This is a genomic window from Paenibacillus sp. PvR098 (genome assembly GCF_017833255.1).
GTDB lineage: Bacteria > Bacillota > Bacilli > Paenibacillales > NBRC-103111 > Paenibacillus_G.
Genome location: NZ_JAFIBU010000001.1, coordinates 4,322,501 through 4,380,171 on the forward strand (window position 1 = coordinate 4,322,501; position 57,671 = coordinate 4,380,171).

Annotated in this window: 49 protein-coding genes, 9 tRNA genes, 2 rRNA genes, 1 pseudogene and 2 riboswitches (2 of these 63 running past the window's edge); of the genes and pseudogenes, 47 read left to right on the forward strand and 14 right to left on the reverse strand. The window is 50.5% G+C overall.

Annotated features, from left to right (window positions below):
• The 11 genes from JOE45_RS21435 to JOE45_RS21485 all read left to right on the forward strand — a co-directional run.
• Positions 1–2,699: ribosomal RNA gene (locus JOE45_RS21435) — 23S ribosomal RNA — on the forward strand (it extends 223 nt beyond the left edge of the window).
• A gap of 99 nt (positions 2,700–2,798) precedes the next feature.
• A 5S ribosomal RNA gene (gene rrf, locus JOE45_RS21440) occupies positions 2,799–2,915 on the forward strand.
• A gap of 48 nt (positions 2,916–2,963) precedes the next feature.
• A tRNA-Phe gene (locus JOE45_RS21445) sits at positions 2,964–3,039 on the forward strand.
• Positions 3,040–3,064: 25 nt separating this feature from the next.
• Positions 3,065–3,150, forward strand: a tRNA-Tyr gene (locus tag JOE45_RS21450).
• 18 nt (positions 3,151–3,168) lie between these two features.
• A tRNA-Lys gene (locus JOE45_RS21455) sits at positions 3,169–3,241 on the forward strand.
• 17 nt (positions 3,242–3,258) lie between these two features.
• Positions 3,259–3,344 (forward strand) — tRNA-Leu (locus JOE45_RS21460).
• Positions 3,345–3,357: 13 nt separating this feature from the next.
• Positions 3,358–3,441 (forward strand) — tRNA-Leu (locus JOE45_RS21465).
• A gap of 222 nt (positions 3,442–3,663) precedes the next feature.
• Positions 3,664–3,738: transfer RNA gene (locus JOE45_RS21470), tRNA-Gly, on the forward strand.
• A 9-nt stretch (positions 3,739–3,747) separates the two neighbouring features.
• A tRNA-Arg gene (locus JOE45_RS21475) sits at positions 3,748–3,821 on the forward strand.
• A 195-nt stretch (positions 3,822–4,016) separates the two neighbouring features.
• Positions 4,017–4,093: transfer RNA gene (locus JOE45_RS21480), tRNA-Pro, on the forward strand.
• A gap of 256 nt (positions 4,094–4,349) precedes the next feature.
• Positions 4,350–4,420 (forward strand) — tRNA-Gly (locus tag JOE45_RS21485).
• Positions 4,421–4,468: 48 nt separating this feature from the next.
• On the opposite strand, the gene JOE45_RS21490 is transcribed toward JOE45_RS21485, so the two are convergent.
• Complete coding sequence (locus tag JOE45_RS21490; RefSeq protein ID WP_210022437.1) at positions 4,469–5,575, reverse strand: tyrosine-type recombinase/integrase; 1,107 nt, start codon at positions 5,573–5,575, stop codon at positions 4,469–4,471.
• Positions 5,576–5,983: 408 nt separating this feature from the next.
• On the opposite strand from JOE45_RS21490, the gene JOE45_RS21495 reads away from it, so the two are divergent.
• Complete coding sequence (locus JOE45_RS21495; protein ID WP_210022436.1) at positions 5,984–6,541, forward strand: DUF4256 domain-containing protein; 558 nt, start codon at positions 5,984–5,986, stop codon at positions 6,539–6,541.
• 347 nt (positions 6,542–6,888) lie between these two features.
• On the forward strand, positions 6,889–7,599 hold the full coding sequence (locus JOE45_RS21500; protein ID WP_210022435.1) for a DNA alkylation repair protein: 711 nt from the start codon (positions 6,889–6,891) through the stop codon (positions 7,597–7,599).
• Positions 7,600–7,741: 142 nt separating this feature from the next.
• Here the strand turns inward: JOE45_RS21500 and JOE45_RS21505 are convergent, their stop codons facing one another.
• The 3 genes from JOE45_RS21505 to JOE45_RS21515 all read right to left on the reverse strand — a co-directional run bounded on the left by JOE45_RS21505 (position 7,742) and on the right by JOE45_RS21515 (position 10,637).
• A complete protein-coding gene (locus JOE45_RS21505) occupies positions 7,742–8,485 on the reverse strand; it encodes a response regulator (protein ID WP_210022434.1) in 744 nt (247 codons plus the stop codon).
• Positions 8,486–8,518: 33 nt separating this feature from the next.
• Positions 8,519–10,096 (reverse strand): ATP-binding protein, encoded by a 1,578-nt coding sequence (locus JOE45_RS21510; protein WP_210023534.1) that lies wholly within the window; start codon positions 10,094–10,096, stop codon positions 8,519–8,521.
• Positions 10,097–10,259: 163 nt separating this feature from the next.
• Complete coding sequence (locus JOE45_RS21515) at positions 10,260–10,637, reverse strand: hypothetical protein (RefSeq protein WP_210022433.1); 378 nt, start codon at positions 10,635–10,637, stop codon at positions 10,260–10,262.
• Positions 10,638–10,796: 159 nt separating this feature from the next.
• Here JOE45_RS21515 and JOE45_RS21520 point away from each other — a divergent pair, with 159 nt between their 5' ends.
• From JOE45_RS21520 to JOE45_RS21535, 4 genes are all read left to right on the forward strand, one after another.
• Positions 10,797–11,855 carry a TRAP transporter substrate-binding protein gene (locus JOE45_RS21520; protein WP_210022432.1) on the forward strand — a complete coding sequence of 353 codons (1,059 nt, stop codon included), beginning with the start codon at positions 10,797–10,799 and terminating at the stop codon, positions 11,853–11,855.
• Positions 11,856–12,096: 241 nt separating this feature from the next.
• Positions 12,097–13,569 (forward strand): spore germination protein, encoded by a 1,473-nt coding sequence (locus JOE45_RS21525; protein WP_210022431.1) that lies wholly within the window; start codon positions 12,097–12,099, stop codon positions 13,567–13,569.
• Between the two features lie 21 nt (positions 13,570–13,590).
• Positions 13,591–14,670 carry a GerAB/ArcD/ProY family transporter gene (locus tag JOE45_RS21530; protein WP_210022430.1) on the forward strand — a complete coding sequence of 360 codons (1,080 nt, stop codon included), beginning with the start codon at positions 13,591–13,593 and terminating at the stop codon, positions 14,668–14,670.
• A gap of 1 nt (position 14,671) precedes the next feature.
• Entirely contained in the window at positions 14,672–15,793 is a 1,122-nt protein-coding gene (locus JOE45_RS21535) for a Ger(x)C family spore germination protein (protein ID WP_210022429.1), read from the forward strand.
• A gap of 178 nt (positions 15,794–15,971) precedes the next feature.
• Here the strand turns inward: JOE45_RS21535 and JOE45_RS21540 are convergent, their stop codons facing one another.
• Entirely contained in the window at positions 15,972–16,679 is a 708-nt protein-coding gene (locus JOE45_RS21540) for a 3D domain-containing protein (RefSeq protein WP_210022428.1), read from the reverse strand.
• A gap of 394 nt (positions 16,680–17,073) precedes the next feature.
• Between JOE45_RS21540 and JOE45_RS21545 the strand changes: the two genes are divergently transcribed.
• From JOE45_RS21545 to JOE45_RS21565, 5 genes are all read left to right on the forward strand, one after another.
• Positions 17,074–17,883 (forward strand): uroporphyrinogen-III synthase, encoded by an 810-nt coding sequence (locus JOE45_RS21545; RefSeq protein WP_210022427.1) that lies wholly within the window; start codon positions 17,074–17,076, stop codon positions 17,881–17,883.
• Positions 17,884–17,970: 87 nt separating this feature from the next.
• Positions 17,971–18,894 carry an ABC transporter ATP-binding protein gene (locus tag JOE45_RS21550; RefSeq protein ID WP_210022426.1) on the forward strand — a complete coding sequence of 308 codons (924 nt, stop codon included), beginning with the start codon at positions 17,971–17,973 and terminating at the stop codon, positions 18,892–18,894.
• On the forward strand, positions 18,887–19,660 hold the full coding sequence (locus tag JOE45_RS21555; protein ID WP_210022425.1) for an ABC transporter permease: 774 nt from the start codon (positions 18,887–18,889) through the stop codon (positions 19,658–19,660). The genes JOE45_RS21550 and JOE45_RS21555 overlap by 8 nt, the downstream gene beginning before the upstream one ends.
• Positions 19,661–19,800: 140 nt before the next feature.
• The gene (locus JOE45_RS21560; RefSeq protein ID WP_210023533.1) at positions 19,801–20,553 is read left to right on the forward strand and encodes a lipid II flippase Amj family protein; all 753 of its coding nucleotides are present in this window, start codon (positions 19,801–19,803) and stop codon (positions 20,551–20,553) included.
• A gap of 146 nt (positions 20,554–20,699) precedes the next feature.
• Positions 20,700–21,053: a hypothetical protein gene (locus tag JOE45_RS21565; RefSeq protein ID WP_210022424.1), complete on the forward strand. Its 354-nt coding sequence runs from the start codon at positions 20,700–20,702 to the stop codon at positions 21,051–21,053.
• Positions 21,054–21,148: 95 nt separating this feature from the next.
• On the opposite strand, the gene JOE45_RS21570 is transcribed toward JOE45_RS21565, so the two are convergent.
• A complete protein-coding gene (locus JOE45_RS21570) occupies positions 21,149–22,105 on the reverse strand; it encodes a phosphate/phosphite/phosphonate ABC transporter substrate-binding protein (RefSeq protein ID WP_210022423.1) in 957 nt (318 codons plus the stop codon).
• A 198-nt stretch (positions 22,106–22,303) separates the two neighbouring features.
• On the opposite strand from JOE45_RS21570, the gene JOE45_RS21575 reads away from it, so the two are divergent.
• A complete protein-coding gene (locus tag JOE45_RS21575; RefSeq protein WP_210022422.1) occupies positions 22,304–23,887 on the forward strand; it encodes a bifunctional metallophosphatase/5'-nucleotidase in 1,584 nt (527 codons plus the stop codon).
• A 12-nt stretch (positions 23,888–23,899) separates the two neighbouring features.
• Positions 23,900–24,355, forward strand: coding sequence for a LamB/YcsF family protein (locus tag JOE45_RS21580; protein WP_210022421.1), 456 nt, complete (start codon positions 23,900–23,902; stop codon positions 24,353–24,355).
• Positions 24,356–24,407: 52 nt separating this feature from the next.
• Here JOE45_RS21580 and JOE45_RS21585 read toward each other — a convergent pair whose 3' ends face one another.
• Together JOE45_RS21585 and JOE45_RS21590 are read right to left on the reverse strand one after the other, a co-directional pair.
• On the reverse strand, positions 24,408–25,169 hold the full coding sequence (locus tag JOE45_RS21585; RefSeq protein ID WP_210022420.1) for a sulfite exporter TauE/SafE family protein: 762 nt from the start codon (positions 25,167–25,169) through the stop codon (positions 24,408–24,410).
• A gap of 300 nt (positions 25,170–25,469) precedes the next feature.
• Complete coding sequence (locus tag JOE45_RS21590; protein WP_210022419.1) at positions 25,470–25,610, reverse strand: N-acetylmuramoyl-L-alanine amidase; 141 nt, start codon at positions 25,608–25,610, stop codon at positions 25,470–25,472.
• Positions 25,611–25,775: 165 nt separating this feature from the next.
• Here JOE45_RS21590 and JOE45_RS21595 point away from each other — a divergent pair, with 165 nt between their 5' ends.
• Positions 25,776–26,183, forward strand: a complete 408-nt coding sequence (locus JOE45_RS21595) for a gamma-glutamylcyclotransferase family protein (RefSeq protein WP_210022418.1) — start codon at positions 25,776–25,778, stop codon at positions 26,181–26,183.
• A gap of 10 nt (positions 26,184–26,193) precedes the next feature.
• Here the strand turns inward: JOE45_RS21595 and JOE45_RS21600 are convergent, their stop codons facing one another.
• Positions 26,194–26,577, reverse strand: coding sequence for a hypothetical protein (locus tag JOE45_RS21600; protein WP_210022417.1), 384 nt, complete (start codon positions 26,575–26,577; stop codon positions 26,194–26,196).
• A 216-nt stretch (positions 26,578–26,793) separates the two neighbouring features.
• Here JOE45_RS21600 and JOE45_RS21605 point away from each other — a divergent pair, with 216 nt between their 5' ends.
• Together JOE45_RS21605 and JOE45_RS21610 are read left to right on the forward strand one after the other, a co-directional pair.
• The gene (locus JOE45_RS21605; protein ID WP_210022416.1) at positions 26,794–27,180 is read left to right on the forward strand and encodes a response regulator; all 387 of its coding nucleotides are present in this window, start codon (positions 26,794–26,796) and stop codon (positions 27,178–27,180) included.
• A gap of 35 nt (positions 27,181–27,215) precedes the next feature.
• A complete protein-coding gene (locus JOE45_RS21610) occupies positions 27,216–28,940 on the forward strand; it encodes a GGDEF domain-containing response regulator (protein ID WP_348632571.1) in 1,725 nt (574 codons plus the stop codon).
• Between the two features lie 67 nt (positions 28,941–29,007).
• Here JOE45_RS21610 and JOE45_RS21615 read toward each other — a convergent pair whose 3' ends face one another.
• Positions 29,008–30,045: a ribonucleotide-diphosphate reductase subunit beta gene (locus JOE45_RS21615; protein ID WP_210022415.1), complete on the reverse strand. Its 1,038-nt coding sequence runs from the start codon at positions 30,043–30,045 to the stop codon at positions 29,008–29,010.
• 113 nt (positions 30,046–30,158) lie between these two features.
• Entirely contained in the window at positions 30,159–32,384 is a 2,226-nt protein-coding gene (locus JOE45_RS21620) for a ribonucleoside-diphosphate reductase subunit alpha (RefSeq protein ID WP_210023531.1), read from the reverse strand.
• A gap of 112 nt (positions 32,385–32,496) precedes the next feature.
• Positions 32,497–32,692, reverse strand: a riboswitch (cobalamin riboswitch).
• A 176-nt stretch (positions 32,693–32,868) separates the two neighbouring features.
• Here JOE45_RS21620 and JOE45_RS21625 point away from each other — a divergent pair.
• The 3 genes and pseudogenes from JOE45_RS21625 to JOE45_RS21635 all read left to right on the forward strand — a co-directional run.
• On the forward strand, positions 32,869–34,533 hold the full coding sequence (locus JOE45_RS21625) for a copper resistance CopC/CopD family protein (RefSeq protein WP_210022414.1): 1,665 nt from the start codon (positions 32,869–32,871) through the stop codon (positions 34,531–34,533).
• 340 nt (positions 34,534–34,873) lie between these two features.
• Positions 34,874–35,167: a diguanylate cyclase domain-containing protein gene (locus JOE45_RS24305; protein WP_245247422.1), complete on the forward strand. Its 294-nt coding sequence runs from the start codon at positions 34,874–34,876 to the stop codon at positions 35,165–35,167.
• Positions 35,163–35,471: pseudogene (locus tag JOE45_RS21635) on the forward strand (EAL domain-containing protein); the annotation flags it as partial. The gene JOE45_RS24305 and the pseudogene JOE45_RS21635, both read left to right, overlap by 5 nt.
• 99 nt (positions 35,472–35,570) lie before the next feature.
• Here JOE45_RS21635 and JOE45_RS21640 read toward each other — a convergent pair.
• Positions 35,571–36,491 (reverse strand): aldo/keto reductase, encoded by a 921-nt coding sequence (locus JOE45_RS21640; RefSeq protein WP_210022412.1) that lies wholly within the window; start codon positions 36,489–36,491, stop codon positions 35,571–35,573.
• Positions 36,492–36,692: 201 nt separating this feature from the next.
• On the opposite strand from JOE45_RS21640, the gene JOE45_RS21645 reads away from it, so the two are divergent.
• The gene (locus tag JOE45_RS21645) at positions 36,693–36,866 is read left to right on the forward strand and encodes a hypothetical protein (RefSeq protein ID WP_210022411.1); all 174 of its coding nucleotides are present in this window, start codon (positions 36,693–36,695) and stop codon (positions 36,864–36,866) included.
• Positions 36,867–37,138: 272 nt separating this feature from the next.
• Here the strand turns inward: JOE45_RS21645 and JOE45_RS21650 are convergent, their stop codons facing one another.
• Positions 37,139–37,498, reverse strand: a complete 360-nt coding sequence (locus tag JOE45_RS21650; RefSeq protein WP_210022410.1) for an MmcQ/YjbR family DNA-binding protein — start codon at positions 37,496–37,498, stop codon at positions 37,139–37,141.
• Between the two features lie 140 nt (positions 37,499–37,638).
• Positions 37,639–37,840: riboswitch (cobalamin riboswitch) on the forward strand.
• 288 nt (positions 37,841–38,128) lie between these two features.
• On the opposite strand from JOE45_RS21650, the gene cobJ reads away from it, so the two are divergent.
• The 13 genes from cobJ to JOE45_RS21715 all read left to right on the forward strand — a co-directional run bounded on the left by cobJ (position 38,129) and on the right by JOE45_RS21715 (position 50,561).
• A complete protein-coding gene (gene cobJ / locus JOE45_RS21655; RefSeq protein WP_210022409.1) occupies positions 38,129–39,772 on the forward strand; it encodes a precorrin-3B C(17)-methyltransferase in 1,644 nt (547 codons plus the stop codon).
• A 43-nt stretch (positions 39,773–39,815) separates the two neighbouring features.
• A complete protein-coding gene (locus JOE45_RS21660; RefSeq protein ID WP_210022408.1) occupies positions 39,816–40,730 on the forward strand; it encodes a sirohydrochlorin chelatase in 915 nt (304 codons plus the stop codon).
• On the forward strand, positions 40,727–41,503 hold the full coding sequence (cobK, locus tag JOE45_RS21665; protein WP_210022407.1) for a precorrin-6A reductase: 777 nt from the start codon (positions 40,727–40,729) through the stop codon (positions 41,501–41,503). Before JOE45_RS21660 ends, cobK begins: the two co-directional genes overlap by 4 nt.
• Positions 41,504–41,506: 3 nt before the next feature.
• A complete protein-coding gene (locus JOE45_RS21670) occupies positions 41,507–42,157 on the forward strand; it encodes a precorrin-8X methylmutase (RefSeq protein WP_210023529.1) in 651 nt (216 codons plus the stop codon).
• 7 nt (positions 42,158–42,164) lie between these two features.
• Positions 42,165–43,280, forward strand: a complete 1,116-nt coding sequence (locus JOE45_RS21675) for a cobalt-precorrin-5B (C(1))-methyltransferase (RefSeq protein ID WP_210022406.1) — start codon at positions 42,165–42,167, stop codon at positions 43,278–43,280.
• A gap of 33 nt (positions 43,281–43,313) precedes the next feature.
• Entirely contained in the window at positions 43,314–44,573 is a 1,260-nt protein-coding gene (cbiE, locus tag JOE45_RS21680) for a precorrin-6y C5,15-methyltransferase (decarboxylating) subunit CbiE (protein WP_210023528.1), read from the forward strand.
• Entirely contained in the window at positions 44,566–45,276 is a 711-nt protein-coding gene (cobI, locus tag JOE45_RS21685) for a precorrin-2 C(20)-methyltransferase (protein WP_210022405.1), read from the forward strand. Before cbiE ends, cobI begins: the two co-directional genes overlap by 8 nt.
• Positions 45,273–46,049 (forward strand): precorrin-4 C(11)-methyltransferase, encoded by a 777-nt coding sequence (gene cobM, locus JOE45_RS21690; protein ID WP_210022404.1) that lies wholly within the window; start codon positions 45,273–45,275, stop codon positions 46,047–46,049. The genes cobI and cobM overlap by 4 nt, the downstream gene beginning before the upstream one ends.
• On the forward strand, positions 46,049–47,206 hold the full coding sequence (locus JOE45_RS21695) for a cobalt-precorrin 5A hydrolase (protein ID WP_210022403.1): 1,158 nt from the start codon (positions 46,049–46,051) through the stop codon (positions 47,204–47,206). Before cobM ends, JOE45_RS21695 begins: the two co-directional genes overlap by 1 nt.
• Positions 47,203–48,624 carry a cobyrinic acid a,c-diamide synthase CobB gene (locus JOE45_RS21700; RefSeq protein WP_245247110.1) on the forward strand — a complete coding sequence of 474 codons (1,422 nt, stop codon included), beginning with the start codon at positions 47,203–47,205 and terminating at the stop codon, positions 48,622–48,624. Before JOE45_RS21695 ends, JOE45_RS21700 begins: the two co-directional genes overlap by 4 nt.
• Before the next feature lie 251 nt (positions 48,625–48,875).
• Entirely contained in the window at positions 48,876–49,481 is a 606-nt protein-coding gene (locus tag JOE45_RS21705) for a TetR/AcrR family transcriptional regulator (RefSeq protein ID WP_210022402.1), read from the forward strand.
• A gap of 231 nt (positions 49,482–49,712) precedes the next feature.
• Positions 49,713–49,940, forward strand: a complete 228-nt coding sequence (locus JOE45_RS21710) for a DUF1450 domain-containing protein (RefSeq protein WP_210022401.1) — start codon at positions 49,713–49,715, stop codon at positions 49,938–49,940.
• Between the two features lie 117 nt (positions 49,941–50,057).
• Complete coding sequence (locus JOE45_RS21715; protein WP_210022400.1) at positions 50,058–50,561, forward strand: ferritin; 504 nt, start codon at positions 50,058–50,060, stop codon at positions 50,559–50,561.
• A 103-nt stretch (positions 50,562–50,664) separates the two neighbouring features.
• On the opposite strand, the gene JOE45_RS21720 is transcribed toward JOE45_RS21715, so the two are convergent.
• Positions 50,665–50,841 (reverse strand): hypothetical protein, encoded by a 177-nt coding sequence (locus JOE45_RS21720; protein ID WP_210022399.1) that lies wholly within the window; start codon positions 50,839–50,841, stop codon positions 50,665–50,667.
• Positions 50,842–51,002: 161 nt separating this feature from the next.
• On the opposite strand from JOE45_RS21720, the gene pheS reads away from it, so the two are divergent.
• From pheS to JOE45_RS21735, 3 genes are all read left to right on the forward strand, one after another.
• Positions 51,003–52,037: a phenylalanine--tRNA ligase subunit alpha gene (gene pheS / locus JOE45_RS21725; protein WP_210022398.1), complete on the forward strand. Its 1,035-nt coding sequence runs from the start codon at positions 51,003–51,005 to the stop codon at positions 52,035–52,037.
• Between the two features lie 22 nt (positions 52,038–52,059).
• Positions 52,060–54,510, forward strand: a complete 2,451-nt coding sequence (gene pheT / locus JOE45_RS21730; RefSeq protein WP_210022397.1) for a phenylalanine--tRNA ligase subunit beta — start codon at positions 52,060–52,062, stop codon at positions 54,508–54,510.
• A 116-nt stretch (positions 54,511–54,626) separates the two neighbouring features.
• Positions 54,627–57,671 carry the 5' portion of a hypothetical protein gene (locus JOE45_RS21735; protein ID WP_210022396.1) on the forward strand. The gene runs 9 nt beyond the window's last position, so 3,045 of the gene's 3,054 nt are visible here — the first part of the coding sequence; the start codon lies at positions 54,627–54,629; its stop codon lies beyond the right edge, outside the window.

Sequence of the window (57,671 nt, forward strand, 5' to 3'; positions counted from 1 at the left end):
AAAACAAAAGTGATTCCGTCAGTAGCGGCGAGCGAAAGCGGATTAGCCCAAACCAGGAAGCTTGCTTTCTGGGGTTGTGGGACGTCAATGTGGGTTGAGCAGAGTAAGTGAAGCGGTCTGGAAAGGCCGGCCAAAGAAGGTAAAAGCCCTGTAGCTGAAATTCTGCGAAAACCCTAGACGGATCCCGAGTACCGCGAGACACGTGAAACCTCGTGGGAATCCGGCAGGACCATCTGCCAAGGCTAAATACTCCCTGGTGACCGATAGTGAAGCAGTACCGTGAGGGAAAGGTGAAAAGAACCGCGGGAGCGGAGTGAAAAAGAACCTGAAACCGTGTGCTTACAAGAAGTCAGAGCCCGTTAATGGGTGATGGCGTGCCTTTTGTAGAATGAACCGGCGAGTTACGTTCCCGTGCGAGGTTAAGGTGAGAAGCCGTAGCCGCAGCGAAAGCGAGTCTGAATAGGGCGCTTGAGTACGTGGACGTAGACCCGAAACCGTGTGATCTACCCCTGTCCAGGGTGAAGGTGCGGTAACACGCACTGGAGGCCCGAACCCACGAATGTTGAAAAATTCGGGGATGAGGTGGGGGTAGCGGAGAAATTCCAATCGAACTCGGAGATAGCTGGTTCTCCCCGAAATAGCTTTAGGGCTAGCCTCGGGAGATGCGTCGTGGAGGTAAAGCACTGATTGGGTGCGGGGCCCGCCAAGGGTTACCAAGTCCAGTCAAACTCTGAATGCCACAGACGTTATCCCGGGAGTCAGACAGTGAGTGCTAAGATCCATTGTCAAGAGGGAAACAGCCCAGATCATCAGCTAAGGTCCCCAAGTGTGTGTTAAGTGGGAAAGGATGTGGAGTTGCACAGACAACCAGGATGTTGGCTTAGAAGCAGCCACCATTTAAAGAGTGCGTAATAGCTCACTGGTCGAGTGACTCTGCGCCGAAAATGTAACGGGGCTAAACACACCACCGAAGCTATGACTAGACGTCTATGACGTCATGGGGTAGGGGAGCGTTGTAATCGGGTTGAAGCTAGATCGTGAGGACTGGTGGACTGGTTACAAGTGAGAATGCCGGTATGAGTAACGAAAAGATCAGTGAGAATCTGATCCGCCGAAAGCCTAAGGGTTCCTGAGGAAGGTTCGTCCACTCAGGGTTAGTCGGGACCTAAGGCGAGGCCGAAAGGCGTAGTCGAAGGACAACAGGTTGAAATTCCTGTACCACCGTGAACCGTTATGAGCAATGGGGTGACGCAGAAGGATAGTGACGCGAGCTGATGGATGCTCGTCCAAGCAGTAAGGCTGATGTGTAGGCAAATCCGCACATCATTAAGGCTAAGCTGTGATGGGGAGGGAAAATTACAGTACCGAAGGTCATGAGTTCAGGCTGCCAAGAAAAGCCTCTAGCCAGGGAGAAGGTGCCCGTACCGCAAACCGACACAGGTAGGCGAGCAGAGCATGCTAAGGCGCGCGGAAGAACTCTCGTTAAGGAACTCGGCAAAATGACCCCGTAACTTCGGGAGAAGGGGTGCCTCGGTAGGGTGAATAGCCCGAGGGGGCCGCAGTGAAAAGGCCCAAGCGACTGTTTAGCAAAAACACAGGTCTGTGCGAAGCCGCAAGGCGAAGTATACGGGCTGACGCCTGCCCGGTGCTGGAAGGTTAAGGGGAGCGGTTAGGAGCAATCCGAAGCTGTGAACCGAAGCCCCAGTAAACGGCGGCCGTAACTATAACGGTCCTAAGGTAGCGAAATTCCTTGTCAGGTAAATTCTGACCCGCACGAATGGCGTAACGACTTGGGCGCTGTCTCGACGAGAGATCCGGTGAAATTTTAATACCTGTGAAGATGCAGGTTACCCGCGACAAGACGGAAAGACCCCATGGAGCTTTACTGCAGCTTGATATTGGACTTTGGTACGATCTGTACAGGATAGGTGGGAGCCTGAGAAGCATGAGCGCCAGCTTGTGTGGAGGCGACGTTGGGATACCACCCTGATCGTATCGGAGTTCTAACCTGGTACCGTGATCCGGTATGGGGACAGTGTCAGGTGGGCAGTTTGACTGGGGCGGTCGCCTCCTAAAGAGTAACGGAGGCGCCCTAAGGTTCCCTCAGAATGGTTGGAAATCATTCGAAGAGTGCAAAGGCATAAGGGAGCTTGACTGCGAGACAAACAGGTCGAGCAGGGACGAAAGTCGGGCTTAGTGATCCGGTGGTACCGCATGGAAGGGCCATCGCTCAACGGATAAAAGCTACCCTGGGGATAACAGGCTTATCTCCCCCAAGAGTCCACATCGACGGGGAGGTTTGGCACCTCGATGTCGGCTCATCGCATCCTGGGGCTGAAGTAGGTCCCAAGGGTTGGGCTGTTCGCCCATTAAAGCGGTACGCGAGCTGGGTTCAGAACGTCGTGAGACAGTTCGGTCCCTATCTGTCGTGGGCGTAGGAAATTTGAGAGGAGCTGTCCTTAGTACGAGAGGACCGGGATGGACGTACCGCTGGTGTACCAGTTGTCTCGCCAGAGGCACGGCTGGATAGCTAAGTACGGAAGGGATAAGCGCTGAAAGCATCTAAGCGTGAAGCCCCCCTCAAGATGAGATTTCCCAATTAGTAAGACCCCTTGTAGACGACGAGGTTGATAGGTTCGGGGTGGAAGCACGGCAACGTGTGGAGCTGACGAATACTAATCGGTCGAGGGCTTATCCAAATACATGAACTTCAGCATACTTTGTTTCGATCCAGTTTTCAGGGTGCAAGCCACCTTGATAGTGAATAACCGATGTTTCTTGGCAGAAGCATCAACTCGTTTGGTGACGATGGCGGAAGGGAACCACGCGTACCCATACCGAACACGGCCGTTAAGCCTTCCAGCGTCGATGGTACTTGGACCGCAGGGTCCTGGGAGAGTAGAACGTCGCCAAGCGAAGCTTCCACAATAGTGGGAATTTTGTTACGAAGTTTTGTCTAGTTGGGCTCGGTAGCTCAGTCGGTAGAGCAGAGGACTGAAAATCCTCGTGTCGGCGGTTCGATTCCGTCCCGAGCCACCATGCTGGCCTGCACTCTTCAATTTGCGGAGGATTAGCGAAGTGGCCAAACGCAGCAGACTGTAAATCTGTTCTCTCACGAGTTCGGTGGTTCGAATCCATCATCCTCCACCACCATAATATTTATAGTATGAGCCATTAGCTCAGTTGGTAGAGCACCTGACTTTTAATCAGGGTGTCGTAGGTTCGAGTCCTACATGGCTCACTTTTACAACTTTATATGCGGTTGTGGTGGAATGGCAGACACGCTATCTTGAGGGGGTAGTGGGCGTATGCTCGTGGAGGTTCGAGTCCTCTCAACCGCACCATTATTTTAAATATGCGTTCGTGGCGGAATTGGCAGACGCGCTAGATTCAGGTTCTAGTGGGGTAACAGCCGTGGAGGTTCGAGTCCTCTCGAGCGCATAACAAAAAACAAGGATTCCTTTTTGGAAGGGTCCTTGTTTTTTTGTTTTAAAATCTCTTAATTCAAGATCAATCGGATGTTGATTGTAAGAAGTCTTATGTTAGTTAACTAAGATTAGCTAAAAATTCGTCATATGAGAAGGGTTTGCATTTTGGTTTAAAGCCTGCTATATTATTATTTGTCGCTTTAAGAGGATATTCTTGACGTGGCATTTAGCTGATGCGGAAGTGGCTCAGGGGTAGAGCATCGCCTTGCCAAGGCGAGGGTCGCGGGTTCGAATCCCGTCTTCCGCTCCATAATCATATGTGCCCTTAGCTCAGCTGGATAGAGCGTTTGACTTCGAATCAAAAGGTCGGGAGTTCGAATCTCTCAGGGCACGTAGTGAAAAAAGTGAAATGAGATAGATGAGAACGAAGTGGAGTTCGTCGGAGATTATGCTTCGTTAGGACTACACCGCAGTCGGCCTGTAAGGCCGCATCTCTCAGGGCACATAAGTAAGTGAAGTATGGCGGAATTGGAAATCGTGAAGGAACCGTGGGGGTTCAAGTCCTTTACATGGCATTGAATATATTATCGGGACGTAGCTCAGCTTGGTAGAGCACCTGGTTTGGGACCAGGGGGTCGCATGTTCAAATCGTGTCGTCCCGACCACTTTAATATTCGTGTGGCTGTAGTTTTATGGAAGTAGAGCTCCTGTTTCTCAAGTTAGTGCTTTGTTTATCCCAGAAGCCAGGGGTTAAACTGAGGTCAGAACCAGTTATTGAAATACAAATTCAAATGATTAGTGTGTCTTTATTTTTCTTAACGATATACATAAAGTACAGACTGAATTTACTTTGCAAATAAAATTTTAGGTTCTTGTTTTTTCCCGGTTTCTATGCGATAATTTTATTATATCTTCATACGGGCGGGTGTAGTTCAATGGCAGAACTCCAGCTTCCCAAGCTGGTGGCGTGGGTTCGATTCCCATCACCCGCTTACTGAGAGAACCTTGTTAATCAAGGTTTTTTTTATTCTTATGGAGTGTTACATCTGATCTGAAATGTCATTTGGGGACGGATTGGGGACGAAATTTTTCGGGTTAAACTTTTCTAGCTTGTTTGCTGTGTCCCGAGAGACCTTCTTTGTCACGTGAGCATAAAAATATGCAGTCACCTCAAACTTGGAATGACCGAGCCGCTCCTGAATCGCTTTGAGTGATGCATTTTCTTCGATTAGGAGTGTCGCGGCACTGTGTCTGAGATCATGCAATCGAATTTCTTTTAATTGATGCCTCCTGATGAAAACCTTCCAGTTGTGACTAGGTCTAGAGTAATAATACGGTCTACCATTTCCACTGTGGAATACATACTCTTTATCGCCGCCTAACCAGGAATCACCCTGAAGTTGTTTTTCTTGCAACCATTGATCTCGATAATCCCTTAATTCATTCATATACCAAGCAGGCATATCGACTTCACGAATCGAATAATCGGTTTTAGGCAATTTTTCAATGGCCTGTCCATTTAATGTCAAAGGAATGCTTTTACATATCGTAATTGAGTTATCTTCGAAATTGACATTGCTCCATTCCAGGCCTACGAGTTCCCCTCGACGAAAGCCGCCGAGCATACAACCAAGGTAGTAAAGGCGCCATCCCACCGGTCCTTTTGAAAGTGCCGCGATTAACTCCCGTGCTTCTTTCTCGTCATAATAATTCATTTTTTTCCTTTGAACTTTGGGCTGCATTATCTTATCCATTGGATTTTTTTGAAGCAATCTCCATTCTACAGCTTTAGTAATTAAATGTTTTAATACTTTGTAAATGTAAAGCACGGTAGAATCGGACAGTGGTTTAGAATTCGAAACAGATTTGCTAAGATCATTAATAAAAGTTACAACTTGTATGGTTCTTATCTGATTGATCTGCAAATGGCCAAATTTAGGGAGGATGTGTTGTCTAATATGTTCCATATACACTTTCATTGTGGAGGGGGCTAGGTTCCTTGATGCATGTTTTTCTTTCCACTCGTCAACAAAAGCTGATAATGTCATTTTCTCTGGAGAGATATACTCTCCTGCCTCGACCTCTATCTGGAATTTTGCAAGCTCTGACATAGCCTCTTTTTTCGTATTTGTACGAACTGTTTTCATCTTTTTGATCCTTTTACCGTTTGCATCATAACCGGCTTCAACAATGAGTCGGTATGAATTAGGCCCCCTTTTTTCGATGACGCCATAATACCTTTCCTTTCTAAAATTTGATTAAACTATTATCCATTTTGATCAATACTAAGAAATTGATACTTGAATATTTTGTTTTATCTAAAATTATTGGATTTTACTTAGACGATAGGTTATACATTTGTGATATATTTGTTTGGGTAAAATATCCCGTATGCATTGCCTTACATACGATGCATGTGGAGTGCTGTGTGTTGCTCATTAAGAAGTAGCCTTTAATGCCGCGTTTACCGATAATTGCCTGCCGTGAACAATGCTTCGGCTTTCTTTATGCGGTACCGTGGTCATGCCGCGATCATTGAAGGGAGGGAAACGAACATGTCAATGGAATTGTCATCTGGACAACGTGAAGAACTGCTCCGAACATTGAAAGCCCGCTTTGAGAAAAACTTGAACCGCCACAAAGGTCTTGAATGGGCCGAATTACAAGCCAGGCTAGAAGCGAATATCGCAAAACTGTGGTCGCTCAATGAAATGGAAAGAACCGGCGGCGAACCGGATGTTGTTGGTTATGATAATAAGACGGGCGAATACATTTTCTATGATTGTTCGGCGGAAAGTCCTAAAGGTCGCAGAAGCGTTTGTTACGACCGTGAAGCGTTAGAGTCAAGGAAAGAACATAAACCGGATAATAATGCAATTGATATGGCAGCTGACATGGGGATTGAGCTTTTAACAGAAGAACAATACCGGGAACTGCAGCAACATGGAAATTTCGATATGAAAACATCGAGTTGGGTTCAAACGCCTGCTCGTATTCGAAGGCTCGGCGGGGCTCTCTTTTGCGATCGCCGCTACGACACGGTCTTTGTATACCACAATGGAGCAGAATCCTACTATGCTGCTAGGGGGTTCCGTGGCTCGCTAAGGATCTAAGATCAAGGATTTCGCGGAATCCTGCATAATAATCCCGGATATCCTGTTCCCGCATACGGTGCATGTTTAACACCACCAGCTTAGGGATATGATGGGGACGAATTGGGGACGAAATTAAACATTCGTCCCCAGATTGAACCCCAATACACCAGAGAGTGGTTTGTATAACCCCAGTAAAATCAAGCTTTTTCGGACTTAATCGGAAATCATCAGACCCGCATTATCAGCTTCCCAAGCTGGTGGCGTGGGTTCGATTCCCATCACCCGCTTAAAGCCAAAAAACTTAGAGAAGTTTTTTTATTTTTCAGCTGGTCATCTCACCATAAAGTGCAAGAGAGGTGGATAGGATGGTTACGATAAATGAGATCATGAGTAAGCTCGAGGACATGGGATCGGAACAAACGAAACAGACTTTCATACGTCACGGAGCGAAAGAGCCTTTCTTTGGAGTCAAGATCGGCGATTTGAAGAAGCTGGTCAAAGACGTGAGGAAGGATCAGAGTTTTGCTCGAGCCTTGTATGATACCGGAAACAGCGATGCGATGTATTTGGCTGGACTTACCGTTAATCCGAAGACAGCTACGAAAGAAATGCTTCAAGACTGGGTGCGAGCGGCCAACTGGTATATGCTTGCTGAATATACCGTTGCCTGGGTTACCGCAGAAAGCCTATTTGCCTTGGAGCTAGCAAGGGAATGGATGAAGTCGTCTGATGAACTGATCGCTACTTGCGGGTGGAGCACTTATGCCAACTACATCTCGATTACGCCTGACGAACGATTGGATATAGAAGAAATTAAACAGCTCCTACAGCAAGTAGAATCTACAATACATGATGAGAGGAACCGAGTCCGCTATAACATGAATGCGTTCGTCATTGTTGTCGGTACTTATGTTGCAGCTTTGCACGAGGATGCGATGAGGATTGCCGAACAAATCGGTAAGGTACATGTAGATGTTGGCGCAACGGCTTGTAAAGTACCGCTTGCGTCAGAATACCTTCGTAAGGTGGAGGCAGCCGGCAAGGTTGGGAAAAAGAGAAAGACCTGTATCTGTTAATGTAAGATAACCCGATGAGCGCAAATATATCGCTTGACGGGTTATTTTATTAGGTGTCGGGGATGATGACGTCTGCTGTTCCTTAAGGCATGTACGATTAGGATCAGACAGCTACAAGTCGATTGATGTGTCAAAAAGGAATTTATTCTCCCGCGCGGGTTGAAAGTACATATTTGTTCACGGGGCGTCCTATCCCATACTGAAGATCTAAGCGAACTTGGCCGCTTTTCTCCAAGTAATCCAAATAACGACGAGCCGTGACCCGGGCGATGCCCACGCCTTCAGCGACTTCCTCTGCTGAAAGCGGATTCATTTGGAAGTTTAAAAAATGCATAATTTGTTTCAAGGTTACGGCCTGCAAACCTTTGGGCAGATCTTGAACGGCTGGTGCATCTGTAGCGTATACTTGGGAAGCTTTCTCTCGTTGAACGCCGTACAAAACCCGGTCAATCTCACTTTGAGTCGCTGCAAGCTCGCTTTGTAGCGTTTCTTTTAGGCTTCGATAATGCTCCAATGCCTGTTTCACGCGATCGAATTTAAACGGCTTCATAATGTAATCAACCGCTCCGTTCTGAAGCATCCGCTCTATGGTTCTCATATCGCTGGCAGCGCTAATCACGATGACATCAACGGAGAGCTCTTGTTTGCGAATTTGCGTTATCGTTTCGATCCCGTCCTGCACCGGCATGAAGATATCGAGAATCACGAGATCTGGCTTGAGCTCCTTAACCATATGCAGCCCCTCATCCCCGCTGGAAGCGATGCCAACAATGTGAAAGCCTTCGACTCGTTCAACAAACTGCTGGTTCACCTCCTGAACCATAGGGTCGTCTTCTACCAACACAACACGGTACTGCTTGGATTTTGAAGAATTCGTAGCATTCATAGAATTATCCCTGCCTCATCTTTATATCAACAATTAGTCCATGGGGAACGATACGAGAAACGCAGTTCCTTCCCCGGGAGTGGAATCGATCTGAATGGTACCCCCGCCTTTGTCCACCATGCCGGCTATCAAGTGGAGTCCGATGCCGCGCTCGCTGCGGCCTTTAGTAGTATAGCCGCGCTCGAAAATCCGGGCGCGGGTAGCTTCGTCCATTCCGCAGCCGTTGTCCTCTACGAGCACGGAGAGGATCTGTTCGTCCTGCTCAATGCTAACAAATATTCGTTTATCCCGTTGAACCTGCTGGAGGGCGTCAAAAGCGTTCTCCAGCAGGTTCCCGAGCAGGATAACGAAGTCGTGCTGGTCCAGCCGTTCCGGAAACCGCTCCAGCCGGCTTTGACGGTCAATCGTCACTTCAATGCCAAGCTCGCGCCCATGGCTGATTTTACCTAGTAGAAGTCCGGTCAAGCTGTCGTCTTTGATTCTCTGGGTAAGGAAACGCGTAAGCTCTTCTTTTTGCTCTGTGATTTCAAATAAGTAGTCGAGCGCTTTTTCATTATTCCCGAGCTGAATCAAACCTCCGATCGTATGAAGCTTGTTCATATATTCGTGATTTTGAACACGCAGAGCGTCTACAAACGCCTTTACGCCGGTCAGCTCTTCGGCCATTCGCGTCACTTCCGTTCGGTCTTGAAAAATCGCCACAGCGCCTACCGTACGTCCTCCTACGGTTATCGGCACACGAGTACTCATAATGATATCTCCGCCGATGGCCTGCTCCTGATTATACACGGGGTGATTCATCTTGAGAATTTCCGGCAATCGAGTATCGGGAACGACCTCATGAATCCGTTTGCCGATAACGTCACCTGAAATATTTAGCATATGCTTCGCTTTTTCGTTAAATATCGTAATCCGTTCATACTTGTCAATCGCTATTACACCTTCATGCATCGCGTGAAAGGTTGCCGTACGCTCTACCAACAGCCTGGCGATTTCGTGCGGCTCGAGCTCAAACATTTGCTGCTTGATATGCTGGGCAAGCTTCCAGGATCCCCAAAACCCGAATAAAAGGGAGAGCAGCAGCACAATATAGGCTTGGCTGGAGAGGTCGAGCAGGACCTGTCCTACTGTCGGCATGATGCGGCCTACCAAGGCGACGCCGACCTGCACGTGCTCAGCGTTCATGATCGGAACGAACGCTCGCAGCGCTGTACCGAGCTCTCCCTTCGCCTTGGAAACGTATGTATGCTCGGCGAAGGCGGAGCCCTCGTCGGCACCGCTCGAGATGGTGCCGATAAGGCTTTGAACCGGATGAGAATACCGTACCCGGTCCATATCCATCACAACGACGTAAGTCACATCGTTGATGATGCGAATGCGTTCGACGGCCGGTTGGACGCCTACGCTCAGATCGGGCTGGGTGAGACCGGCAACCACCTCCGGCATTTGGGCGACCGTCCGTGCGGTCACAAGCAGCCGCCAACCGAGATCCTCCTCTTTCATCCGAATAATACCGCCCAGAAGGACACTTCCGGCGATACAGAGCGAAAAAAGTACGATTCCGAACGATAATATGGCGATTTTCCAATTAATTTTCAAACGCTGCAGCATGGCTCTGGCAGGACGTCCCCTTTCCAGTTGGAGAATGGCTGAAGCCATTATGTACTCTAATCATACAATAAGCTTAAGCTAATGGGAATAAAACATGCCCGTCTTTCGCATCTTTGAAGATGGGAAGATGGGCACACATGGCAGGTAATCCGCCGGAGCTTTCTTATTTCTGCTGAACTTGGTTCTGCTGCTTCCCGGAAGACTTCTCTTCTTTATTCTCATCCGACCAAGGATTACCGCCTTTTCGGACTTTTTCTTGAAATTCGAGCTCCCGCTTCAGCATTTCCTCCTGCTGCTTCTGCAGCTTCTTAAGCTGCTTTTTTTCATTTTGCCGGAGTTGTTCATTTTGTTTGTATTCCTGCTGCTTGATTTCTTGATACATCTTCATTTGTTGCCGAAGCTCTGTATCGATTGGTTTGACATTTTGTTGATTGGAGCTTTGTGTCTTTTGATTGGCAGGTTGCTGCTCTTGTCCGCATCCTGCAACAAGCATCACTGCCGTTAGACAGCAAAGCAGGCGAAAGGCATAGCCTTCAAGCATGATGGGCTTCTCCTCCTCGTCTTCTTGGCCATATCAGGGCTTTTTGGGGTTAGTTTAACCGCAATGCCAAGAAAACATGTTTGTGTCTGATGCGACGAAACATTTCGTGATATACTGTGATTAAGATCGGAACCTTGATAAGGTTGGAGGTGTGCGGACGTGAGAAGGCTGCTTGGAACGCTGCTTGTTATCTTGATCGGCCTTGCTGCGGCGGTGACCATCGGTTTTTATCCCACATTAAGCTCAGCGCCTGTTGTTGATGATGATGAGCAGGAAGGGTTCGATAGGGAAATCGTCATCAAATTTAGTCATGTTGTAGCGGAGAATACGCCCAAAGGCTTGGCGGCTCAAGATTTTGCCCGTCGGGTCTATCAGAAAACGGACATGCGCGTCAAGGTTGAGGTGTTCCCGAACGCGGTGCTTTATAACGATACCGACGAAGTGGATGCGCTGATGAAGGGCAACATTCAGATGATTGCTCCGGCTTTTTCTAAAATATCCCAATATGTACCGGCTTGGCAGGCATTTGACCTTCCTTATGCGTTTTTGACCAATGAGGCGATACAAGATGCGTTTGATGGAGAGATAGGCGAAATCCTTTTCAAAAAGTTAAAGTATAAAAATATGATAGGGCTTTCATACTGGAGTAACGGGTTTAAGCAAATGACCTCTGGCCATGGGCCTCTCATCCATCCGGCTGATTTTAAAGGTCAGCAATTTCGGATCATGCCAAGCGAAGTGATTGCAGCTCAATTTAGGCTGTTTGGAGCCAAAGCAGTGGCCATACCATTCGACGAAGTGTACCGCGGCTTGGAATCGGGATTCGTGGATGGCGGAGAGAATGCAATCAGCAACATTGACTCCAAAAAATTTTATCAAGTTCAAAAATATATGACTATTAGTAATCACGGCTATTTAGGGTATGCGGTGCTGATGAACAAAGAATACTGGGATAAGCTTCCTGACGATTTGAAGGTTTTGATCCAGGAGGCATTGGAGGAGACCACGGCATGGGCGAATCAAAATGCCATTCAGATGAATGAGCGCCAGCTTCAGGAGCTTCGCGATCGTGCAATGATGCAGATTCATATGCAAACGCCCGAGGAGCGGCTGGAGTGGATGCATGCTTGGGAACCGATTTATCAGGAATTTGAGGGAGTTATCGGTAAAGATTTGATTGAGCGCATACGAGAGCTGCAGAAAAAATATGGAGGATGACTCGAAAAGGGTCAAGCTCCCGTTGTGGGAGTGGTGGAGAAAGACACGTTGTTTCAAAGAGAAAACACACAAACGTAAGTCCTTCTTAAGATTAGGTCAATCAGAGTTTCTGGTTGGTCTATTTTTGCATTTTGGGAATGTTTAGCTCTTTGAGATATATGATTACGAATCATATGAGTCCATTCTGTATAATTTTTAGGTTATTAATAGAAAATATGGGGGGAGTGCTAAGGAGGATCAAATGGATAACTTTCGTCGTTTACTCGGTATTGAGAATAAAGGAGGGAGGGGGATTGGAAACGAAAACGAAAACCAACCCGAGAAACCGGACTCAAAACATATCCTAAATGAACTTGAAAACTGCGATGATATTGTAACTAGAACGTTTCCCGAATTAAGTATAACTCTAATTTATTTTGACCATCTAGTGGACAAGAACGAGTTAAATCGCGAAGTTATTAATCCATTGAAGAATGTTACAAATGACGATTTGCCGCAATTATTCAAGCAATCTCAATTTCAAATGCCCCAAAATACACAGGAGACTATTGAAGACATTGTAAGTGGGAAAACGGTTATTTTCCATGGGGACGATGTTTATTCTGTTAATGTATACGGCCCGGAATCCAGAACGATTGCACAATCTGAAACGGAATCCGTGATTACAGGTCCGCATGACGCGTTCACAGAAAATATCGCATCGAATTTGTCCCTCATACGAAGACGAGTGAGAAGCTCCAAATTAAAAACAATGAAGCTTTCTGTCGGAGAAATTACGAAGACCACTGTTTACGTATTATATATCCAAGATATCGCGAATGACGATTTAGTTCATGAATTGTTAAAAAGAGTGAGAAGCATTGAGATCGACGGACTATTTGAAGGGAACATGATCGTTCAACTGATTGATGAGCATCCGAATTCCATCTTCCCGCAATTCATGACAACGGAACGAACCGATGTTGTCGCTTCCAAATTAGTTGCAGGAAAAATTGTGGGATTAGTGGACGGCAGCCCTTCCGCCTTCTGTGCTCCAACCAGTTTCTTTGAATTTTTTTCCTCACCGGACGATTATTATCAACGATGGCTATTGGGTACCGGATTAAGGTTACTCCGATTTATTGCCTTTCTCATCACCATTACCTTTACGGCATTCTATGTTTCAGTTACCACCTTTCATTATGAGATGATTCCGCAAGCGTTATTGTTAAACTTAGCGGAATCACGCAGCAAAGTGCCCTTTCCTCCGCTTTATGAAGCCATGCTTATGGAGGTCACCATAGAGCTTCTGCGTGAGGCTGGCGCCAGATTGCCTTCAAAAATTGGACAAACGATCGGCATTGTAGGCGGTATCGTTATTGGCCAAGCGGCTGTGCAAGCAGGATTAACCAGCAATATTCTTATTATTGCGGTTGCTTCTTCCGCGATCGCCTCTTTTGTCATCCCTAGTTATATCATGAGCGCTTCCATTCGATTAATCCGGTTCGGGCTTATTTTTTTAGCCGGCATCTTCGGGAATTTGGGGCTTTTGTTTGGAATCACATGGATCGTGATTCATTTATCTGGACTGACCAATTTGGGGACATCGTATCTTACACCTATTGCTCCGATGAATCTGAATGATTGGAAAGATACCTTCATTCGTTCACCGTTCTGGTCCCTGCGGAAAAGACCAATGCAAGCAAAAACACGGAACAAACAAAGAATGAAATAAGCATACAAGAGGGGGATAAGTATGCGTGAGAAACTGAATCCGTATCATATTGGATTGTTAATGTATTTGGTTCAGTCCGGAGTCTTAATGTTCAGTCTCCCTCGATTAACAGCTGAGCATTTTGGCACCAACGGCTGGATATCTATCGTTATCGCTTCTGCCTTGGTTTGTATGAATATTGGGCTTTTTTATATTGTATACCACATGGGACAGGGGCAATCCGTATTCGATATCATGGAATCGTCCGTATCCAAGTTCATTCTGGTTCCTATGTATGCGGTCATTGCAAGTATATGGTCTATTTCAGGTTGTCTGATCGGTAAACAATACATGTTGATGTTTCAAATGCTCTCGTTTCATACCACGCCATCTTCAATCTTAAAGATACTTTTTGATATTCTAGTTTATTTTCTATTGATTCAAGGTATTTACAATATCGTGAAAGCTTCAACCGTTTTCTTTTATTTGACCGTTTGGATGCCTCTACTATTACTGTATCACTTTAGAGACATAGAATGGGTAAGATTTACTCCCTTTCTGTTTCAAGGTAATACTACAGCCATGGCCCAAGGTATGGTGGAGATATTCGCGTCGTTATTAGGCTATGAAGTGTGTTTATACTTATTCCCATACGTGGAGCGAAACTCAAAATTTTTCCGCGCCGTACTTTTAGGTAACTTATATACGACTTTCGTTTATATTTTCATTTGTGTGGTTAGTTTCGGTTTCTTTGGTTTTGGGCTGCTTTTGAAGCTCAAGTTCCCATTACTTGATCTCTTGGCCTTTATTGAACTCCCGTTTGTTGAGCGGATCGAGAACCTGTTGTTTGTATTCTTTATTTTTAAAATGTTGATGACTACCGTTATTTGTTACTGGATCGCTCAGCTTTATCTTGAAAGAATATTTACTAAAGCACAACCAAAGATACTGGCTTTCTTGCTGGTTATAATAACCTACATCGTTTCTAATCTAACGGATGTACTCCAGGAAGTTGTTGACTGGTTGAGATATTTTGTTATGATGCAAAGCCTTTTGAACTTTGTCATTCCGATTTTTTTAATTTTTCTGCTGCTGGTGAAAAGACGCCAAGGGGTGAAATAAAATGCCGTTGCGACTACGATACTTTACATTGACAATCATTGTGATATTAACGATCAGCGGTTGTTCTACAGATAAAAAGCGTCTTGAAAAATTGGGGCTTATCAATTCCATCAGCTACGATATAAATAGGCCTGAACCTGGTGCAGAGAAAAAGCTGTTAGTATCCATTAGTGTACCGACTTCCCCAGCAGTTGGCGGAAATAAAAGAGAATTTTTAACTACAGTGTCTACATCGGGCAAAGAGGCAAGAGGAAATTTATCAAGACAAACAAGTAAAATCCTTGTAAATGGTCAGTTAAGAAATATTTTATTGGGCAAAGAATTTGCAGAACAAGGAATTTGGCCTCACTTGGATACGCTCGTTCGTGATCCATCGATTGGTCCGAGAGTCAGGATGACTGTAGTTAATGGAAATGCTTCTGAATTATTAAAAATGGATTTTCCCAGTGAGCTTGAAACCGGGCAATATATTTACAAGCTATTGGTGACAGAAGAAAGAAATAAAACCATTCCTGAGGTTAGTATTCTTCACTTTATTCGTGATTTGTTTGATGACGGTATTGACCCCGTTGCTCCAATATTAAAGCTGAACAAAGACCATCTGGTTATTGATGGCATAGGCTTGTTTGATGGCGATCGATACCGAACCAGGATTTCACCCAAAGATGCTCTCATTTTTGCCTGTTTGCGCGGAAATTTCAGACAAGGGGAAATCAATATTGGATTTAATCATAGGAACAGCACTGAGGCAGTTACGCTTAGCTCCATAATTAATCATCGTAAGGTGAAAATTAGTCAAGATCAACATGAAAAGATCCATGTTGTGTTCGATCTCCATATTAAGGGAAGCATCATTGAGTATACGGGCAAGCTGAAATTAGGCAAGAAACAGGATCAGAAGCAACTAGAAAAGCAAGTATCCGAATATTTGAAAGAAAAAGCCGAATTATTGATACATCAGATGCAAAAAAATAAAGTAGATAGCGTTGGGCTTGGCCAACATGTTAGAAACAGTATGAGTTATGACGAGTGGAAGAAGTTGAATTGGAAAAAAGTCTATAGTTCAATTCCAATCCAATGTAAATTCAAGGTGGAATTTATAAACTACGGTAAATTCCAATGAAAGAAATAGGATGAATCATATTTTCCAGAACAAAGTTTGGCGTTCTGGTACATCTATTATTAATAGATGTACCAGAGAAGTGTTTTTTATCCAAATACACTCACTGATTTCAAGAACGGTATTATGAAGCGGTTGCTTTAAACAATCATGGGGGATGTATATATATGCAGTTGGGCTGTCAGCTAGCCGTTCGTACGGCATCCTTACCCAATACATATACTTTGACGTTCTTCTTCACTCCAAATTGACGGGCTTCCCGCACATCGTCCATGAATATGTCGATACGTGAGCCGCGGATGGCAGAACCGGTATCCTCTGCTGTACGGATGCCGATCCCGTCGATAAATACGGTCGTTCCGAACGGAATGATCGATGGATCCACGGCGATCGTTCGCCCTTCTTCCGCTTTGCTGCCGCTGGATGTCACTCCGTAGGCTGGATGGGAAGGGGTTTTGCCTGTCGATTCGACCCCGGCGGTATAAGCGGACAGCGTAGAGGTGAGCACCAGGCTGACCGTATTTATTTGGCCGTCCGGAAGCTGCAGTCCCACTTCGGCAGCCGGAATCTGAAGCAGCTGTCCGATAGCGAGACGGTTCGGTTCTACGGTCGGATTAGCGGCGAGCAAGGTTTGAACGGTAATACCGAAAGACCGTGAAATGCTGTACATCGTATCTCTAGGCTGGACTTCGTAAGTTAAGGAAGGCGGAATAACAAGCTCCGCTGCTGTGTCTGGGTCCTCTTCAGGTGGAATGTAGGCTTCGGATGCGCAGCAAAATCCATAGTATCCTCCGTACATGTGGAAGGCTGCCGCGGGCGTTGCCCCAATGAGAACATGGAGCAAAAGAAGATGGACACAAAGCATGATTAAGCGATAAACGGGTTTCATTCTAGTATATCCTCCTTTAATCTGATTGAAATGAAGAGTGATAATACTAGATTTGCCCGGATTCATAGAATATAAACTGTTTATAGAATAGAGTCGGTAAGATATGTTTATGTTGTTAGACAAAAAACGAACGATACATTAATTAATATTTATAAATATTCGGTAATTTCACCTTCATAAGTACAATTTATGAATGTTATAAGCAGTTTTGTATTGAAAGTTCCTAACCCATGAGGTATATTACTATTACAAATATTATGTAAAGATAAGCTACGTTAATAGATAGGAAAATTGACATAATTTGTTTTGTAGTGTCCTTACGCTGATCTAACGAGCTGTATTGTATGTGAAATCGTTAAGCGGCAGACACTAGCGGATATGGGGGAAGAAAGACATGCGCAGACTAGAAGGAAAAAGGATCGCACTAACGGGACCAAGGAAGGCGGCCGAGTTGAGTATCATGGTGGAGAAGCTGGGAGGCATTCCGGTTGTCAGGCCAACTCAAGGTACGGTAGCTATCGAACGGGAGAAGGTAGAGAAAAAGATCACCGACCTCATCGAGAACGGAACGGATTGGATCATATTTACTACAGGCGTGGGAACGGAAATGCTGGTTCAAGCGGCGGAGTCGATGGGGGTTGCCGAAGCGTTCATCGATACGCTGAGACGTACTCAGATTGCGGCCAGAGGATATAAGACGGTGAAATACTTAAAATCTCTTGGATTGGAGCCTACGGTGAGGGATGATGACGGTACAACCGTTGGGATTCTGCGGGCGCTTAAGCCGTACGATCTTCACGGGCGCAGGGTAGCGCTGCAGTTGTATGGGGATCATGCTCCTCGTCTTGTCGGTTGGCTGGGCGAACAGCAGGCACAATACTATGAAATACTGCCGTATGTGCATGTGCCTCCGGAGATGAACGTGATTAACAAGCTCCTATCGGAGATCGTAGAAGGGGAGCTGGATGCCGTGACGTTTACGAGCACGCCTCAAGTCCGCTTTCTGATGTCTTATGCGCGCGAGAAAGGCTTGGCAGATCGACTGGCGGATGCGTTCCGCGGCACAACTGTTGCCGTAGCGGTTGGAAAGGTGACGGCGGAGGCGCTTCGAGATGAAGGGATTCAGCGCGTAGTCGCTCCTGAAGAGGAGCGGATGGGGAGCATGATCGTCAGCTTGGCCAAGTATTATGAAGAAGGCGCCTAACGGAGACGCTTGGTCATCTTCAAGAGGTATGGTATACTTTTTCCTGCTAGGAGAAGCATACCATATCTTTTTTTATTTGGAGGCCATATGAGCAGTCCTTCTGTTATTGAGCTGCAAACGCTGACGAAGAAAATCGGTTCCAAAACCATCGTTGACGGACTGACCTTTGAGGTCATGCCAGGTGAAGTGTTTGGTTTTCTCGGACCGAACGGCGCTGGAAAGACGACAACGATCCGGATGATGGTCGGGCTTATGTCGATCACCGACGGTGAAGTGAAGGTCCTAGGCCACAGCGTTAAGAACGAATTCGAGCAAGCGATGGTGCATGTAGGCGCTATCGTGGAAAATCCGGAATTTTACGGCTTTATGAGCGGCTATCAGAATCTGGTTCATTTTGCACGTATGATGCCGAATGTAGGGCATGAAAGAATAGAAGAAGTCGTGGAGCTGGTTCGCCTCGAGAACCGCATTCAGGATAAAGTGAAAACGTACTCGCTCGGCATGAGACAGAGGCTTGGTGTAGCCCAGGCGATCCTCCATCGCCCGTCGGTTCTCGTGCTGGACGAGCCGACCAATGGGCTCGACCCGGAAGGAATCCGCGAGCTTCGCGATTATTTGCGGCGTTTGGCGCGTGAGGAGGGAATCGCGGTCATCGTATCCAGCCATTTGCTCTCCGAGATGGAGCTGATGTGTGACCGGGTGGCGATTATTCAGAATGGCCGGCTGCTGGATGTCCGTTCCTTCAAAGATGCCCCAAGGGACACGGATACGGTGGAGGTGCGTTTCGAAGTGGAAGATCTCGCTAGGGCACTTGAATTGCTAAGCGATGACATACCGGCCAAAGCCGATGGTGCTGAACTGGTCGTTACTTTGCCGGGACAGCGGCAGGCCGTTGCTGAGCTGAATGCCCGTTTCGTGAAGGCGGGAATCGGAGTGTACGGCATTCGTATGCAGATCAAAACGCTGGAGGATCAATTCCTCGAAGTGACAAGGGGGAATCGGATTGTCTAGCTTTGTCCGGCTTGTCCAGAATGAACACATGAAGATCTATACCCGGCTGCGCACGTGGGTAATGCTGGCGATCTTGGCGCTCGCGGTCATCACCATGGGCGTGCTGATGAAGTATGTTCTTGAAGCGGGAATGGATCATGTACTTCAGTTTATGGTTTTTGCGTCGAGTCTGACTTCACTCGTCACGATATTCACTGTAATTGTGGCGGGGGACATCGTAGCTGCCGAGTTTACTTGGGGAACGATTAAGCTTTTGCTGATCCGGCCGTCGTCCCGGGGAAAAATTCTTTGGTCCAAATACGTGACGGTGCTGCTCTTTATCGTAACGCTTCTGCTCGTCTTACTGATCGTTTCCTATTTTACAGGCTTGCTGCTTTTCGGTGTAGGAGGCATAGTACTTCCAGATGAGACGATTTCGTCGATCCTGAAGACGTATGGATTAAAGTCGATCCAAATTGTCATGACCGCCACCTTAGCCTTCATGATCTCCACCGTGTTTCGCAGCAGTTCGCTTGCGATAGGCTTATCCATTTTCCTTATGTTAACGTCAATGCCGACCATGGCGGTATTAGTACAGCTCAGATACACATGGGTAAAATATGTATTGTTTGCCAACACCGATTTGTCTCCCTACGTACTCGGAGGGAATCCGCTGGTCCCGGGCATGACGCTTGGATTCTCGGTGACGGTGCTGCTTGCCTATTGGATTGTTTTTTACGCCGTCTCTTGGCTGCTGTTCACGAAAAGGGACGTAGCTGGAAGCTGACGAACCGACGTGATGGTAGCTGCTCTTAATGGAGTGCGCCATCACTTTTTTTATTGCTCAAAAAAAAGTTACATGAAATATGCGCAGGGAGGCGGTAAGATTTGACCGGAGAGCTGCTGCTGGTCGTACTGTTGACGTTGATGATTCATGCTGTGGAGACACTGGCTTATGCCGTCAGACTGGCTGGAATCCGTGTGGGTAAGTTGGCTGTGGCTTTATCTCTTACCGGGATCATCCTTCTGGTGTCGCGAACGTCAAATTTGGTGCAGGGGCCGCTCACCGGCGGCTTGATCGATAATGCTATCCTTCATCCGGGAACTCCGCTAGAGTGGCAGTTCCATCTGATATTGGCGGGTGCGGCTGCGGGCACCCTACTGGCCATTCTCATGTTTCCGACGATGGTCTTTATTTCTATGAGGCTGGTTTCCCGGTTGGAAGCTGCTGGTTCCATTCCCCTGCTGGTCAGGGAGTCTGTTTCGATTGCCAAGCTGAAACGGGTGAAGAACAATATGCGCTTCCCCGGCTGGGAGATGCTGCAGCGGCTCCGGGTGGGCGGAATTCCTAAACGGTTGCTATTGTTAAACACTCTCGTTACCGGCATTTATACTGTAGGGGTGCTCTCTGCGCTCTATGCATCCTATCTCGTGCCGGAGCACTCCATGGCCGCCTCTCAATCTTCGGGCTTAATTAACGGCATAGCAACGATACTGCTGACCGTATTTATCGATCCAAGGGTGGCGCTTCTAACGGATAAAGCAATGGCGGGCAGAACGAATCTGAACGAGATGAACCGGATGTTCGGCTTCCTTATGCTGTCTAGGCTTGTAGGAACACTGTTGGCGCATCTTTTTCTGGTTCCGGGGGCGCAGTTCATTGCTTGGTACGTTAGTTAATTCAATCAGCCGCATCTCCTCGTCGATGCGCAGGCGGTTCCTTTTTCATTGGAGCGGTCCGCCGCGGTCAGACTGAGTATATTTGTTTCATAGGCGTAGTGCTGGTGGTATTACTTACTATGGATAACGAAAAGGAGGTTCCACCTATGAACGATAAAAAACATTATTACGTATCCGTTTCCGGCAAATCCGTTGAAGCCGAACCTTCACGTACGGAGCAATTGCAAGTCATGGCGACAGAAAGCGAGATCAACCATTTGCAGACTCTGCTGGACCGGGAGAAGCAAAACGACGACTACACCGCCCAAAGAGCTCCTATTCCTTACAAATCGGCCGATCACGATCCGGCCACGGATCAGTTCAATGATAACTTGATGGAGGTTTATCGGGCGATTTACCAGCTCGGTACGGAGGAAACCAAACACCATATCCGCAGCCTGAACATAATACAGGAATTAAAAAATACGGATTACAATCATCCGGGTTATGAGCAAAAGTAAATTCTTTTAAATAAAACAGCCCTGCAATAAGGGCATGGTCACGACGGGAAACAGTCTGTTATTGCAGACTGTTTCTTTGGCGTTTGGAGTAAGAATTACTTCTGTCCGATGTCCTTGGAATACTCGCGAACGACGTTGAATTTCTGGTCGTTAGACTTTACATAGCCACGGTGAGAAAAGACTTCATAGATGATTTTCGAGCCCTCAGGATCCTTTCCGATATCGATGAAAGCTTGCGCGATCTGGTCCCTCCAAGCTTGATCCATATCATTGCGGACAACAATCGTATCGCTTGGGATCGGTGCAGTAAATGCGACCACGCGCGTTTGTGTGAATACGTCAGGCTTGTCCTTTTTCACTGTGTTGCGTGCGTCTTGGATTATGGCAGCTGCGTCCACTTGGCCGTTCAACACCGCAAGCACGGCTTTATCATGACCCTTGACTTCAATGCCGGTAACGTCTTTCTCCGGATCGACGGCGGCTTTTTTCAGTTCATTGGCTGGCCATACATAACCTGCAGATGAGGTAACGCTCTGCCAAGCGATTTTTTTGCCTTTCAAATCCTTCAATTCTTTGATCGGGGAGTTAGCTTTGACGATAAACATGGCTTTGTAAAAATCGACCAATTCCTTCGTTTCTGCACCCGTTGCGTCATCTATGCCGTACCGCTGAGCCTGTAAAAGCAGGTCGACGGCTTTTTTCTGATCATGAGCAAGTACGTAAGCATTCGGAGGGAGGAAGCCGATATCCACTTTTTTGGACGATATGGCTTCAATAACGGTATTATAGCTCGTAGAAACGGAAACCTTCACAGGAATGCTTAACTGATCGCCAAGGAGCTTCTCCAGCGGTTTGGCTTTGGCTTCTAGTGTTTCTGCGTTCTGTGAAGAGGCGAATTGGACCGTTAGCTCCATTGGTACATAGCTTGCAGCAGGTGTTTCTTGTTTGCTTCCGCCTGCTTCGAGTGCGTTGCCCTGCTGCATACTGCAGCCCGCTGCCATTACTGCGGTCATGACCAGAGACAAGCCGCTCGTCACTATTTTTTTAAACATTTGAATGGACCTCCTGATCAACGGTATGAGCCAATTTACTTTTCATAATATAGCATAATTTCTTCCAGATATTTTATAAATATTAAATGATGCTGGACAGCTTATGTATCATCAAGATGGTTTGTACCGCTAATAGCTCTTTGGTCGCAAATTTGATATAGTGAGTCTGAGCGACCATATATTGGAGTTGATATAAGGATGTCCACCCATTTTACCCTCACTATTTTGGAAACCAGCGACATTCATGGAAATATGTTACCTATTCAATATGCCAATAATAATCCGACCGAGTCGGGTTTCGCCAAAATCGCTGCTTTGATCAGGGAAGAACAGCGCAAGGGGGATGCTGTGCTGCTCATCGACAATGGCGATTTAATACAAGGTACGCCGCTTGCGTACCATCATGCCAAGCTGAAAAAGGAACACCCGAGTCCGATGATTCAAGGCTTGAATGAGCTTGGCTACGACGCGGGCGTTATTGGGAATCACGAATTCAACTACGGAATTGAGCCGCTGCATAAAGCTGTCTCGGAATCACGCTTTCCTTGGCTAAGCGCCAATATCGTGAAGGCTGCGACGGGTGAGCCGTATTTTGGCAAGCCGTATATCATAAAAACCTATGGGGTTGATTGCAAAGTAGCCGTGCTTGGATTGACTACTCAATATATTCCCCATTGGGAGAAAGCAGAGCATATCGCCGGCTTGCGGTTCGATGATGCTGTGGAAACGGCACGGCGCTGGGTGGGTTATTTGCGAGAAACGGAAGGAGCGGATGTCGTCATCGTCTCCTATCACGGAGGGTTCGAACGGCATCTGGATACCGGAGAAGCTGCGGAACCGCTGACGGGAGAAAATCAGGGCTATGCCCTTTGCTGCGAGGTGGAAGGTATTGATGTACTGCTTACAGGCCATCAGCACCGTATGCTGGCCGGAAAAGAAATTGGCGGCGTTCTGATTGTACAGCCGGGAAGCCAAGGTACTTGCCTTGGGAAAGTGCGGCTGACCCTGAGTAAAGCGGATGGCCGTTATCGCATTACGGCCAAAACCTCCGAGCTATTATCTCCTGCGGGTATCGAGCCGGATGCTGCGATTGTTTCACTGATGCAGCCTCACGAGCAGCAGACGCAAATCTGGCTGGACCAGCCGATCGGCCGTCTGCTCGGAGATATGCGGATCACCGATACGATGCAGGTGAGGCTTCAGGAGCATCCCTTGATCGAATTCATCAATAAAGTACAAATGGAGCTGTCCGGCGCTCCCATATCGAATACGGCGCTGTTCGATAACATTTCTCCGGGTTTTCCCGAGCATATTACGATGCGCGATATCGTGTCCAATTACATATATCCGAACACGCTGCAGGTCATCAGGGTGACGGGACAAGACATGAAGGACGCGCTGGAGCGTTCCGCCTCTTATTTTGCAAGGTACGATGGAAACGGCCCGATTAAAGTAAGCGCTGAATTTAGCGATCCAAAGCCGCAGCATTATAATTACGATATGTGGGAAGGCATCGAGTACCGGATCAACATTTCTCGTCCAGTTGGGGAGCGGGTAGTCCAGTTGAGCCATAAAGGCCATCCGGTTGATCCTAAGGCGGAGTACGACGTAGTGATGAACAATTACCGTGCCGGCGGGGGAGGAAATTACATGATGTTCCAAGAGAAGACCGTTGTAAAGGATATACCAACGGACATGGCGGAGCTGCTTGCCGGTTACATTATGGAACGTGGAACGATCAAGGCATCGCTTAACCGGAACTGGGAAGTGGTATGGGATTAGAGGAGACGCTAAGTGCGTGGGTGTGCGGTTGAGAAAAGCAAGTGTCCGGTGAACGGAATGAACTGGCGGAGTGAACTCCTCCAGTTTTTTTGTTTGCAGTTAGGCGAAGGGATGAAAGGGCCTGATGGTGCTCCGGGGAGGTTGAGAGAAGAGCTGGAGGACAAGCCAACGCTCGTTCCTTATTTGGTGAGAGTGAGAATCCCGCGGCAGCTGAAGCGTGGCAGATCGGGAACGCTGACGCCCAGAAGCGAGCCGGATGCGGTTATCCATGATGCGCAGCGGGCGGCCGCCCAAACGGTTCACCTAATCCGTGAAGGAAAGGTGAAGACGCCGCAAGGGGAAGATATCTTGCTTGTGGCGGATACCCTTTGTATTTATGGGGACGGCCCGGAAGCGCTGGAGCTGGCTTTCCTGATTAAGGACCGGCTCGAACAAGCGGGTGTCGCGGTCCGCCCCTATGGACGCTAGAAGCAGGCTGAAACAGCTTGATTCCGCTGATCAGGGTGCGTCCAGTAGGACGTCAGATCAGCTTGATTCCGCTGATCAGAATCAGGGTCGCCATCACGGTGCGCAGCGGCTTCGCGGGGACCTTCGCCGAGAGGCTGCTGCCGAGCAACACACCTGGGATAGATCCGGCCAGAAGGTTGAAAGCCAGTGGATAGTTGATGTTACCCAAACCCGCATGCATCAAACCGGCGGCTGAGACGAGCAGGAAGGCGTGCACGATGTCCGTGCCGACAAGCTCAGCGGCCTTCAAGCGGTAGAAGAACATCATGGCCAGCGCGAACAGCGAACCGGAGCCGATGGACGTCAGCCCAACGATGAAACCGAGAAGGATACCAATGCCGATGCTGAGTATTTTCTTTTCTTCCAGCGGTTTGTCTTGGAAAGTGCTGTTGCGGTCTTTAACCAGCCATTGCTTGGCAATGCTGAGCAGTGCCACGATGATAAGGACGAAACCGAGCGCGTGCTTAATAATGGCATCCTGATAAGCGTACAGAGGTGGATAAAACCGTAGAAGCATCACGGCCACAACCGCGGAAGGGACACTTCCCGCAGCCAGATAAAGGACGAGCTTGGTGTGTACAGTTCGCTGCCGGATATGCTGGATGCTGCCAAACAGCTTTGTGATCGAGTTGTAAAATAAGTCTGTGGCCACCGCAACCATTGGCTGGATCCCCAATATGACAAGGAGCGGCGTGAGCAAAGCCGCACCTCCTACCCCGGTCAAACCAACCAACAATCCGACGATCGCTCCCATCATAACTATACTCAATTCCATGAAACATCCACCTCATACATCTTTGGTTCTATTGTGAAACCATGGGTAAACGACGTACAATCCAATAAAAGGATCATGAGATTATAATTCCCACTTATACAATAGGCAATACTTGCTTATAAAGGCTGTCAGCTAAATTTACTATATGTATGCCTATGCCTAGCTGTGCGGTCTGGCAGGATAAAATGGGCCTATGCGGAGGTTCTGTCATGATCCGGTCCCCCATGCGTATGAACACAAGGACGCCGCCTCCTAAGGAAGCGGCGTCCTTTCTACTAAAACCATATGCCTTCCATCACCTTACTGTTCCGGTTGTCCGGAGGCTTTGCGCAGCTCGTTGGCGAGGCGGTTGAACTCCGCGCGGGCTTCCGCAGAATCTGTGCAAAAATAGGCGGCTGACAAAAAGCGGATGATTTTGTTGGCATCTTCGGGATTCAGCAAGGTACTCCCCCCTCTTCTATCAGGTTCATCGGCTTGTATACAGCTTATGCGGAATCTCCCATTTTGCCACGGTTTTATGGTGGTATCGGACAATCAGACTGCTTTAGCCCGCAGCGGTTTATGGTATGCTAAGGTCATTAATGAGGGGATAAAGGAGGCAGGGCCTTGATATTTGTGTTTGTTTACGGCACGCTGCTTGTCGGCGAAACGAACCATCATATCGTTTCTCCTTATGTACGATCGGTACGGCCTGGAACGTTGCGGGGCTTTTTGTACGATGCAGGCTCCTATCCAGCTTTGGTGCTTTCCGGGTATGAGGGTGGCAATCTTATTGAAGGTGAATGGATCATTGTGACACAGGAAGGATTGGAGCGTATGGATGAGCTGGAGGAATATTTCGGTCCGGGCGGACCAAACGATTATGAAAGGGTTTGGATACGGGATTTGCTGCAGGCGGAACGTGAGGGATGGGTCTATGTTTGGGCGGATTCGCGTGGTTGCCCGCTTGTAAGCGGAGGCTCTTGGAGGAAGCATATCCGAACGAAACAAAAAAGCCCAACCGATTTCGATTAAGCTTGTATATTTATGCCCGTCTGGAAAGAGGTCTCCAGTCTTCTTTTTCCGATTTTTTGATAATCTCGGTCATACGCATAAGGATGTTGTTGGAATCTTCATCACCGATAGAGGTTTTTAACTGTTCGTATGACAAATTATCCTTCAGCAGCTTTCTGGTCACATTACTCTCTCGGTACCAAGCCTCGGTAATGGCAAAATCCCCATCCTTTTTCAACCAAATTTCATGATAATAGTTCTCCTGCTCGTTCTTCGATTGTATGGTCAAGTAGTAAGCCTGCATTGGAATACGTGGATCCGAAATGCGTTGATTGACCACGGATCCGGAAGAAACCGGCTGTCCGAACGATACGTATCTGGACACTTTTTTTATAGTGTGCTCCACAGAGGTCATACGTTTCATCCTTCCCATTAGGTCATGTTACCTAATTTTTATTAATTTATTCTAAAGATATGCTATACTTGCATCATAACATAGTCCTTACATCACAAACATGATACTTTAGACCTATAAAAATCTTCGAAATTCCGAACTTTTTAATACAATTTATGTCGAACATGATATAATAGAGTTGACCTGAGAAGACACGTAAGGGGCGTTATTAACCTCATGGGAAATAAAAAAATATTGCTGGCCGACGATGAAGCAGCGCTGCGTTTTTTGCTGTCGGAGACGTTGGCGGACGAAGGATATGAGATCACGGAATCAGAGGATGGAATGGAAGCCATCAGCCATCTGAGCACCGAACGGTTTGATTTGATTATTTTGGACTATATGATGCCTGAGCATACCGGGGTAGAGGTATGCGATTGGCTGCGAGGGAATCCGAATCCGAACCGAATGGTACCGGTCATTTTGCTCACAGCCAAAGCCTTGGAAAAGGACCGTGAACGAGCTAAAGCAGCCGGGGTTACACAGTATATTGTGAAGCCGTTCAGTCCGCTGCAGCTTCTGGATACCGTCCAAGAGCTGATTTGGAACGGAGAGCAAACCTAGGTAAGCGGATTACCGAAGAACGGAAGTGAACAGAAGTGGAACGCAGCAATGCAGATCGGATAGCCAGAGAGAAGAGGCTGTTAAAGGAAGGGAAAAAAAAGTACATAGAAGAACTCGGTAAGCAGATTCAGCAGTTGATGAGATTGAGCACAGAGTTGGAAATGGAAGAGTCTCATGATCATGCAAGGCGATTTTATCGACTTGTGCACACGTTAAAAGGGAGCGCGCCGATGTTCGGTTTTACTCGCATCGGAGCTATTGCCGGCAAGCTAACCAAGCACTGGGATTGGGCAGAGCAAGAGGATGGCATGGCTTTATTACCCGGGATGCGGCAGCATTACCGGGCATGTGTTACCGCTTCCCTTCCGCTGGTGCTTGAACTCGGGCAGGAGGCCGATATTTATTCACGCGAGCTGGAGCTGGATGAGCATCAAGAGAGGCTCCAGCATATCGTTAGCCCTCCGCAAGGAGAACGGCTCCTGGTTATAGACGATGACCCTGCACTGCGGAGCTACTTGGTGCGGAGGCTGAGGCTTGACGGGTATGAAGTGGACGATGCCGCTGACTTAAATACGGCGAAGAGGCTGCTCCGGGAACGGTCCTATCATTTGGTCATGCTCGATCTGATGATGCATCCGAACAGCGGGTACGAGCTTTTTGAATTTTTGAAAGGCGATCCCAATTTAAAGTGGCTGCCTCTCATCGTTTTATCCGGCCGGAACGAAGTTCATGATAAGGTTCGATGCTTTTATCTCGGCGCCGACGATTACGTGATGAAGCCATTTGAATATGAGGAGCTTAGGGCCCGGATCTACAGTCTGCTCCAACGGACGAAATCATTCGAACAGATGGCGTTTCGAGATCCGCTCACCGGGGTTTACAACCGGCGATTTTTTGATCACCAGATCCATGTGGAGCTGCAGAGGGTAGGGCGGTATCCGGCGCCCATTTCGCTTGTATTTATCGATATTGACCGGTTTAAGTCCATAAACGATACTTTTGGGCATAGCGTGGGAGATCTAGTGCTTCAAGGCTTGGCACACCTGCTGCAGAATAATCTTCGTTCGACGGATTTGCTTTTCCGCCTCGGCGGAGAGGAATTTGTCATCGTGCTGCCGAATACCTCAGGCATCGATGCGCTGAAAACGATGGACAGCATTCTGGCACAGATCCGTTTGGAGCCCGTGGCGCAGAACGAAGGTCAGTCGTTCTATATTACCTTCTCCGCCGGTGTATGCGAGTGGGAGCCAGGCGTCTCGGTGGAAGAATGGATTGCGGCTGCAGACGAAGGGATGTATAAAGCCAAGCAGAACGGCCGTAATCAGATTGTGCTTCAATCGGGTTCCTCACAGAACGATTCGGGAGCTGTGACGCCTCTTGTACATACCCGCAAACAGATACTCATTGCCGATGACGACAAAATATTGCGTTCCATTCTGGTCGCCAAGCTGAAGCACCTGCCAGTTGAATTCACGGAAGCGGTGGATGGCGAGGAAGCCTATCAGTCCCTGTTAAACCAGCCTGTGGATTTGTGTGTTCTTGACGGGATTATGCCTCGGCTGGATGGATTCGGCATGCTTGAGAGGTTGAGGGATTGCGGGACCTGGCCGGCCCAAATGAAGGTGCTCATTCTTTCCGGACGAAACCGGGAGGAGGAAATCAGCAGAGGACTGAAGCTTGGAGCCCATGCTTATCTGCATAAGCCCTTTTCCATGGTAGAGCTGGAGCATAAGGTGAAGGAGCTTTTGGATATTCATTAAAGAACGGCAAGAGCCCGGAACGTATGTTTATCGTTTCGGGCTCTTGCCTTTGTCGTCTGTATTTACCTTACAAATCATCCCAATTGAGGTTCGACGATTTGCTGTAATTGGTAACCTTTTGCTCGAAAAAGTCGGTTTTGATACCATTCATGTTGCTGAAGTTTTCAACCCACTTCATCGGATGCTCGACAACTTCAGGATACAGAATTTCAAGTCCAAGGTTTTTCAACCGCTCATTGGAAAGGTATTTGATGTATTGATCGATAATATCGTTGCTCAGACCATGAATCTTGTTGTTGGTAATATATTGACCCCATTCGATCTCGTGCTGTACGGCGGTTCGCATCATATGGCGCAGTTCTTCGATTAATTCATCCGTAAACAGATCCGGATTTTCCTTGCGGATTTCGCGGAATATGTTTTGGAACAGCGCCAAATGGGTCAGTTCGTCACGCTGGATATATTTGATTTCCGATACGGTGCCGAGCATCTTGCCTTGACGGCCGAGCGCGTAGAAGAAGCTGAACCCGCTGTAGAAGTAGATTCCTTCAAGAATGTAGTTGGCCATAATGGTACGCATCAGATTTTCTGTCGACGGGGTTTCGATAAACCGCTCGTACAGATCCGTAATGAACCGGTTGCGGCGCAGCAGGTGCTTGTCTTCGCGCCACTGATTATAAATATCGTCGCGCGCTTCCGCGGAAGAGACGCTGTCGAGAATATAAGAATAGCTCTGGCTGTGAACGGCTTCCTGGAACGTTTGGACGGTGAGGCACAAGTTCACTTCCGGAGCCGTGATGTACTCGTTGATGTTCGGCAGATTGGCCGTCTGCAGCGAATCAAGGAAAATAAGGAAAGAAATGATTTTATCATAGCTTTGACGCTCTTCCGGAGACAGGAATTTATAATCCTTCGCGTCTTGTGCGAGCGGGATTTCCTCTGGAATCCAAAAATTGTTCATCATTGTGCGATACATCTTAGTCGCCCAGTCGTATTTCACATTGTTTAGCTCAATCAGATTGGTCGTATTGCCGCCAATGATCCGGCGCTTACCCCAATCGCGGTCTCCGTGCTCGTTAAACAACTTCTTTTTTTGAAGTTCCATTCGGTTGCCTCCTGCAGCTGAAATAAATCTGTTTATTTTGGGTACAAAAATAGAGGATCGCCAGGCATGATGAGTACCTGTCGATCCGTTATTACGCTTCAATGAGGTTTGTATTAAGCGCTGCAGCTAACGCATTCCTCAACCTCTAGGCTCTGGTTACGGACGTAATAAACGGTTTTTAACCCGTTCTTCCAAGCAGCCATGTACAGCTCGAGGAAATCACGTGCGGACAGCTCCGGTGTGATGTACAGATTGAATGATTGCGATTGATCGATGTGTCGTTGGCGGGCACCGGCTGCACGGATGCTCCAGTGCTGATCAATCCGATGTGCTTCCTTGTAGTACCACATCGTATCGGGATTCAAGTTAGGCGCCGTTTGCGGAATGACGGCGTTCTTCTTCTCCTCAATGAAAAACTTATTGAAAATCGGATCTATGCCCGCGGTCGAACCGGCGATCAAGGAGGTGGAAGCCGTCGGCGCGATGGCGAACATCCAGCCGTTGCGAACGCCGTGCTTGGCCACCTGCTCTTTAAGCTCCAGCCACTCGGGACTGCTATATCCACGCTCTTCGAAGTAAACGCCGGACTGCCATTCGCTGCCCTCGAAGACCGGATATGCGCCTTTTTCCTTAGCGATTTCCATAGAAGCTTTAATGGCATAGTAGTTCATCCACTCGTAAACTTCATCTGCTTTTTGCACATGCTCGTCGGATTCCCACTGGATATGAAGCTGAGCCATCATCTGGTGATATCCGCTGGAACCAAGGCCTACGGCACGGTACTTTTTATTGGTAATTTCCGCTTGCGGAATCGGGTAGTAGTTCAAATCAATAACGTTGTCCATCATTCGCATTTGCGTCGTTACTACACGTTCAATATCTTCCTTTGTATAGACGCGGCCAAGGTTGGTAGACGAGAGATTGCAAACGACGAAATCGCCGCTCTTCACCGTAGAGGTGATGATGCCGTCTTCGTGCTGGGTTTGGATCATTTCCGTCGGGCTCATGTTCTGGCAAATTTCAGTACATAAATTCGAACAGTAGATCATGCCTTTATGCTTATTCGGATTGGCGCGGTTGACCGTGTCGCGGAAGAACACGAACGGGGTGCCCGTCTCGAAAGCGCTGGTCAGGATACGCTTCATGATATCGATCGCCGGAATTTCATCCTTCGAGATTTTGTCGTCATTCACGCACTCCCAATAACGGCGTTCCCACTCCTCGCCATAAGAATCCTCAATGGAGTACCCTTTGACTTTGCGCACCTCATGCGGGTCGAACAAATACCAGCTGCCGCGTTCCTCTACCGTCTTCATGAACAAATCAGGAATACATACGCCAGGGAAAATATCGTGGGCCTTCATCCGGTCGTCCCCGTTATTTGTTTTCAGGTTCAGGAAGTCCAGTACATCTTTATGCCACACGTCCAGATAAACCGCCACGGCGCCGGAACGGACGCCAAGCTGGTCGACGGCAATTGCGGTATTGTTATAGTTTTTGATCCATGGGATGACGCCCCCGGCTACTCCCTTGAAGCCGCGAATGTTAGAGCCCTTGCTGCGGACTTTACCTACATAAATTCCCATGCCACCGCCGTGCTTGGACACTTGGGCGAAGCTTTGGTCTACGTTGTATATGCCCCACAGGTTATCCGGCACCGTATCGATAAAGCAGCTCGACAATTGATGCAGCGGCTTGCGGGCATTAGCCAAAGTTGGAGTCGCAACCGTCATTTCCAGATTGCTGAGCACATCGTAGAACCGCTTGGCCCAGTATAGCTTGTCCGATTCCTTCATGGCCAAATGCATCGCAACACCCATGAACAGCTCCTGCGGCAGCTCGAGTACTTCTTTATCCAGCCCTTTGATCAGGTATCGGTCCGCGAGCGTCTTCAGGCCGATGTAGTTCAGCAGGTAGTCTCTCTCCGGTTTGATGTAGGTGCCGAGCTCCCGGATCTCTTCTTTATTATAGTGCTCAAGAATATATTCGCCGTACAGGCCAGTTTGTGTTAAATAGGTAATCAGGGAATACAGATCGCCATATCCAAAATGACCGTATTTACGATTCAATTGAGCTTCTTTGTACAGATCATACGTCAAAAGCTTGGCGGCCACGTACTGCCAATTTGGCTGCTCAACGCTCGTTTTCTCTACAGCGACTTGAATCAGCAGGCGCTGTATTTCCTTGGTCGTAATTTCATTGCGGAACAAAGGCAGCAAAGCGGTTTCCAGCTCCAGCGGATCGCATTCGGGATACGTTTCGCAAGCAAAGTCGATTACTTTTTTCATTTTGGAAAACACTAGCTCTTCTTTCGTGCCGTCTCTTTTGACGATAATCATATACATCCAGCTCCTCTTGTTCATGTAAAAAGCATGCCTTCGCCCGTTCCCGACAGGCGGAGGCATGCCAATATCCGTCATAGGTGGCACCTCCCTATCTGTCGTAGGGTGAATCGTGCCGAAGAAGCGGGCGGTTTTCTGACTTTGAAGTGCTGCTCTTACCGGTCGTTGTCCGAGTCGAACGGTGGCGAATCGGGCCGATAACATCTTCGTTACAGTGGCGGGGCCGCACCGGACTTGCACCGGCTTTACTTTTCGACCTTCCACAATATATCGTAGTGGAAGGCGCCTGCTTCTACCATATGTAGTTGTTTTGTTAAAGCGATAGTATGAATTTAACTCATTTTTGCGCCGGTTGTCAATGTATGATTTCATACGAGATTCGACAAAAAAGCGAGCTTTCCATGTGCCTTGCGCTGCATTTGGTTTGTGTGAGTCATTTATGCTACATTTATTTTGGTACTTACTTGAAGGGGGATTCACCATGCATTTCATTGATTTCATACCCCGGCTGCTGAGGCGTCCGGTTTATTTCTTCTTATTATGTTCGGTGATTGTTTTCGCTTTCGGAATGGCTTCGCGGGCGGACGCCCATGCAAGCCTGGTTGAGGCTCAGCCGGCGGCAGGAAGTGAACTTGTGCAAGCGCCGGACCAGATTGTTCTTACCTTCAATGAAAGGTTGGAAAAAGAGTTATATCAATTAAGGGTGTACGACAGGAACAAACGGCTGGTAACGGAACAAAACGCCGTGCTGAATGCAAGTCAGACGGCGTTGACGCTGAACTTGCCGAGGCTTGGACAGGGGACTTATCTGGTAACGTATCATGTCATCTCGGCGGATGGTCATCCGGTGAACGGAACGTATCTGTTCGCCGTAGGCGAGAGCTTGAGCGGGCCGGCGCCGGCGTCCGGGATTGAGGCTGACATGGATCATCTTCACTATCACGACAGCGGGCCGCTGGACCGCTTCGGAGTGAAGGACGTGCTGCAGTTTGCTTCACGCATCGCTTTCTATATTACAATGCTGGGCTTTACCGGTTTGCTCTTGTGGCTCCGTTGGTTCGGTACAGGAAGTCCGATGGAGACGAAGACCCGTTTGCGGCGGAGCGCGGAGCGCTGGCAGCAGGCTTACCTTATTGTTTACATTGTGTTCATGTGGGCTCATATGGGTGATCTGATCGGTGACGGTGGAGCGGATGCGCTTCTGCGATTGTTTTCGCAGACAAACATCGGCTATGCCTGGCTTGGAGGTATCCTGCTGGCTCTGCTCTCGTTTGTTATGCTGTATCGAAACGCTCTGCTGGACTATATATGGGTTGCTGCCGTCTGGTTTGCCAAAAGCTTGCTCGGCCACGCCGCGGCCTTCCAGCCCGCTAAGGAGACGCTCACTCTGGACTTTGTGCATCTCGCCGCTTCCTCCGTTTGGATCGGGGGGCTGCTGACGCTGCTTACGCTTTGGAAAAGCGAGAGGGAGCAAGCAAGGCGGTTTTATCCGTTTTTTTCTACGGCTGCGTTGATCAGTATGTTGGTGCTGATCGTTTCGGGCGTGCTGATGACCTTCATTTTCCTGCCGGATATTCGTTATATCGTGGAAACGTCCTGGGGCAAGCTTTTGATTGTCAAAACCGTGCTGGTGCTTTTGGTAGTCGTCACCGCATCGTCGGTTCGTTATTATTATCGGAAGAACAACGAACAGCGCGTAGGGGGCTTGATTCGGACGGACGCGCTGCTGATGGCGCTTATCTTGGGAATTGTCGGCATCTTCACCTATTTACTGCCGGCTCCTGCTAATGAACCGTTGAATTGGCATGTGATGGGCGAAAAGATACACATGACGGCGCAGATCAGTCCAAACGTTCCAGGTGTGAATGATTTTACGGTGAAGGTGTGGCTGCCTGAGAAGCTCGGTAAACCAAAGCAAGTCATCATGAAGCTTCAATCGATCGACAGTCCGGAAATCGCTCCGCTGAGTGTTCCTCTGGAATATTTTGAGGATCCGAGCTTTGAGGAATCATTTGGAATGAAAAGGTACAGCTACAAGGCTCGCGGGGCCTACTTGCCATATCCCGGCCATTGGAAGCTGGAGGTTCGGGTCATGGACAGCAATGATGACGAAACGGTATATGAAAAGGAAGAAAGAGTTTTTTAATGCCTGATACGACAAAAATACACCAGCGCATAGGACTTTATGACCAAAAATTCTTCTGCGTCTATGGTTTACTTTGATAGGAACGCAAGCCGGGCTGTTCTCGATCAGGGGAGTGTTAGGTCTTCCCTATGATCAAGTGGATTGGATTGCGCTCGGGTTCATCTCGATTGCTGCCGGGCCGGTTCTTTATGTGTCTTTGAAGAAACAAGCAAATCAACTGATAACAACCTGGTATGCCATTTCGTCTTTGCTGCTGTTGGCGGAATGTACGGAGATGGCGACCCGATACTTCTATGCGGGTTGGAACGGCTGGCTTATCCACTTGGCAGATGCAGCAGGGATGACTCTGCTAACAGTCCCTTTGTTGTATTTTGCTATAGCCGATCTCCGGAATAGAGAAGATACGGAACGGCGTTTACACGATTTGGCCTTTCATGACCAGCTTACCGGACTGCCGAATCGAGAGAAATTTCAGCAGTCCCTTGAGACTTCCATTGAAGCGGCCCGATTAGCCGGAACCCAGCTGGCCGTCCTGTTTATCAATCTCGACCGGTTCAAGAATGTAAATGATACGTTCGGTCACGCCTTTGGTGATCGATTGCTCGTCGAAGCGGCGGAACGGCTGAAGAATTGATGATTTTGGCACGGGATTTTCTTCACTGAACTATTTGAAAAAATTCCCCATCGACAAGCTGAAAATCGCGCAGCAATTTGTAAGGGATATTACCGATGACCCGGATGATGCCGCGATCGTGCAGGCGATCATGGCGATGGCGCAAAGCTTGAAGCTGAATGTCATCGCGGAAGGAGTGGAGACGGAAGAACAGCTCTCGTTTCTGCTGGATGTCAAATGTAGGGAGATTCAAGGTTACATATACAGCCGACCGGTTCCGGCAGATGAGTTTCACGCTTTGCTGCAGAGGAACATGGTGGTGTAAAACAAAGCGGCCCCCGCCTTCAAGGCGATGGGGCCGTTTGGTTTGTAAAAGTTTTGGTTCGACTCAAAAACATGAATATGTATGCTTTGGATAATCGGATTACAGCTTCCAGCTTTGAGGGTGTCCGTCCCCGACGTATTCCGCCGCTCTCGCATTGGCTATAACCTGCTCTTGGCTTTTGCAGCCGGGAATGACCGCAGTAACCGCAGGGTGCTTGAGACACCACGCCAGTGCCCAAGTGGCCATGTCCATACCGGCGGGCAACTCCTTCTCCCGAATGCGCTCCACCTCTTGCAGCTTAAGGAGTGTTTGCTCAGGATCGTGCCTCTGACGGACGTCGTTCTCGGCAAACACCACACCTGGCTTGTACTTGCCGCTCAAGTATCCGCTCGCCAGAGGCACGCGCGCCAATACGCCAAGTCCCTGCCGCTCGCAAGATGGAAATACCCGATCCTCCGGCACGCGGTCCAGCCGGTTATAGACGACTTGAATGACCTCCGAGCCGACGCGTGAGGAAGCATCGGTCTGATGCAGGTTATCGTTGCTTCCGATGGACGTGCCGAGGTGGCGAATTTTACCCGCTTGCACCTGTTTGTCCAGCAGGGTCCATAAGTCGTCCTGATCAAACGCCTCATCCGTTCCCGAATGAAATTGGTATAGGTCTATGTAATCTGTTTGAAGCGCCTTCAAGGAAGCGTCCAGCTGCTCAAGCACCTCTTGAGGGGACCAGTGCTGTGTACGATCCATATGTGCGTGAAAGTGGTGTCCGAACTTGCTGGCGATCACCCAATCTTCCCGGCTTCCGCGGGAGACGTAGCTGCCGATCAGCGACTCGGACGTATGGTCTCCGTAGCATTCTGCGGTGTCGATCAGATTGATGCCGCTATCCTTCGCCTGATCAAGAATACCGTCGACTTCGGCTTGTGTGAAGGGCTTGCCCCATTCGCCTCCGAACTGCCAAGTTCCTACACCGATGACGGATACCTTCAGATTCGTTATTCCGAGCTTGCGATACTTCACCGAAATTCCTCCTTGGATGAGTGCTTTTGGATGTAATTCGAGCTGTCTAAGCTTATATCCGATTGTACAAAAATGGGTCTCGATATTCAAACCATCTATCTAGAAGGACGGTGACGATTCATTGCACGTGTAACGGTCATGTGTAATTTTCTAATTTATGACAATAATACTACTAAAACAGATTACAAAGGAGACCAGTTCATGGAATCAAGTATGAGTGTTGTTGATGTGATTTCCCGGATCCAAGACCTAAAGTCCAGCGGTCAGCCGTTAAATAAGAAAAAATTAAAGCAGTCGCATCCGGAGCTGGTGCAGAATGCGTTGTTTTACTTCCCCAGCTGGGAGCATGCTTTACAAAGCGCTGAATCAGAGTAAGCACATGTGAAATTTATCTAGACCCGCAGCAGCGTACCTGGGGTTTACAGGTATAGCCGTGGCAGAACTACGGAAAGAGCACAGCTGCTTGAATGCCCTTCGTTGTCTTATAGGGCTTCAGCCATCGGCTGTGCTTTTTTCCATTTCTTCATTTTTAGGTCGTCCTTATCAGCTTGTAAAATCTTACCCAAGACACCTCCCCTGCTACGTTGGGCATACCCTACAGAGATGGGGGAGTGGGCTGAATGTTGGCTTACTGGATTTCGAATGATTTACAAGAGAGACAGACGCTGCTTCTCGGCTTTGGAAAGCTTGCTGCAAACCAGCTGATAAGATTCCTCCAGCATATCGAATAGTTCATGGTCTTCAATCGAGCCGTCCAAAAGAACGGTATTCCAGTGGCGTTTATTCATGTGATAGCCAGGGAAGACGGAGTTCGGATGCGTTTCTCTTGTCAGCCATATGGTTTCGGGATCGGCCTTCAGGTTCACGCTGGGCTTTCCCTGATAAGAGCCGAGCAGCGCGAACATCTTATTTCCGACAAATAGTACAGGCATACCGGGATCAAACGGATATCGCAAGTCGGTGCCGGTTTTTTTTAATCCATAATCAATAAGGGTTTGATGATTCATGAGCGGTAAAACTCCTTTTTCGAGAGAGCTGCTGTTAGCATAACCTTCCCGAGGTCTCATGAAAAGTGAAAACTGATGGTGGACATTAACAGGATAACCATGCTATCATTAACTCGATTTTACCCAAAAAGCCAATAACTTCATATTTACATAGAATAGGTACCGAGTTCGTCGTGTTGACGACTCGGTTTAAAAGGGAAGTCGGTGTAAGTCCGACACGGTCCCGCCACTGTAAGCGAGAAGCTTTTCGGTTTGAACGACGCCACTGTCGGTTGTGATGGGAAGGCTGCGGAAAAGCGATGAGACGCGAGTCAGGAGACCTGCCTGTTCTGTTGCAGCCGATCCATCCGTGTTGTGATGGCAGTTGTCAACGAAGTCACCACAAGACCTACGCGGATAGGAAGGTGTACGAGAGCGGTAGAAGGCCATGCAGGCATAACGTCATTATAGAACGCAGCCGATCAGGCCATAGGAAATGCGTGATATAAGGCCGTGCTGCTGGTTCCCAATCCATTGTCGTCAAGCATCTTCCGGGAGGAGGATGCTTTTTTTGTTACCGTCAGAAATCATAGGGTTGATCCGAGGATCAGCTTTCTTATGTCCTGTTATTTTTACAAGGGGGGTTGAAGTATGAAAGGGAAATTGTCTGTGATCGGTTTCGGACCGGGCAGTTATGAGCATATGACGCAAAAAGCGAGAGACGCCATACAGGAATGCGACGTCGTGATCGGATACAACACATACGTGGATTTGGTGCGCGGTTTGTTAAACGGGCAGCAGGTGGTGCGAACGGGGATGACCGAAGAGGTGAGCAGGGCGCAGGAAGCGGTTCGTCAAGCGGAGGCTGGACACCGGGTGGCTGTCATCTCCAGTGGGGACGCCGGCGTATACGGCATGGCCGGGCTGATCTATGAGGTGCTGATGGAAAAAGGATGGCGGCGGGAACAGGGCGTAGAGGTCGAGGTTATCCCCGGCATATCGGCAATCAACTCGACGGCATCCTTATTGGGTGCGCCTATCATGCACGATGCCTGCACGATCAGTCTGAGTGACCATTTGACGCCATGGGAGCTGATTATTCGGCGTGTGGAGGCGGCAGCGCAGGCTGATTTCGTCATCGCGTTGTACAACCCGCGAAGCGGGAGACGCACAAGGCAAATCGTGGAAACGCAGCGGGTGCTGATGAAGCATCGCTCGCCGCAGACGCCGGTAGGGATCGTCAAGAGTGCTTACCGGGAGCGTGAGGACATCGTCATCACGACGCTTGAAGCGATGCTGGAGCACGATATCGGCATGCTGACGACGGTGATTATTGGCAACTCAACCACAGTCGTTTATGATGGGCTGATGGTGACGCCGCGCGGCTATCAGCGCAAGTATACACTCGGTTCGGATGTGCAGCCGCTAAAGCCGCATGAGAGGCTGCGGCAGGAGGCAGAGCCTTGGGCGCTGGAGGGACAGGAGGAGCCCGAGGAAGCGATATCGGAATATGAAGCTGAGGCGGAGTCTGAGAAACCGGTATCTGCATACGGACTGGCGCTGGAAGCTCTTCAGCTCGTCGAAGCGCACCGCTCTGGACTGGCTCAGCCTGTTACCGGCAGCTTCGACACGGTCCTATTCCGTCAAGAAGCGATCCTCGAGTTTGCTGTTAGTCCGGGTCTAGCTGAGAAGCGGTTGACCGCTCCGCAGCTTGCGCTGCTTGCGGAGATCGTGGGAGAAGAAGGGACGATGGAATATACTCCGCATCATCAGCTGATGGTACGGCTTCGAACGAATGATCCGGATACGATAACCTCTCGTCTAACGGAGGCCGGGCTGCTGCTAGCGCCGATCGGTGATGTGGCGCAGCTGAAAGCCTGCGATTTCTGCAACATGGATAAGGCCGATTCTGTGCCGTATATGACGGAGCTCCATCGCCGTTTAGGCGGCATGAGCGTGCCGAAGGAGCTGAAGATCGGCTTCAATGGCTGCGGGATGGCATGCTACGGAGCAGTGAAGGAAGACATCGGGATCGTGTATCGCAAAGAAAAGTTCGATCTGTTCCTGGGAGGCAAAACGGTCGGAAGAAATGCCCATCCGGGTCAGCCGGTCGCTGAGGGAATTGAACCGGAGCAATTGGTGGAAACGGTGGAGAGGATCGTTTCCCGTTATGCAAACGATGGACACCCGAATGAACGGTTTCATAAATTTTTTGGCCGCGTGAAGGAGCTCGAGGGCTACAGGCATCAGGATTTGCCGGTGTTTCAAATCGAGAATGCGGTTTGTGGAGATTAACTAGGCCGATAAGGCGAATAAAGAGTAAGAAAGGGGACGGAGCATGAATGCGGTATTGTTTGTAGGGCACGGCAGCAGGGATCCGGAAGGGAACGAGGAGGTCCGAGCTTTTGTAAGCTCGGTGGCGGGCACGCTTGGGGAGCCGATCGTAGAAACGTGCTTTTTGGAGTTTGAGTCGCCTACGATTGCTCAAGGCATTCAGACCTGCGTAGATCGGGGAGCGACCCGCGTTGCGGTTGTGCCGATTACGCTGTTTGCTGCGGGGCATGCGAAGCTGCATATCCCGGGTGCCATTGATGCGGCGAAGCTGAAGCATCCGGGTGTCTTGTTTGCTTACAGCCGGCCGATCGGCGTTCATGAGCTGGCGCTCGATATTTTATCTTCACGCTTGGAAGAAGCGGGGATCGATCTCGAAGAAAATGCGGAGGACACGGCGCTGCTTGTGATCGGACGGGGAAGCAGCGATGCGGATGCCAACAGCGATTTATATAAAATATCGAGGCTCCTGTGGGAGCGGCTGAAGGTGAAATGGGTGGAGACGGCCTTCATTGGTGTAACGGCTCCGCGCGCGGACGAGGGTGTGGAGCGCTGCGTGAAGCTCGGCGCGAAGCGGATTGTGATACTGCCTTATTTTCTTTTTACGGGCGTGCTAATCAAACGCTTGGAGCTAATGAAGGGTGAGTTTGCCGAGAAACATCCGGACCTGTCGTTCGTCTTGGCCGACTACTTTGGCTTCCATCCTAAGCTCAGTAAAATTTTGAAGGAGCGGGCGGACGAAGCTTTATATGGAGAAGTGCGTATGAACTGTGACATGTGCCAATTCCGGCTTGAGGCGGCAAAGCATATGGATCCCCACGATCATGACCATGACCACAACCATGACCATGATCACCATGATCACGATCATGAACATGAACGGCATGAGCACACGATCAGGACCAAAGAGGTGCATTCATGATTCTGATGCTTGCAGGAACGAGCGATGCGCGTGAGTTAGCGGTGCGCATTCACGGGGCGGGGTATAACCTGCTGTCTACTGTTGTGACGGAGAGCGCGGCCAAAAGTCTTGAGGAAGCTGGGATACCGGTGCAAATCGGGCGTCTGGATGCCGGCGGTATGGCTGAGCTGATCCGCACCCGGGGGGTTCAGGTGGTTGTGGATGCGAGCCATCCGTTTGCAGAGGAAGCGTCCCGTCAAGCGATGGCGGCTGCTCTCCAGTCGGAAGTGCCGTATATTCGTTATGAGCGGGAGCGGGGAACCTATGAAGGGCATCCGCGGCTTATATTCGTTGACGACTACGAGCAAGCGGCGGAGCTGGCGGCTGAAAGACGCGGCGTAATCATGCTGACGACGGGCAGCAAGACGCTGCATATTTTCGCGGAGCGGCTAATCGGGCTGCCGGATACTAGGCTCGTGGCCCGCATGCTGCCCCGTAAGGATAACATGGATAAGTGTGAACAGCTTGGCGTCGAGCAGAAAAACATTGTAGCGATGCAGGGGCCTTTTTCCAAGGAGCTGAATCAAGCGTTATATCGTCATTATGGGGTAACGACCGTGATTACCAAGGAAAGCGGTAAAATCGGGGCAGTCGAGGAAAAGCTGGCGGCAGCGCTGGAAATGGACATCGATACGATCGTCATCGGACGCCCGCAGCTGGATTACGGTGTTGTGTATTCGGAGTTTGAAGGTGTACTGGAAGAATTAAATAACACATTACAGGAGGTGCGGTAAATGATGGATTTTGGAACGGAGTTTAAACCGCTGACGGTACAGCCGCAGGAAATAGAGGAAAAAAGCTTCGAAATGATTACGGAGGAGCTTGGAGAGCATTCCTATACCGATGAACAGTACAAAGTGGTGCAGAGGGTCATTCATGCTTCCGCGGATTTTGAATTGGGCCGCAGTCTGGTATTTCATCCGGACGCCATCCGGGCCGGTATCGAAGCCATCCGGGCAGGCAAGCCGATCGTAGCCGACGTGCAGATGGTGCAGGTGGGCATTAGCAAGCCGAGGCTGCAAAAGTACGGCGGCGAGGTTCGGGTATACATATCGGATCCGGATGTCATGGAGGAAGCGAAGCGGCTCAATACGACACGGGCGATCATCTCGACCCGTAAAGCGGCGAGTGAGGCGGACGGCGCGATCTATGCGATCGGCAACGCGCCGACGGCATTGCTGGAGCTGATCCGACTGGTCAAGGAAGGCCAGGCGAAGCCGGGTCTTATTATCGGCGTACCTGTCGGCTTCGTATCTGCGGCAGAGTCCAAGGAGGAACTGCTGAAGCTTGACGTGCCTTTCATTACGAATATCGGCCGGAAGGGCGGCAGTCCGGTTGCTGTAGCATCCGTTAATGCTCTGTCGCTGCTCGCGGAGCGTCAAGGATAAAGGCGGTATGGATACGAAGGAGCCCAAGTCCTTGCGTCATGGATATACGACGGGATCGTGCGCTGCCGCTGCGGCACAGGCGGCCCTTGAAGCGCTCATTGTTCAGGAACCGCAGCGTGAGGCTACGATCCGGCTGCCGATAGGTGAAGTCGTAACCTTCGAAATCGTTGCGTGCGAGGTAGAGGAGCACCGGGCTTCCGCAGAGGTGATCAAGGACGGAGGCGACGACCCGGATGCGACTCATGGAGCACGGATTATATGTGAGGTTTCTTGGATGGAGACGCCCGGTATTGAGCTGGACGGGGGCGTCGGTGTAGGACGAGTGACAAAGCCGGGGCTTCCCGTGGAGGTCGGTCAGGCGGCAATTAATCCAGTTCCGAGGAAAATGATCCGCGAAGCGGTGAAGGCGGTGTTAAACCGATATGAGCTGCTGCAGCGGGGCGTCAGTGTGGTCGTCTCGGTACCGGACGGGGAAGAAATCGCCAAGAAAACGCTGAACGCCAGGCTTGGCATATTAGGCGGCATCTCGATTCTGGGGACGCGGGGAATTGTCGTCCCATTCTCGACGGCAGCGTATAAAGCAAGCGTAGCCCAGGCCATCCGCGTGGCGGTCAAGTGCGGCTGCAGCCATATTGTTCTCTCTACCGGAGGTCGTACAGAAAAGTTCGGGATGGATCTATATCCAGAGCTGCCTGAGGAAGCGTTCGTCGAGATGGGGGATTTTGTCGGGTTCGCGCTGCAGCAGTGCGCGAGACAAGGGATTTGCAAAGTGACGCTGGTTGGTATGATGGGTAAGTTTTCTAAGGTCGCGCAAGGGGTTATGATGGTGCACTCGAAGAGCGCACCCGTCGATTTTGGCTTTCTTGCCCGTATGGCAGAGGAGGCCGGTGCTCCGGAAACCGTGATCGGTGAGATTAAAGGAGCGAACACCGCCTCTCAGGTGGGAGATATGATGCATGCGCTTGGCTGCACCGCTTTTTTTGATGTGATGTGCGCGTATTGCTGTCAGTCGGGACTTCAGGAGACTGCGGGCAGCGACGCCGGCTTTGAGGTAGAAACGGTTATTATTTCGATGAAAGCCGAACTGCTGGGACGAATGCGCATGATGAAGGAAAATGGATGAATGAAACGTACGGCAGGGGAGGAATTTCATTTGTTGAAGGAAACGATTGCCGTTATAGGGATCGGCGATGACGGAGCGGCGGGCTTGCCTGAGTTGTACAATGAGCGGATCAAACGGGCTAAGGTGCTTATCGGAGGAGAACGGCAGCTGGAGTTTTTCCCGGACTTTCGGGGAGAAACTATCCCGCTTAAGGGTGGTCTGAGCCAGCTAACAGAAAAGCTCCAAGCGGAAAACCGCGCAACGGTAGTGCTGGCATCCGGCGATCCGCTATTTTACGGTATCGGCGGCTATTTGTCGGGCAAGCTGCCCGGACGGGTGGAGGTGTATCCGCAGGTCAGCTCGCTTCAGCTCGCTTTCGCGCGAATCGGCGAGAGCTGGCAGGACGCCTGCATCGCCAGCGCGCATGGCCGAAGCCTGAAGGGACTGGCGCAGCGGATCGACGGCCAGGCCAAAGCAGCGTTGTTGACAGACGAGAAGAACTATCCGGGTGCGATTGCCCGTTATTTGCTTGAATTCGGGATGACTGAATACCGCGCTTTCGTCGGCGAGAATCTCGGTGGTACGAAGGAGCGTACCGGTTGGTACGAGCTTGAGGAGCTCGCAGCATCCGATGAAACGGCCTTCTCACCGCTCAATATCATGATTCTGCGGAGGCAGTCGGGGGCAAAATCACCGGAATGGCCGCTTGGCATCGATGACGCCGAGTTTGCCCAGCGCAAGCCCGACAAAGGGCTCATCACGAAAAAAGAGGTCCGCATTCTCAGTCTGGCGGCGCTCAACCTGAAACGGGAAAGTATCGTATGGGACATTGGTACCTGCACGGGCTCGGTAGCGATTGAAGCGGCTCGTATTTGCCGTGACGGGGCCGTGTATGCAGTCGAGAAAAACGAAGGGGATTTGGCGAACTTCCAAGAGAATATTCGCAAATTTCGAACCGACATCACGGGAGTGCATGGGAAGGCTCCGGAGGGGCTCGATCAGTTCCCGGACCCGGATTCAGTGTTTATCGGGGGCACCGGAGGCGAGCTGAGAGAGCTGCTGTCCATTTGCTGTGGGCGTTTGAGGCCGGGCGGCACGATTGTGCTGAATGCGGCAACGATCGAGAATCTGGCGGCAGCAACCAAAGCTTTTGCCGAGGAAGGGTTCGCCACAGACATTACGCTGGCCCAACTTAGCCGCAGCAAGCCGATTCTGGAGATGACACGGTTTGAAAGCTTGAATCCCGTATACATCATCGCAGCAAGACGGAAGCAAAATGACAATAGGGAGACAGGAGGACAAGCGGATGAGTAAGCTTGGCACGTTATATGGTGTGGGAGTAGGTCCTGGAGATCCTGAGCTGGTTACGGTAAAAGCATTTCGTTTGCTCAAGGAATCCCCGGTAATCGCCTACCCGCGCAAAAAATCGGGCGCCAAAAGCTACGCCCTGGCCATTGTAGAAATGTATGTAGACACTCGGGAAAAGGATATGCTCGCACTAACCTTCCCGATGACCAAAGATAAAGAAGCGTTGGAAATGCAGTGGAACAAGACCGTAGATACCGTATGGAGCCATCTCGAGCAAGGGAAAAATGTCGCGTTCGTCACCGAAGGCGATCCGATGCTGTACAGTACATACATTCATCTGATGAGGTTGATGAAAGAGCGGCATCCGGAGGTGGAAGCTATTTCGGTTCCTGGAATATCCTCCGTCAACGCTGCGGCATCTAGACTCGGATTACCGCTTGCCGACGGTGACGAGCAGATGGCGGTTGTGCCTGCTACGGACGATTATGAGCAAATGCGCCGGGCTTTGGAAACGCATGATTGCGTCGTTTTCATCAAGGTGGCGAAGGTGATCGATCTGATGCTGTCGGTGCTGCGCGATTTGGGCCTGACGGACAAGGCGTCGGTGCTGACCAAGGTGACCTCGGGGGACGAGCAGATTTGGCGCAATATTGAAGAGCTGGCTGGTCGAGAGCTGGAATACTTAACGTTAATGGTGGTGAGAAAATGAAGATTTATATCATCGGCGCTGGCCCGGGAGACCCGGATTTGATTACGGTGAAGGGACTGCGCATTCTGCAGGAAGCCGATGTGGTGCTCTATACGGACTCTCTGGTGAATGAGGAGCTGATCGCACGGGCAAAGCCTGAAGCGGAAGTGCTCAAAAGCGCGGGAATGAGTCTGGACGAAATGGTGTCCGTTATGGCGGACCGTGTTAAAGCTGGCAAGCTTGTGGCCCGTGTTCATACGGGAGATCCTGCGGTCTTCGGCGCTATCATGGAACAGAAGGTGCTGCTGGCCAAGGAAGGAATTGAATGCGAAATCGTTCCGGGTGTCAGCTCCGTGTTTGCGGCTGCGGCTGCGGTGGGGGCTGAGCTTACGATTCCGGAGTTGACCCAAACGCTCATTCTGACACGGGCCGAAGGACGCACTCCGGTACCGGATCGCGAACAGCTCAAAGACTTGGCGGCCCATCATTGTACGCTGGCGTTGTTTTTGAGCGCTACGCTGACGAAAAAAGTGGTGCGCGAGTTGACGGATGCCGGATGGAGTCCGGAAACCCCGGTTGCTGTCGTTCAAAGAGCAACCTGGCCGGATCAAATCATCGTGCGGACTACGCTAGCCCGATTGGATGAGGATATGCGTGTGAACGGAATCCGTAAGCATGCGATGATTTTGGCCGGATGGGCGCTTGACCCGGAGGTCGGTGCCAATGAGGAATACCGTTCGAAGCTGTATGACAAATCGTTCACGCACGGCTACCGCAAAGGGGTGAAGGACTGATGGTCACACCGGAAGTCATCACGCTGCAGGAAGGGACGCTCCCTGACATTCGGAAGTCGGGAAATTATGCGGTGGTTGCCATAACGAAGCACGGGGTGGAGCTTGCGCGCAGACTGCAGCGTTCGTTTGACCATGCCGATGTGTATTATATGTCCAAGTTCGCCCGGGGAGACGAATCCGGCAGGAATATCCAGCTGTTTGAAGGAAGCGTGCGCATGCTGTTTCCGGCGCTGTTTCCCGTGTATGACGGAATCATTTGTATCATTTCTCTCGGCGCTGTCGTTCGCATGATTGCCCCCATCCTGAAGGATAAGAAGGAAGATCCGGGCATCGTCGTGGTCGACGATAAAGGAGAGCATGTCATCAGCGTGCTGTCCGGCCATCTGGGCGGGGCCAACGAGCTCACGCGCGAGGTCGCTGCGGTGCTGGGTGCGGTGCCGGTGATCACCACGGCGTCGGACGTACAGAAGACAATCGCGGTTGATCTGTTTGGCCGGCGTTACGGATGGACTTGGGAATCCGCAGACAAGCTTACGCCGGTCAGCGCATCTGTCGTAAATGAGGAGCGCGTAGCCGTTGTACAGGAGTCAGGAGAGCCCGATTGGTGGACTTATGCATCTCCGCTTCCGTCCCATATCCGCGTCTACTCGGATATCACGACCGCCCTCAGCGATGAACCTCAAGCGGCGCTGGTTGTGACCCATCGCCTGCTTTTGCCTGAAGAAGAGCTTATTCTGAAGAACGGTGTGCTGTACCGTCCCAAAGTGGTTGCGCTCGGCATCGGATGCAATCGGGGGACGTCCTCCGAAGAAATTGCTGCGGTCATCCGGGAGACGCTGGAGGAGCTGCAATTTTCTATCCGCAGCGTGAAGGCGGTCTGTACCATAGATTTGAAAAAAGACGAAGAAGGCTTGCTCGCCGTATGCTCCGAGCATGACTGGCCGCTTGTATGCTATACGCCTGAGGAGCTCAACGAAATGACAATCGAGGATCCGTCGGATACGGTGTATAAATTTACCGGTGCTTACGGCGTCAGCGAACCGGCCGCCAAGCGGTTCACAGGAGTGGAGCGTCTTGCGCTGGTCAAGAAGAAAAGCGGTAACGTAACGATTTCCGTAGGCATTATGGAGTATGGGAAGGGAAGCGGCAGCGCATGAGCATGGGGGAAAGCGTGCATACAGTTCACCGCAGCATCGTCATTGCGGGGACGGGCAGTGGTGCAGGCAAAACGACCGTAACCTTGGGTCTCATGGCAGCTTTGCGCCGCAGGGGCTTAACTGTGCAGGGGTTTAAGTGCGGCCCGGATTATATCGATCCGACTTATCATAAGGCGGTGACCGGCAGGCCATCACGCAATTTGGACAGCTGGATGCTTACTCCTGAGACGGTGAAAGAAATATACGGACGCGCCTCGAAGGATGCCGATGTTTCGGTTGTCGAGGGGGTCATGGGTTTATACGACGGGAAAGATCCTTTATCTAATACGGGCAGCACGGCAGAGATCAGTATGCAGCTGCAGCTGCCGGTACTACTTGTGGTGAACTGCCAAAGCATGGCGCGAAGCGCGGCCGCGATCGTGAAGGGTTTCCAGCTTCTGGAGCCGAACGTGCGGATCGCCGCGGTATTCGCCAACAAGGTCGGCAGCGACGGACACTACCGCATTGTCAAACAAGCCATCGAGCAGGAATGCGGCATACCGGTCATCGGCTTTTTGAAGAGGGAAGATCAGTTGGCTTTGCCGGAGCGTCATTTGGGACTGGTTCCTTCTATTGAAAGGGGAGAGCTCGGCGGGTTCTTTGAGGTATTGGCCGATCGTTTGGAGCAGAGCACCGATCTGGACAAGCTTCTGGAGCTTTCATCTGGAGCAGAGCCTATAGCAGTGGAGCCGCCGAAGCTGTTTGCAGCGCCTTCGCGTTTATTTGATGTCAGGATGGCCGTCGCATACGATGCGGCATTTCATTTCTACTATCCTGAAAATTTGGAGCTTCTCGAGCATTATGGGGCGGAGCTGGTTTACTTCTCCCCGCTGGCGGGAGAACCGCTGCCGGAAGGTGTGCAGGGGCTTTATATTGGAGGGGGCTTTCCCGAAGAATTCGCTGATAGGCTGAGTCGGGAGGAAGCCGTTGCTAAGTCGATACGGAATGCCGTAGAGTGCGGGCTGCCGACGCTGGCCGAATGCGGGGGCTTTATGTATTTGACGGAGGCTATCGAAGATACGCAGGGCAGAAGCTACCCTATGCTGGGGCTTATTCCGGGCAAAGTCGTCATGCAGCCGAAGCTTGCTGCGCTTGGACTTAGGGAAATAACAGGCACGCCAGGCAATTTTCTGTTTCAGGACGGAGATACCGCGCGCGGACATGAGTTTCATTACTCCACATACATAACGCAGGAAGCATCGATTGTCTCCGCCTATGAAACGAAAGGACTGCGCGGAACGAAAAAGGACGGCTGCCTGCTGTATCGGACGGTGGCAGGATATACGCATTTGCATTTCGCTTCCAACCCCGAGCTTGTCGTGCGGTGGCTCGGTCAGTGCGAAGCATACCGTTCTCCAATCGCCAGGGCTGAGAAGTGAAACATTCGGGGCATATGTAGTTTCTGATGAGCTGATGGGCCAATTAGAGCAGTAGAGAAGGGGTATCCCTTTCGCACTGCTCTTTTGTTATGGTCTTTTTCAGATAGATGAGAAGAAAAGGAATATCGGAAACCCGGGTTGTCCTTCACCGGACTGAAGGCTGCAAAATTTACTTCTTGACTGTAGATAATTCTTGTAATACTTTACTCTAAAGTAGTATATTACAGAATAATTTGGAGATGTCGTGCCGCATGGGTCAAAGAGGAAGGAAAGTAGGAGCAAACGGAGAACAAAGCCGAGCGTTATTACTTGCCATCGCCGCCGATGAGTTCGCTCATCAAGGGTATTATCAAACCAAGGTGAGTACGATCGTGGCGAGGGCCGGGTTAACACAGCCTACCTTTTATCTTTATTTTCAAAGCAAGGAAGCTATTTTTCAGGAATTAATTGATTTGTTTCGTTCCAAATTGGCTGATCTCACGATAAAGAGCCGTCTCGAACAGGGAATTGATTTGAATGATCTTCCACAGAGGATAGCTGCGGGACTAACGGCGATCTTCCGTTTCTTCGATGAGGAGCCCAATCTAACGCGGATTGGATTCTTTGTTGCACTGGAAGCAGAAGAAATTAAGAAACAATTAGCTGCTCAAATTAGAGAGAATCTGAAAGCCGAACAACAAGATGGTTATTTTCATGCGGATCTTGATATGAGTACTGTGGCTGAGAGCTTAGTGGGAACGATCGAACGTCTTACGCTTACTAAATTGCTGCAAGGCTCCATGGATCCAGAGTGTATCGCTGGCGAGATCGTCCGTCTTTTTTTGTACGGGCTAATCGCTAATAAAGATGGTCAATAATGTAAATATTATTAGACAGCACATGACCAATGGACCGCAGAATAGGTTTGATTTGATAACAAAAAAAGATGGGCAGCTGTCCCATCCTTTTTTGTTATCAATGAATGAATAACACCGTGATGTGAAAATATGTTTAAGTAATGATAACAAGGTTATTGACATTGAAAATGATAACCATTATCATTCAAATGGAAAGGAATGAAATGTACGACGGAAGGCGGACGGCATCTAATGAAAAAGATCAGATACTGCTGCAAAAACTTTAAAAATGGCACTAAGCAAGTGTATAAAAGCATTAAAGGCGACTATCCTAGAATAAAGCAGAAAAAACGGGACTGCTTGGGCAACTGCAAGCTTTGCTCCAAAGCGTGCTTTGCCGTTGTAGGAAAATCTAAGAAGCTTGTATCTGCCCCCAATGCCGAAATGTTATTTAAAAAATTGAAAAACAAGATCAGCTGATTTTACGGATTGACATCGGGAAATGACATATCATGTTCACATTTCATAATCGCATACCTTAACATGCAATGATATATTATAGGGATATATGACTAGAGATAAGGATGTGAAGATTCCATGAATGAAGCGTTGTCCAAAGCGTTGAACGACCAAATGAATTTTGAGTTTTATTCGGCACAAGTCTACTTGGCCATGGCTGCTTACTGCTCTTCTGAGAGCTTTGACGGATTCGCCAATTTCTTCATCGTACAGGCTGAGGAAGAAAGGTTTCATGCGATGAAGATTTATAAATATTTGAATGACCGAGGCGGTCGAGTCATGGTATCGGGCATGGATACGCCGAACAATACATACAAATCCATACTTGAGGCCTATGAGCATGCCTACGAGCACGAGAAAATCGTAACCAAACGATTCTACGATTTGTCCGACCTGGCCATGAACGACCGTGAGCATGCGACCATTCACTTTTTGAAATGGTTTATTGACGAGCAGGTGGAGGAAGAGGCGCTGTTTGACAGCATTGTTCAGAAGCTGAAGCGCATCGATAAAGACAGCAACGCGTTCTTTATGCTCGATACCGAGTTTCTCGCACGTACCTTCACGCCTCCGGCACAGTAACGGAGAGGCGCAGGGTACTTGCATCCGGCGCAGCGTTTGCATATAATACTTGATAAATCCATAACGATAAATGCTTTGACGGAGAAAAGTAAGCAGTGCTTCTTCACAGGGAGGATACGCCGGCGATTGAGAGCGTGTCCGAGGAATCAGGCTGCCGAAGTTCGCTCCCGAGCAGTCCTTTGAAACCGTGCAAGCGGACCAGAATTGTCCGAACCGGCAAGTAGGAGGAACCGGTCCCAAAGCCGCGAACCGCGGTGTATGAACCGTTACGTTCAATCAAGTGAGAAGGCTCTTTCTTATGCGTATGCGTCTATGAATGGCTTTCTAACAAGGGTGGTACCGCGGCTTTTTCGTCCCTTATTCGGACGGAGGAGCCTTTTTTTGCGTTCGTGGAAGCCTGCGGGCAAACAAGAAAACAGCGTTCAAGGAGGTACAATGGCGATGAAAGAACGATTGCTAGCACTTAAGGAGGAGGCGCTGAGCGAACTGGCTCGTGTGGAAAACCAGCAGCAGCTCAGCGACCTTCGCATTAAGTATTTGGGGAAAAAGGGTCCGCTTACCGAAATTTTACGTGGGATGGGTGCCTTAAGCGCAGAAGAGCGCCCGATCATCGGTCAAGTGGCCAATGAGGTACGCGGCGCGATTGAGGAATTCATTGAAGCGAAGCAGTCCGAATACAGCCAAGCGGAAACGCTGGCGCGTCTGGCAGCGGAGACGATTGACGTGACTCTTCCAGGGCGTCCTAGCGCACGGGGTGCGGCGCACCCGATCAGCAAGGTGATTCAGGAGATCGAAGATATTTTTATCGGTATGGGGTACACGGTGGCCGAAGGCCCTGAGGTAGAGCAGGATTATTATAACTTCGAAGCGCTAAATCTGCCGAAAAACCACCCGGCCCGCGACATGCAGGATTCGTTCTATGTGACGGAGGACATTCTTATGCGGACGCATACGTCTCCGGTGCAGGTACGCACCATGGAGAAAATGAAGGGCCATGTGCCGGTCAAAATCATTTGCCCGGGGCGCGTATATCGGCGTGATGACGACGACGCTACGCATTCCCATATGTTCACGCAAATTGAAGGGCTCGTTATAGACAAGGGTATCCGCATGAGCGATTTGAAGGGTACTTTGCTTCAGTTCGTGCAAGAGCTGTTCGGCAAGAAAACCCAAATTCGGATGAGGCCGAGCTTTTTCCCGTTCACGGAACCGAGCGCCGAGGTCGATGTGACCTGTGCCATGTGCGGCGGTCAAGGGTGCCGGGTGTGCAAGCACACGGGATGGCTTGAAATCCTGGGCTCAGGCATGGTGCACCCGCGCGTGCTCGAGATGGCAGGCTACGATCCGGAGGAATACAGCGGCTTCGCATTCGGGCTCGGCGTGGAGCGGGTAGCGATGCTGAAATACGACATTGAAGATATTCGCCATTTCTATACGAACGATCTGCGGTTCCTGAAGCAGTTCGTGCATATTTAAGAGAGGAGCGTGACCAGGGGAAATGAAAGTATCGTATCAGTGGTTATCCCAATATGTGGATGCAAGCGGAAATACAGCAGCCGAATTGGCTGAAAAACTGACCCGCAGCGGGATTGAAGTCGATATCGTAGAAAACCGCAACAAGGGCGTAGAAAAGGTAGTCGTCGGCTTTGTTAAGTCGCGTGAGAAGCATCCAGATGCCGACAAGCTGAGCGTATGTATCGTAGATGCAGGTATTGGAGAAGATTTACAGATCGTTTGCGGCGCGAAGAATGTGGATGCCGGCCAAAAGGTGCCCGTTGCGCTTATTGGTGCGAAGCTGCCGGACGGTCTGGCGATTAAACGCTCAAAGCTGCGCGGCGTGGAATCGCAAGGCATGATCTGCTCGGCTAAAGAGCTAGGCTTGAACGATAAGCTGCTGCCGAAGGAAATTCAAGAAGGCATTCTTGTGCTGCCGGAGGATACTGAGGTGGGGGCAAGCATATTGGATGTGCTCGCTCTTAACGATGAAGTTATGGATCTGGATCTGACGCCGAACCGTTCCGATTGCTTGAGCATGCTGGGTGCAGCCTATGAGATCGGCGCTATTCTCGGACGGGAAGTCAAGCTGCCTGACGCCGAAGCGGGTCTCAAAGAGAGTGCCGATGCTGTGAAATCGGCAGATCGTATTTCGGTAGAGATATCGGCAGAAGAGCTGTGCTCGCACTATGCGGCGCGCTTAATCGAAGGCGTACGGATCGGCAAATCGCCCCTGTGGCTGCAGAATCGTCTGATGGCGGCCGGCATTCGTCCGATCAATAACATCGTCGACATTACGAACTACGTGATGCTGGAGTTCGGTCAGCCGCTTCATGCATTTGATGCCGACAAGCTGGCGAACGGCCATATTGATGTCAGGTTGGCTCGCGAAGGCGAAAAGCTCGTGACGCTGGACGATGTGGAACGTACGCTCGAACCGCACATGCTGCTGATTACCGACGGCACCAAGCCGGTGGCGATCGCAGGCGTAATGGGCGGCGCGAATTCCGAGGTAACGGAAGGCACGACCCGGATTTTGCTCGAATCGGCCAAATTCGACGGCGGCTCCGTCCGCAAAACGTCGCGCCAGCTGGGGCTTCGTTCCGAAGCGTCCCTCCGGTTTGAGAAAGTAGTGAATCCGGAGGCCGTTATTCCGGCTTTGACCCGTGCGGCGGCTCTGATTGCGGAGCTGGCTGGCGGACAAGTGGCAGCGGGCGTGGTAGAGGCTGTAACCCAGGAGCATCGACCGGTTCAGATTGAAATTACCGTAGAGCGGATCAACAGCTACCTTGGCACCCGGCTGTCGGCTGAGGAAGTGAAAGCGATCTTTGGTCGCTTGAACTTTACAGTAGAGCCGATTGGACAGGACGCCCTTCGGGTACATGTGCCGAGCCGACGCGGAGACATTACGAGAGCCGTCGACCTCATTGAAGAGGTGGCGCGCCTGCACGGCTATGACCATATTCCGACCACGCTGATGAACGTGGTTACAACGCCGGGCGCACTGACAAAAGAGCAGTCGATCCGCCGTGTCGTAAGGACGCTGTTGACGAACAGCGGGCTGCACGAGGCGATTACGTATTCGTTCACGCATCCGGAGCAGATTCGCAGCTTTCCGGGCGTTCACGGCGAAACGAAGCCGGTAGCTCTGGCGATGCCAATGAGCGAGGAGCGCAGTGTGCTGCGCACGAGCCTTGTACCTCATCTGCTGGATGTTGCTGGTTATAACCGCAACCGGAACAACGATGATGTGGCCGTGTTTGAAATGGGACGTGTGTTCCTCACTGGCGAAGAGACGCTCAGCCATCTGCCGGAGGAAAAGCTGATGCTCGCTATACTGATGACCGGCAAGCGGAGCGAAGTGCATTGGACTGGTAAACCGGCGGATGTGGATTTCTATGATTTGAAGGGGATCTTCGAAGGGCTCGTTCAGTACTTGGGCATCGAAGGCCTCCGCTATGCTGCTGCAGGTCCGGAAGGGTTCCATCCGGGGCGCTGCGCGCATGTGGAAGTGGAGCGAGACGGCGTTCGCAAAGTCATCGGCACCCTTGGACAGCTGCACCCTGCGCTGCAGCAGCAGAAGGACCTTGACGATACCTATGTGCTGGAAGTGGAGCTAGACGCGTTTGCGGAGCTTGCAGGCGAGCGCTTCACCTATGAGCCGCTGCCTCGCTTTCCGGCGATTACCCGCGACATGGCGCTTGTGATGGACCGCGGCGTAGCTGTGGGCAATTTGCTGGACAAAGCGAAGGAGACGGCAGGGTCTTTGCTCGAATCGATTCAGGTGTTCGATATTTACACCGGAGAACGGCTTGGGGAGGACAAGAAAAGCGTTGCTATTTCGCTCGTGTATCGGACGCTTGAACGCACGCTGACGGACGAGGAAGTAAGCGAATTGCATGGCCGTGTGGTGGCTGAACTGGAGTCTTCTTTCGCCGCTGTGCTTCGGAAATAAACGTTCTCTTCTTTTCGACAAAAGGTTGAGAACCCTAGCAGGAAAAGCGATTCTCCGTATCGAATGTCTAGGATACGGAGAATTTTTTTTGTGTTCTGGAAAGGGGAGCAACGTTCGTGAGTGGTGAAGAAAAAGTCCGGATGACCGTCGACATCTATGGTGCTCAATACAAGCTGGTTTCAAGGTCAAGTCCTTCTTATATAAAGAGCGTTGTGGCGCTTGTTAATGATCAAATGCATCGAATCGCGGGAAGCAGTCCGCGGCTTGATTTGCCCAAAATCGCCGTGTTGGCGGCAGTGAATATGGCCGATGAATGGACGCGTATGCAGCAGGAGCTGGAAATCGCGCTCCATAAGCAGCGGCAGCTTGAGAAAGCGGAGCATGATCTTGCTATGCTTCGCGAGCTTCACGCCCAGCAGCAGGATGAGCTCTCGACCGTGCAGGAGCGGCTGGTCGCCGTGACAGCGGACCGGGATGCACAGCAATCCGCGCGAGAGGAGGCTGACCGGGAGGCGGCAGCGCTTCGTTCGGAGCTGGAGCAGCTGCAGGAGAGGCGTCAGCAGCTGGAAACGGAGCTAACTGAGGGTCGGGAGCGGTTGAACGGCCAGTTAGAGTTAACTGGCGAGCTGGAGCGGCAGCTGGCAGATGCAGTGGAGCGTGCCCGAGAGCTCGAGGAGCGAGTGAACTTGGAAGCGCAGGAGTCGCAGAGGCGTCAGCAGCAGCTGCAAGAGCTTGAGCAGGTAAAGCAGGAGCTGGAGCGGCGTGTTGCAGAGCAGGCGAAAGAGAGAGACAGCCTGCGGGCCCGAGTGGCGTCGCAGGAGGCGCAGCTGAGCAAGCAGGCGGAGGCAGAGCGGCAGACGGGGAAGCGCCTCTCTGCACAGGAGGCTCGAGGACGTGAGCTGGAGCAGCACTTGCAGGCCGTTGAGGCCGAGCGGGGGCAGTTGGCTGAGCAGCTAGCGACGCGGGAGCAGCAGTACACCGAGCTAAGCGACCAGCTTGACTTGCTCCAAGAGCAGATCACCGATCGGCAGCAGGAAGTAGAGCTGCAGGTAGCACTTTACAACGAGCTGCAGCAGCAGTTAACTGCCGAGCGGGAGCAAGCGGAACGGAAGGAAGCCGAGCTTGCCGAGCAGCAGGAGCAAAAGCGGAGGCTACAGGTGCAGCTTGGCGAGCAGCACGAGAAGGGCCGGGAGCTGCAGCAGCTTAGCGAGGGGCTGCGCTCAGAGCTTGAGGCGCTGCGCCGGGAGCACCTCGAGAAGCAAGAGGAGCTCGGACTCCAGGAGGAGCTGTACCGCGAGCTTGAGGCGGAGCTTGAAGGACAGCGGAATCTGAGCGGTTCGCGTGAGACGGAGCTCAAGCGGCAGTTGGAGGAGCAGGAGCAGCGGCACGCTGAAGAGCAGGCGGCAGCGCAGGAGCGCGCACTTGAGGAAGCCGCGAAGCAGGAAGCGAGCATAGCGGAGCTCAAGCGGAAGCTGGTCGAACGCGGAGAGGAGCTGCAGCTCTACACCGAGGAGCTGGCAACAGCGGAGGAGCGAACGCGCGAGGAAGCCGCGAAGCAGGAAGCGAGCATAGCGGAGCTCAAGCGGAAGCTGGTCGAACGTGAGGAGGAGCTGCAGCGGCAAGCGGAAGAGCAGGAGGCAGCGCAGGAGCGGGCGCGCGAGGAAGCCGCGAAGCAGGAAGCGAGCATAGCGGAGCTCAAGCAGAAGCTGGTCGAACGCGAAGAGGAGCTGCAGCTCTACACCGAGGAGCTGTCGTCAGCGCAGGAGGGAGCGCGCGAGGAAGCTGCGAAGCAGGAAGCGAGCATAGCGGAGCTCAAGCGAAAGCTGGTCGAACGTGAGGAAGAGCTGCAGCTCTACACCGAGGAGCTGTCGTCAGCGCAGGAGGGAGCGCGCGAGGAAGCTGCGAAGCAGGAAGCGAGCATAGCGGAGCTCAAGCGAAAGCTGGTCGAACGTGAGGAAGAGCTGCAGCTCTACACCGAGGAGCTGTCGTCAGCGCAGGAGCGAGCGCGCGAGGAAGCCGCGAAGCAGGAAGAGAGCATAGCGGAGCTCAAGCGGAAGCTGGTCGGACGTGAGGAGGAGCTGCAGCGGCAAGCGGAAGAGCAGGAGGCAGCGCAGGAGCGAGCGAGTGAGGAAACCGCGAAGCGGGAAGCGAGCATAGCGGAGCTCAAGCGGAAGCTGGTCGAACGCGAAGAGGAGCTGGCAACAGCGGAGGTGCGAACGCGCGAGGAAGCCGCGAAGCAGGAAGAGAGCATAGCGGAGCTCAAGCGGGAGCTGGTCGAACGCGAAGAGGAGCTGCAGCTCTACACCGAGGAACTGGCGGCAGCGGAGGAGCGAACGCGCGAGGAAGCCGCAAAGCAGGAAGAGAGCATAGCGGAATTCGAGCGAAAGCTGAGCAAACGCGAGGAGGAGCTGCAGCAGGCAGCCGATGGGCTGGAAGCGCGCCGTGGGGATCTGGAGCGGCAGCTTGCGCAGCAGCAAGCGTACAATCTGCAGCTGCAGGAGAGCAGCAGCCAATGGCAGCAGCGCAGCGAGATACAGGCGGCCCAAGTCGACGAGCTTCGTTCCAAGCTGCATGAACAGCAGCAAGAGCTGGAGCTGCAGCAGGAGCTGTATGACGAGCTGCAGGGGCAGTATGATGAGCTTCATCAACGCATCGCTGTGCAGGAGGCGAATGCAAGGCAAACGGTACACGGGCACGAGGCGCATAAGGCAGAGCTGGAGCAAAGACTCGTCGAGCTTGAGAACGAACTTGCCGAGCTGCACCGTGGACGCGAGGCGGCAGAAGAGCTTAGCCGGGCGCTGGTAGAACAGTGCGCGGCGCTCGAAGATCGGCAGAGCGCTTCATTGAGCGAGCGGGATAAGCTCCAGCAGCGGCTTGCTGCACAAGAGGCCCGTATCGCCGAGCTGGAGGTTGAAGCTGTACTCGCGAACCGGCTGGGACGCGACTTGGCGGAGCAGCGCGATGAACTTGAGCTGCAGGTGGAGTTGTACAATGAGCTGCAGGAGCAATTGAACGAACAGGTGCGGCAGAACAAGGCGCTGCAGGTGGAATACGGACAGCACCAAGAGAAGGCGGAGCATGTGATTCACGAGCTGGAGACGCTGAAATCCGAATACGAAAAGCTGCAGATCGAATACAATGAGTGGATTGAGCTCGTGGAG

Bases quoted from the DNA above. Each gene is read 5' to 3' on its own strand.
- JOE45_RS21585 (WP_210022420.1), bottom strand. From the start codon at position 25,169: ATGGAATTGAGTATAGTTATGATGGGAGCGATCGTCGGATTGTTGGTT.
- JOE45_RS21705 (WP_210022402.1), top strand. From the start codon at position 48,876: ATGGGTCAAAGAGGAAGGAAAGTAGGAGCAAACGGAGAACAAAGCCGA.
- JOE45_RS21495 (WP_210022436.1), top strand. From the start codon at position 5,984: ATGTCAATGGAATTGTCATCTGGACAACGTGAAGAACTGCTCCGAACA.
- JOE45_RS21695 (WP_210022403.1), top strand. From the start codon at position 46,049: ATGGTCACACCGGAAGTCATCACGCTGCAGGAAGGGACGCTCCCTGAC.
- cobJ (WP_210022409.1), top strand. From the start codon at position 38,129: ATGAAAGGGAAATTGTCTGTGATCGGTTTCGGACCGGGCAGTTATGAG.
- JOE45_RS21570 (WP_210022423.1), bottom strand. From the start codon at position 22,105: ATGTTTAAAAAAATAGTGACGAGCGGCTTGTCTCTGGTCATGACCGCA.
- JOE45_RS21715 (WP_210022400.1), top strand. From the start codon at position 50,058: ATGAATGAAGCGTTGTCCAAAGCGTTGAACGACCAAATGAATTTTGAG.
- JOE45_RS21490 (WP_210022437.1), bottom strand. From the start codon at position 5,575: ATGAAAACAGTTCGTACAAATACGAAAAAAGAGGCTATGTCAGAGCTT.
- cobM (WP_210022404.1), top strand. From the start codon at position 45,273: ATGAAGATTTATATCATCGGCGCTGGCCCGGGAGACCCGGATTTGATT.
- JOE45_RS21615 (WP_210022415.1), bottom strand. From the start codon at position 30,045: ATGGAACTTCAAAAAAAGAAGTTGTTTAACGAGCACGGAGACCGCGAT.
- JOE45_RS24305 (WP_245247422.1), top strand. From the start codon at position 34,874: ATGACTCTGCTAACAGTCCCTTTGTTGTATTTTGCTATAGCCGATCTC.
- JOE45_RS21535 (WP_210022429.1), top strand. From the start codon at position 14,672: ATGCCGTTGCGACTACGATACTTTACATTGACAATCATTGTGATATTA.
- JOE45_RS21575 (WP_210022422.1), top strand. From the start codon at position 22,304: ATGTCCACCCATTTTACCCTCACTATTTTGGAAACCAGCGACATTCAT.
- cobK (WP_210022407.1), top strand. From the start codon at position 40,727: ATGATTCTGATGCTTGCAGGAACGAGCGATGCGCGTGAGTTAGCGGTG.
- JOE45_RS21700 (WP_245247110.1), top strand. From the start codon at position 47,203: ATGAGCATGGGGGAAAGCGTGCATACAGTTCACCGCAGCATCGTCATT.
- JOE45_RS21560 (WP_210023533.1), top strand. From the start codon at position 19,801: ATGATTCATGCTGTGGAGACACTGGCTTATGCCGTCAGACTGGCTGGA.
- cobI (WP_210022405.1), top strand. From the start codon at position 44,566: ATGAGTAAGCTTGGCACGTTATATGGTGTGGGAGTAGGTCCTGGAGAT.
- JOE45_RS21500 (WP_210022435.1), top strand. From the start codon at position 6,889: ATGGTTACGATAAATGAGATCATGAGTAAGCTCGAGGACATGGGATCG.
- JOE45_RS21645 (WP_210022411.1), top strand. From the start codon at position 36,693: ATGGAATCAAGTATGAGTGTTGTTGATGTGATTTCCCGGATCCAAGAC.
- JOE45_RS21530 (WP_210022430.1), top strand. From the start codon at position 13,591: ATGCGTGAGAAACTGAATCCGTATCATATTGGATTGTTAATGTATTTG.
- JOE45_RS21650 (WP_210022410.1), bottom strand. From the start codon at position 37,498: ATGAATCATCAAACCCTTATTGATTATGGATTAAAAAAAACCGGCACC.
- JOE45_RS21605 (WP_210022416.1), top strand. From the start codon at position 26,794: ATGGGAAATAAAAAAATATTGCTGGCCGACGATGAAGCAGCGCTGCGT.
- JOE45_RS21515 (WP_210022433.1), bottom strand. From the start codon at position 10,637: ATGCTTGAAGGCTATGCCTTTCGCCTGCTTTGCTGTCTAACGGCAGTG.
- JOE45_RS21525 (WP_210022431.1), top strand. From the start codon at position 12,097: ATGGATAACTTTCGTCGTTTACTCGGTATTGAGAATAAAGGAGGGAGG.
- pheS (WP_210022398.1), top strand. From the start codon at position 51,003: ATGAAAGAACGATTGCTAGCACTTAAGGAGGAGGCGCTGAGCGAACTG.
- JOE45_RS21545 (WP_210022427.1), top strand. From the start codon at position 17,074: ATGCGCAGACTAGAAGGAAAAAGGATCGCACTAACGGGACCAAGGAAG.
- JOE45_RS21670 (WP_210023529.1), top strand. From the start codon at position 41,507: ATGGATTTTGGAACGGAGTTTAAACCGCTGACGGTACAGCCGCAGGAA.
- JOE45_RS21510 (WP_210023534.1), bottom strand. From the start codon at position 10,096: ATGCTGCAGCGTTTGAAAATTAATTGGAAAATCGCCATATTATCGTTC.
- JOE45_RS21540 (WP_210022428.1), bottom strand. From the start codon at position 16,679: ATGAAACCCGTTTATCGCTTAATCATGCTTTGTGTCCATCTTCTTTTG.
- JOE45_RS21565 (WP_210022424.1), top strand. From the start codon at position 20,700: ATGAACGATAAAAAACATTATTACGTATCCGTTTCCGGCAAATCCGTT.
- JOE45_RS21675 (WP_210022406.1), top strand. From the start codon at position 42,165: ATGGATACGAAGGAGCCCAAGTCCTTGCGTCATGGATATACGACGGGA.
- JOE45_RS21620 (WP_210023531.1), bottom strand. From the start codon at position 32,384: ATGATTATCGTCAAAAGAGACGGCACGAAAGAAGAGCTAGTGTTTTCC.
- JOE45_RS21600 (WP_210022417.1), bottom strand. From the start codon at position 26,577: ATGACCTCTGTGGAGCACACTATAAAAAAAGTGTCCAGATACGTATCG.
- pheT (WP_210022397.1), top strand. From the start codon at position 52,060: ATGAAAGTATCGTATCAGTGGTTATCCCAATATGTGGATGCAAGCGGA.
- JOE45_RS21505 (WP_210022434.1), bottom strand. From the start codon at position 8,485: ATGAATGCTACGAATTCTTCAAAATCCAAGCAGTACCGTGTTGTGTTG.
- JOE45_RS21625 (WP_210022414.1), top strand. From the start codon at position 32,869: ATGCATTTCATTGATTTCATACCCCGGCTGCTGAGGCGTCCGGTTTAT.
- JOE45_RS21550 (WP_210022426.1), top strand. From the start codon at position 17,971: ATGAGCAGTCCTTCTGTTATTGAGCTGCAAACGCTGACGAAGAAAATC.
- JOE45_RS21660 (WP_210022408.1), top strand. From the start codon at position 39,816: ATGAATGCGGTATTGTTTGTAGGGCACGGCAGCAGGGATCCGGAAGGG.
- JOE45_RS21710 (WP_210022401.1), top strand. From the start codon at position 49,713: ATGAAAAAGATCAGATACTGCTGCAAAAACTTTAAAAATGGCACTAAG.